49 protein-coding genes and 1 tRNA gene (1 of these 50 cut by a window edge) are annotated in these 57,091 nt (G+C 62.7%); 30 read left to right on the top strand and 20 right to left on the bottom strand.

The window, feature by feature from the left end; translation table 11 throughout:
• Both MVC20_RS03310 and MVC20_RS03305 read right to left on the bottom strand, forming a co-directional pair.
• Positions 1–1,282, bottom strand: the 5' portion of a protein-coding gene (locus MVC20_RS03310; RefSeq protein ID WP_297538414.1) for a cobyric acid synthase. 185 nt of this gene lie to the left of the window's left edge; 1,282 of the gene's 1,467 nt are visible here — the first part of the coding sequence; it begins with the start codon at positions 1,280–1,282; the stop codon falls past the left edge of the window.
• A 149-nt stretch (positions 1,283–1,431) separates the two neighbouring features.
• Positions 1,432–1,752: a DUF6280 family protein gene (locus tag MVC20_RS03305; protein ID WP_037271076.1), complete on the bottom strand. Its 321-nt coding sequence runs from the start codon at positions 1,750–1,752 to the stop codon at positions 1,432–1,434.
• A 217-nt stretch (positions 1,753–1,969) separates the two neighbouring features.
• On the opposite strand from MVC20_RS03305, the gene efp reads away from it, so the two are divergent.
• On the top strand, positions 1,970–2,533 hold the full coding sequence (efp, locus tag MVC20_RS03300; RefSeq protein ID WP_297538412.1) for an elongation factor P: 564 nt from the start codon (positions 1,970–1,972) through the stop codon (positions 2,531–2,533).
• Between the two features lie 77 nt (positions 2,534–2,610).
• Here efp and MVC20_RS03295 read toward each other — a convergent pair whose 3' ends face one another.
• Positions 2,611–3,978: a sodium:proline symporter gene (locus MVC20_RS03295; RefSeq protein ID WP_297538410.1), complete on the bottom strand. Its 1,368-nt coding sequence runs from the start codon at positions 3,976–3,978 to the stop codon at positions 2,611–2,613.
• Between the two features lie 101 nt (positions 3,979–4,079).
• Positions 4,080–4,859, bottom strand: coding sequence for an SDR family oxidoreductase (locus tag MVC20_RS03290; RefSeq protein WP_297538492.1), 780 nt, complete (start codon positions 4,857–4,859; stop codon positions 4,080–4,082).
• Positions 4,860–5,054: 195 nt separating this feature from the next.
• Between MVC20_RS03290 and MVC20_RS03285 the strand changes: the two genes are divergently transcribed.
• Positions 5,055–6,068 (top strand): Hint domain-containing protein, encoded by a 1,014-nt coding sequence (locus MVC20_RS03285; protein WP_297538409.1) that lies wholly within the window; start codon positions 5,055–5,057, stop codon positions 6,066–6,068.
• A 65-nt stretch (positions 6,069–6,133) separates the two neighbouring features.
• Here the strand turns inward: MVC20_RS03285 and MVC20_RS03280 are convergent.
• The 10 genes from MVC20_RS03280 to MVC20_RS03235 all read right to left on the bottom strand — a co-directional run bounded on the left by MVC20_RS03280 (position 6,134) and on the right by MVC20_RS03235 (position 15,967).
• A tRNA-Arg gene (locus MVC20_RS03280) sits at positions 6,134–6,210 on the bottom strand.
• A gap of 42 nt (positions 6,211–6,252) precedes the next feature.
• On the bottom strand, positions 6,253–7,029 hold the full coding sequence (truA, locus tag MVC20_RS03275; RefSeq protein ID WP_297538408.1) for a tRNA pseudouridine(38-40) synthase TruA: 777 nt from the start codon (positions 7,027–7,029) through the stop codon (positions 6,253–6,255).
• An 87-nt stretch (positions 7,030–7,116) separates the two neighbouring features.
• A complete protein-coding gene (locus tag MVC20_RS03270; protein WP_297538407.1) occupies positions 7,117–8,604 on the bottom strand; it encodes a replicative DNA helicase in 1,488 nt (495 codons plus the stop codon).
• Positions 8,605–8,852: 248 nt separating this feature from the next.
• Complete coding sequence (locus tag MVC20_RS03265) at positions 8,853–9,530, bottom strand: orotate phosphoribosyltransferase (protein WP_297538406.1); 678 nt, start codon at positions 9,528–9,530, stop codon at positions 8,853–8,855.
• Positions 9,531–9,799: 269 nt separating this feature from the next.
• Positions 9,800–10,669, bottom strand: a complete 870-nt coding sequence (locus MVC20_RS03260) for a nitrilase-related carbon-nitrogen hydrolase (protein ID WP_297538405.1) — start codon at positions 10,667–10,669, stop codon at positions 9,800–9,802.
• Positions 10,670–10,685: 16 nt separating this feature from the next.
• Positions 10,686–10,946, bottom strand: a complete 261-nt coding sequence (locus tag MVC20_RS03255) for a TRAP transporter large permease subunit (RefSeq protein WP_297538404.1) — start codon at positions 10,944–10,946, stop codon at positions 10,686–10,688.
• Positions 10,946–12,028 carry an FAD-binding oxidoreductase gene (locus MVC20_RS03250; protein ID WP_297538402.1) on the bottom strand — a complete coding sequence of 361 codons (1,083 nt, stop codon included), beginning with the start codon at positions 12,026–12,028 and terminating at the stop codon, positions 10,946–10,948. The genes MVC20_RS03255 and MVC20_RS03250 overlap by 1 nt, the downstream gene beginning before the upstream one ends.
• 179 nt (positions 12,029–12,207) lie before the next feature.
• The gene (locus tag MVC20_RS03245; protein ID WP_297538400.1) at positions 12,208–13,647 is read right to left on the bottom strand and encodes a PLP-dependent aminotransferase family protein; all 1,440 of its coding nucleotides are present in this window, start codon (positions 13,645–13,647) and stop codon (positions 12,208–12,210) included.
• Between the two features lie 286 nt (positions 13,648–13,933).
• Complete coding sequence (gene pyrC, locus MVC20_RS03240; protein WP_297538398.1) at positions 13,934–14,971, bottom strand: dihydroorotase; 1,038 nt, start codon at positions 14,969–14,971, stop codon at positions 13,934–13,936.
• 45 nt (positions 14,972–15,016) lie between these two features.
• Entirely contained in the window at positions 15,017–15,967 is a 951-nt protein-coding gene (locus MVC20_RS03235; protein WP_297538396.1) for a phosphoadenosine phosphosulfate reductase, read from the bottom strand.
• A gap of 202 nt (positions 15,968–16,169) precedes the next feature.
• Between MVC20_RS03235 and MVC20_RS03230 the strand changes: the two genes are divergently transcribed.
• The 9 genes from MVC20_RS03230 to MVC20_RS03190 all read left to right on the top strand — a co-directional run bounded on the left by MVC20_RS03230 (position 16,170) and on the right by MVC20_RS03190 (position 26,475).
• Positions 16,170–17,078: a MoxR family ATPase gene (locus MVC20_RS03230; protein WP_297538394.1), complete on the top strand. Its 909-nt coding sequence runs from the start codon at positions 16,170–16,172 to the stop codon at positions 17,076–17,078.
• 58 nt (positions 17,079–17,136) lie between these two features.
• Positions 17,137–18,399: a VWA domain-containing protein gene (locus MVC20_RS03225; RefSeq protein WP_297538490.1), complete on the top strand. Its 1,263-nt coding sequence runs from the start codon at positions 17,137–17,139 to the stop codon at positions 18,397–18,399.
• Between the two features lie 4 nt (positions 18,400–18,403).
• Complete coding sequence (locus MVC20_RS03220; RefSeq protein ID WP_297538392.1) at positions 18,404–19,366, top strand: XdhC family protein; 963 nt, start codon at positions 18,404–18,406, stop codon at positions 19,364–19,366.
• Positions 19,363–20,355, top strand: a complete 993-nt coding sequence (locus MVC20_RS03215; RefSeq protein WP_297538390.1) for a molybdopterin-binding protein — start codon at positions 19,363–19,365, stop codon at positions 20,353–20,355. The genes MVC20_RS03220 and MVC20_RS03215 overlap by 4 nt, the downstream gene beginning before the upstream one ends.
• 116 nt (positions 20,356–20,471) lie before the next feature.
• Complete coding sequence (locus MVC20_RS03210) at positions 20,472–20,957, top strand: (2Fe-2S)-binding protein (protein WP_037271115.1); 486 nt, start codon at positions 20,472–20,474, stop codon at positions 20,955–20,957.
• Between the two features lie 120 nt (positions 20,958–21,077).
• On the top strand, positions 21,078–23,441 hold the full coding sequence (locus MVC20_RS03205) for a xanthine dehydrogenase family protein molybdopterin-binding subunit (protein WP_297538386.1): 2,364 nt from the start codon (positions 21,078–21,080) through the stop codon (positions 23,439–23,441).
• A gap of 11 nt (positions 23,442–23,452) precedes the next feature.
• Positions 23,453–24,241: a xanthine dehydrogenase family protein subunit M gene (locus MVC20_RS03200; protein WP_297538384.1), complete on the top strand. Its 789-nt coding sequence runs from the start codon at positions 23,453–23,455 to the stop codon at positions 24,239–24,241.
• A 75-nt stretch (positions 24,242–24,316) separates the two neighbouring features.
• Positions 24,317–25,348, top strand: coding sequence for a pyridoxal-phosphate dependent enzyme (locus tag MVC20_RS03195; RefSeq protein ID WP_297538382.1), 1,032 nt, complete (start codon positions 24,317–24,319; stop codon positions 25,346–25,348).
• Complete coding sequence (locus MVC20_RS03190) at positions 25,345–26,475, top strand: Xaa-Pro peptidase family protein (RefSeq protein WP_297538380.1); 1,131 nt, start codon at positions 25,345–25,347, stop codon at positions 26,473–26,475. Before MVC20_RS03195 ends, MVC20_RS03190 begins: the two co-directional genes overlap by 4 nt.
• 218 nt (positions 26,476–26,693) lie before the next feature.
• On the opposite strand, the gene MVC20_RS03185 is transcribed toward MVC20_RS03190, so the two are convergent.
• Positions 26,694–27,599: a LysR family transcriptional regulator gene (locus MVC20_RS03185; RefSeq protein WP_297538378.1), complete on the bottom strand. Its 906-nt coding sequence runs from the start codon at positions 27,597–27,599 to the stop codon at positions 26,694–26,696.
• 168 nt (positions 27,600–27,767) lie between these two features.
• On the opposite strand from MVC20_RS03185, the gene MVC20_RS03180 reads away from it, so the two are divergent.
• The 10 genes from MVC20_RS03180 to MVC20_RS03135 all read left to right on the top strand — a co-directional run bounded on the left by MVC20_RS03180 (position 27,768) and on the right by MVC20_RS03135 (position 39,185).
• A complete protein-coding gene (locus tag MVC20_RS03180) occupies positions 27,768–31,187 on the top strand; it encodes an indolepyruvate ferredoxin oxidoreductase family protein (protein ID WP_297538376.1) in 3,420 nt (1,139 codons plus the stop codon).
• Between the two features lie 78 nt (positions 31,188–31,265).
• Entirely contained in the window at positions 31,266–32,129 is an 864-nt protein-coding gene (locus tag MVC20_RS03175; RefSeq protein WP_297538374.1) for a lysophospholipid acyltransferase family protein, read from the top strand.
• A gap of 18 nt (positions 32,130–32,147) precedes the next feature.
• The gene (locus MVC20_RS03170) at positions 32,148–32,960 is read left to right on the top strand and encodes an aspartate/glutamate racemase family protein (RefSeq protein WP_297538372.1); all 813 of its coding nucleotides are present in this window, start codon (positions 32,148–32,150) and stop codon (positions 32,958–32,960) included.
• 81 nt (positions 32,961–33,041) lie between these two features.
• Positions 33,042–34,070 (top strand): N-acetyl-gamma-glutamyl-phosphate reductase, encoded by a 1,029-nt coding sequence (argC, locus tag MVC20_RS03165; protein WP_297538370.1) that lies wholly within the window; start codon positions 33,042–33,044, stop codon positions 34,068–34,070.
• A gap of 14 nt (positions 34,071–34,084) precedes the next feature.
• A complete protein-coding gene (ccmE, locus tag MVC20_RS03160) occupies positions 34,085–34,531 on the top strand; it encodes a cytochrome c maturation protein CcmE (protein WP_297538368.1) in 447 nt (148 codons plus the stop codon).
• 144 nt (positions 34,532–34,675) lie between these two features.
• Complete coding sequence (locus MVC20_RS03155) at positions 34,676–35,284, top strand: holin-associated N-acetylmuramidase (protein WP_297538366.1); 609 nt, start codon at positions 34,676–34,678, stop codon at positions 35,282–35,284.
• Positions 35,278–35,844, top strand: coding sequence for a holin family protein (locus MVC20_RS03150; RefSeq protein WP_297538364.1), 567 nt, complete (start codon positions 35,278–35,280; stop codon positions 35,842–35,844). Before MVC20_RS03155 ends, MVC20_RS03150 begins: the two co-directional genes overlap by 7 nt.
• A 75-nt stretch (positions 35,845–35,919) precedes the next feature.
• Positions 35,920–37,884 carry a heme lyase CcmF/NrfE family subunit gene (locus tag MVC20_RS03145; RefSeq protein ID WP_297538362.1) on the top strand — a complete coding sequence of 655 codons (1,965 nt, stop codon included), beginning with the start codon at positions 35,920–35,922 and terminating at the stop codon, positions 37,882–37,884.
• Positions 37,881–38,333, top strand: coding sequence for a cytochrome c-type biogenesis protein (locus tag MVC20_RS03140; protein ID WP_297538360.1), 453 nt, complete (start codon positions 37,881–37,883; stop codon positions 38,331–38,333). The genes MVC20_RS03145 and MVC20_RS03140 overlap by 4 nt, the downstream gene beginning before the upstream one ends.
• A gap of 72 nt (positions 38,334–38,405) precedes the next feature.
• On the top strand, positions 38,406–39,185 hold the full coding sequence (locus MVC20_RS03135; RefSeq protein ID WP_297538358.1) for an enoyl-CoA hydratase-related protein: 780 nt from the start codon (positions 38,406–38,408) through the stop codon (positions 39,183–39,185).
• Positions 39,186–39,190: 5 nt separating this feature from the next.
• On the opposite strand, the gene MVC20_RS03130 is transcribed toward MVC20_RS03135, so the two are convergent.
• The 3 genes from MVC20_RS03130 to gltX form a co-directional block, all read right to left on the bottom strand.
• The gene (locus MVC20_RS03130) at positions 39,191–41,434 is read right to left on the bottom strand and encodes a calcium-binding protein (RefSeq protein WP_297538356.1); all 2,244 of its coding nucleotides are present in this window, start codon (positions 41,432–41,434) and stop codon (positions 39,191–39,193) included.
• 227 nt (positions 41,435–41,661) lie between these two features.
• On the bottom strand, positions 41,662–42,957 hold the full coding sequence (gene gltA / locus MVC20_RS03125; RefSeq protein WP_297538354.1) for a citrate synthase: 1,296 nt from the start codon (positions 42,955–42,957) through the stop codon (positions 41,662–41,664).
• A gap of 76 nt (positions 42,958–43,033) precedes the next feature.
• Positions 43,034–44,446, bottom strand: coding sequence for a glutamate--tRNA ligase (gltX, locus tag MVC20_RS03120; protein WP_297538352.1), 1,413 nt, complete (start codon positions 44,444–44,446; stop codon positions 43,034–43,036).
• Positions 44,447–44,526: 80 nt separating this feature from the next.
• On the opposite strand from gltX, the gene MVC20_RS03115 reads away from it, so the two are divergent.
• Positions 44,527–46,569, top strand: coding sequence for a ComEC/Rec2 family competence protein (locus MVC20_RS03115; RefSeq protein ID WP_297538350.1), 2,043 nt, complete (start codon positions 44,527–44,529; stop codon positions 46,567–46,569).
• Here the strand turns inward: MVC20_RS03115 and lexA are convergent.
• Entirely contained in the window at positions 46,563–47,264 is a 702-nt protein-coding gene (gene lexA, locus MVC20_RS03110; protein ID WP_297538488.1) for a transcriptional repressor LexA, read from the bottom strand. The genes MVC20_RS03115 and lexA overlap by 7 nt on opposite strands.
• 173 nt (positions 47,265–47,437) lie before the next feature.
• On the opposite strand from lexA, the gene MVC20_RS03105 reads away from it, so the two are divergent.
• Complete coding sequence (locus MVC20_RS03105) at positions 47,438–48,532, top strand: carboxynorspermidine decarboxylase (RefSeq protein ID WP_297538348.1); 1,095 nt, start codon at positions 47,438–47,440, stop codon at positions 48,530–48,532.
• A 72-nt stretch (positions 48,533–48,604) separates the two neighbouring features.
• Positions 48,605–49,843 carry a saccharopine dehydrogenase family protein gene (locus MVC20_RS03100; protein WP_297538346.1) on the top strand — a complete coding sequence of 413 codons (1,239 nt, stop codon included), beginning with the start codon at positions 48,605–48,607 and terminating at the stop codon, positions 49,841–49,843.
• Between the two features lie 49 nt (positions 49,844–49,892).
• Here MVC20_RS03100 and MVC20_RS03095 read toward each other — a convergent pair whose 3' ends face one another.
• Positions 49,893–51,587, bottom strand: coding sequence for a methyl-accepting chemotaxis protein (locus tag MVC20_RS03095; RefSeq protein ID WP_297538345.1), 1,695 nt, complete (start codon positions 51,585–51,587; stop codon positions 49,893–49,895).
• Positions 51,588–52,131: 544 nt separating this feature from the next.
• Here MVC20_RS03095 and MVC20_RS03090 point away from each other — a divergent pair.
• From MVC20_RS03090 to MVC20_RS03065, 6 genes are read left to right on the top strand one after another with little or no spacing between them, the layout of a single operon-like run.
• Positions 52,132–52,455, top strand: a complete 324-nt coding sequence (locus MVC20_RS03090) for an STAS domain-containing protein (RefSeq protein ID WP_297538343.1) — start codon at positions 52,132–52,134, stop codon at positions 52,453–52,455.
• On the top strand, positions 52,452–52,814 hold the full coding sequence (locus MVC20_RS03085; protein ID WP_297538341.1) for a response regulator: 363 nt from the start codon (positions 52,452–52,454) through the stop codon (positions 52,812–52,814). Before MVC20_RS03090 ends, MVC20_RS03085 begins: the two co-directional genes overlap by 4 nt.
• The gene (locus MVC20_RS03080; protein WP_297538339.1) at positions 52,814–54,739 is read left to right on the top strand and encodes a chemotaxis protein CheA; all 1,926 of its coding nucleotides are present in this window, start codon (positions 52,814–52,816) and stop codon (positions 54,737–54,739) included. The genes MVC20_RS03085 and MVC20_RS03080 overlap by 1 nt, the downstream gene beginning before the upstream one ends.
• Positions 54,736–55,218: a chemotaxis protein CheW gene (locus MVC20_RS03075; protein WP_297538337.1), complete on the top strand. Its 483-nt coding sequence runs from the start codon at positions 54,736–54,738 to the stop codon at positions 55,216–55,218. The genes MVC20_RS03080 and MVC20_RS03075 overlap by 4 nt, the downstream gene beginning before the upstream one ends.
• A complete protein-coding gene (locus MVC20_RS03070; RefSeq protein WP_363320681.1) occupies positions 55,208–56,884 on the top strand; it encodes a methyl-accepting chemotaxis protein in 1,677 nt (558 codons plus the stop codon). Before MVC20_RS03075 ends, MVC20_RS03070 begins: the two co-directional genes overlap by 11 nt.
• The gene (locus tag MVC20_RS03065) at positions 56,856–56,981 is read left to right on the top strand and encodes a hypothetical protein (RefSeq protein WP_297538333.1); all 126 of its coding nucleotides are present in this window, start codon (positions 56,856–56,858) and stop codon (positions 56,979–56,981) included. The genes MVC20_RS03070 and MVC20_RS03065 overlap by 29 nt, the downstream gene beginning before the upstream one ends.
• The last annotated feature ends 110 nt before the right edge of the window (positions 56,982–57,091 follow it).

Here is a 57,091-nt window from a genome sequence, read left to right as displayed (position 1 = left end):
CATGCAGGTAGGCCCCGCGCACCCGGCCATTGGTTGAGGCGGCGCCCTCGGGGCGATCCCGGACCTGCAACCACGCCTGAGCGCAATCGGGGCCGCTGGTTTCCCCCAGATGAATCTCATAGCCTTCGACCACGTCGCCGCTGGCGAGATAGATGGCCTGCGTCAATGCAAGACGCTTTTCCGGCTTCATGATCGTGACCACATCGAGATGCCCCAAGCCGGGCACAGAGGCAGGCGGCCCCTCGATGCCCTCGGGATCGTCGATCCGTTGGCCCAGCATCTGATAGCCACCGCAGATGCCGAGGACGTGTCCGCCGCGCCGGATATGGGCGGCAAGGTCAATGTCCCAGCCCTGGGCCCGGAAATGCGCCAGATCGGCAATGGTGGATTTGCTGCCGGGGATGAGCACCAGATCGGCGTCGCCGGGCAGGGGGGTGCCCGCGCTTATGATCTCGACGGTTACGCCGGGTTCGCTGCTGAGCGGGTCAAGGTCATCGAAATTCGCGATGCGGCTCAGGCGCGGAACCGCAACCTTGAACGCGCCGCCCTTGGTCGAGCTGATGTCCATGACATCCTCTGCCGGCAACCGCCACGCATCGGAAAACCATGGCACCACGCCCAAGGAGGGCCAGCCGGTGCGCGTCACGATCTCGCGCAGCCCTTCGTCAAAGAGGCTGACATCGCCGCGAAACTTGTTGATGGCAAAGCCCTTGATCCGGGCGGCATCCTCGGGCGGCAGCACCGCCTGGGTGCCCACAACCTGCGCGATGACCCCGCCCCGGTCGATGTCGCCCACAAGAATCACCGGAACGCCTGCGGCCTCGGCAAAGCCCATGTTGGCGATATCGCCTGCGCGCAGGTTGATTTCTGCCGGGCTGCCTGCGCCTTCGATCAGCACGAGATCGGCGGTGGTGGCGAGGCGGTGAAAACTCTCCAGCGTGGGGGCCAGCAATTGCGGCTTGGCGCGGGCATAGTCGCGTGCGCGTAACGTGGCAAAGCGACGGCCCTGCACGATTACTTGCGCGCCGATGTCGCTCTCTGGTTTGAGCAGCACGGGATTCATATCGGTATGCGGCGCGCGGTAGGCGGCCCGCGCCTGAAGCGCCTGCGCGCGGCCAATCTCGCCGCCATCCACCGTCACGGCGGCATTGTTGGACATGTTCTGTGGCTTGAACGGGGCCACGCTCAGGCCGCGTCTTGCGTAGGCGCGCGCCAACCCGGCCACCAACATGGACTTACCCACGTTCGAGCCTGCCCCTTGGATCATGATCGCGCGCGTCATTGCGATGCCCCTCTTGTCACCCCGTGCTGATACCTTTTGCCGGGGCAGGGGGGAAGGCTGGTTTCCGTCACAAAGGTCTGTTTTACCGACTGGAATGCAAAAGCCCTGCCGAAACGGCAGGGCTTTGTTACATGGTCTGACGGGTCTGATCAGGCGGCTTCGGCCTGTGCCGCTGCATTGCGGCGTTCACTTTCCTCGCGCGACAGAGCCACGGAGGTGCGCACGCCCTTGGATACGAAATCCATCAGGCCGGCCACAACCCGCTCATTCGGGTCAATCCCGGCGCAGGACAAAACTTCGCGGCCATCACGCGACCGCGCCCAGCGGGCGATCTGCTCGGGGCCATTGCCATATTTCTTGTCATCGGAAATGGCATCATCCAGAGCGGCCAGTACGACGGCCGCAAAGAGTTTACGAGCACGGTTGCCCTGTTCGGCGTTGAAAGCCGTACCGTCAACGAAATCCTTCATCATTCGTCCTTGTTTTTATTGCTCTTGCGTTTTGGGCGTGACGGACCTTATGGCGAAGTTTTTGTGATTCGGATAGAGCGTAGTTGCATAACTTCTATGCGAATTTTGCATATCTCGATCCGACACTTCACGACATTTCGTTGTCTTGCCACCCATCATCCCTCCAGATATAGGGAGGATCAATCTCACATCAACCTTTTGACACGGTTTGAACGCAATGCCCAAGATCAATGGAAACGAAATTCGCCCCGGTAACGTGCTGGAGCATAACGGCGGCCTCTGGGCTGCTGTGAAGGTCGATCATGTCAAGCCCGGCAAGGGCGGCGCCTTTGCACAGGTCGAGATGAAGAACCTGCGTAACGGCACCAAACTCAACGAGCGTTTTCGCAGCGCCGACAAGGTGGAGCGGGTGCGGCTTGAGCAAAAGGACCAGCAGTTTCTCTACGAAGAAAACGGCAAGCTGGTGTTCATGGACACTGAGACCTACGAGCAGATCGAATTGCCTGCGGATCTCTTGGGTGAGCGCCGCCCGTTCCTTCAGGATGGCATGACCATCACCGTGGAATTCCACGAAAGCGAGGCGCTGAATGCCGCGCTGCCGCAAAAGGTGATCTGCCGCATCGTCGAGACCGAGCCGGTGGTCAAGGGCCAGACCGCGGCAAACAGCTTCAAGCCTGCGATCCTTGACAATGGGGTCAAGGTCATGGTGCCGCCCTTCGTCGGCCCCGATGAAGATATCGTCGTCAATACCGAGACCATGGAATATTCCGAGCGCGCCTGAGCCGGTAAGGTCACGGAACAGACATCGGGGGCAGACCAGTGATGGTCTGCCCCCGTTCTTTTGGTGTCAGGCAAATGTCAGGCGCGGCGGGCGCCTGCGATAACCGAGGCGAAGCCCGCGATCAGCACGCCGATACAGATCACCAGCAACTGCTCGTATTTATGCGCCTCGGGCAGGAGCGCCATGGCCCAATCCGCCCCCCGCGCGAAATAGAGCACCGCACCGAACATGGCGGCCCCAAAAGCCACAAGATAAGACCAGAGCGCGATTTGCCGCCCCATTACCAGCCCCACGATCAGGATGGGGGTGAGGAACATGCTGGCGGTGCCGCTGATGGCCACAGCGTCAAAGAGCGTCTGATTGCCCCAGAGCGTAAGGCCCGTGCCCAGCACCATGAAGGCCACCATTGCCACGCGACCGCCCGCAAGCGACCTGCGCCCAAGCCGGAGTTCGTCCACCACGAGCCGTGCGGCGCTGGCCAGTGCCGAGTCAAGCGTGCTGAGCGCCGAGATCAGGAGCGACACCAAAAGGGCAACAAAGAGCCAGGCCGGGAACATCGCGGCCCAGGTGCCGATCAACTCGCCTTCGTACTCCGCACCGACCAGCCCGGCCTGAATGCCGAAAAAGCCAAAGCCGATAATGCAGAGTGTCGAAATCCAGAAAGCATGCAGGAACGAGCGGCGCGTGGTTTCGGGATCGGCGATAAAGCCGCGATCCATCATCACGGGGTCATGCGCCGGGTATGAAAAGACTTGCAGCAGGGCAACCACCAACAGGACCTGGCCGTTCCACGCCCCGGACGTTCCCGGCGCGGTCAGTACGGCCCCGAGGTGAAAGCCGGGGCTGACGATCAATGCCACAAAGGCCGCCATGAAAACCATCAGGAACACCACCATCTGCAACACATCTGTGCGCAGCGCGGCACTGAGCCCGCCCCAGGCGCTATAGGCCAGCCCCAGCACCGCAACGATGAGGATCGAGGCATCGCGCGCGACGCCCATCTCTGGCAGGGCAGCGGCAAAGATCAGCCCCACCACCAGCAGATTGGCAAAGACCTCGGACAAGAGGCGCAGGCCGATGACCAGATTGTAACAGGCCTTGCCCGTGGCGCCAAAGCGCGCGCCAAGCCAGTCCTGCACAGATCCCGCGCCGCCTGCGCGCAACCGGCCCACGATATAGCCGCCGGTCAGAAAGGAACCGTAATAGGCCGCATAGGCCAGCGTGCCCCAAATCCCGTAGAAATAGCCCAGAATGGCCGAGTTCATCAGGGATCGGGCGAAGATCCATGTGGTGACCTGGCTCAGTACGAGCACCCAGAGACCGGGTGCGCGGCCGTCCGCGCCTGTTCCGCTGAAAAACCCTTCGATGGTGGCGCGGCGGGGGGCGACCAAGAGGCTGCACAGAATGACCAGGCCGAAAAGACCAATGATCGCCATTGCTTGCATGATAGATAATCCCCTGTAATTACGATGCCTCACTGCTAATGAACGACATCTTCAGGCACCAGAGCCTATGCGCGCGCCTCCCGGTTTCGTGATCGCGCGGGTCAGAGCGTCGCGTTGACGCCACCGCCATCGAGCAGGATGTTCTGGCCCACGATAAACCCGGCATGCTGGCTGCAGAGAAAGGCACAGGCCGCGCCGAATTCCTCTGCGGTGCCATAGCGCCCGGCTGGAATGCTGGCGCAGCGGCGCGCCTTTGCCTCGTCCATGCTGATTCCCTGCGCTTCGGATACGCCCCGATCGAGTGAGGTGGCGCGGTCCGTGGCGTGGATGCCAGGCAGCAGGTTGTTGATCGTGACACCCCGGCCGGCAACCTGGCGCGACGTGCCCGCGACGTAGCCGGTTAGCCCCGCGCGCGCCGAATTGCTGAGGCCTAGCGCAGGGATAGGAGCCTTGACCGATTGCGAGGTGATGTTGACCACCCGACCCCAACCGCGCGCCATCATCCCCGGCACCAGCGCCTTGATCAGCGCGATGGGGGTCAGCATGTTGGCATCGAGCGCGCGGATGAAATCCTCGCGCTCCCAGTCCGTCCACATCCCCGGGGGCGGCCCCCCGGCATTCGTGACGAGAATATCCACGTCCTGCGCGACAGCGAGCACGGCGGCACGCCCGGCTTCGCTGGTGATGTCCGCGGCGACGGTCTCGACGTTCACGCCGAACTCGGTGCGGATGGCCGCAGCGGCCGCTTCGAGCGCCTCGGCACCGCGCGCGTTCATCACCAGGTCGACCCCAGCCTCGGCCAGCGCCCGCGCAGAGCCCAGCCCGAGCCCCTTGGACGCGGCGCAGACCAGCGCCCGCTTGCCCCTGATCCCTAGATCCATCATCCACCCTCCTGTTGTATCAACGTCGAATTAACACCCTCTGGGCGAGAATGGCCAGATGCTTGCAAGCGGCATCATGACGGGCACCGATCCCATGGTGTGAACCATCGCATTGACGCGATGGTGCCACAATTCTAAACTACGCTGCCCACAAGGAAAATTCTCTCTTTCACCTGATCCGGACCGACGCCGACCATGACCGCTGACCCTGCCCATTCCGACCACATCCTGCCCGTCTATGCCGGGCTGGATTTTCGCGTGGTCAACGGGGCCAACATGGGTGATACGCTGTCTTTTGCGAGCGAGCTTGATCTGGACGATGTTTATGAGCTCCAGCAGCAGGCCCGGCAACTCCGTCTGTCTCTATCGCTGGCGGGAGGGGCGCCGTTCACCGTCGCGCAAGGGTCCGACGTTGGTCGCCCGGGCGCTCGAATCCATCTTGACTGTTGTCTCACGCTGATGTCGGGCACCGGCCGCACGACCGAGATGATCGTGCTGGTCGAAGTGGACGAGGCCGGCAATATGGTCGAGATTTTTGCAATGCCTCTGGCGCAGATGCGGCCCAAGACCGGTTATGCGCTGGTGGGGATCGACACGGATAACGTTCTGCAACGCTTTGCGCAGGTGGCCTGCGTGTCGTTCACGAGCGGGACGCATATCACGATGGCCACAGGAGAACAGCGTCGGGTCGAAACCCTGGTTCCCGGCGACATGGTCCTGACCCGCGATGACGGGGTGCGGCCGATCCGCTGGGTCGGGCATTCGACGGTGCGGGCGGTGGGCGATTTCGCCCCGGTCCGGATCGCGGCGGGGGCATTGCACAATGAGAATGACCTGTTGGTCAGCCCCGATCACCGGCTCTTTATCTATCAACGCTCGGATGCTCTCGGGGCAGGTCGCGCCGAAGTGCTGGTGCGCGCGCGGCATCTCGTCAACGGTGATACCGTGCGGCGTGAGAGCGGCGGCTTTGTCGATTACGTGCAGCTGCTGTTTGACCGGCATCAGATCATCTATGCCGAAGGGATCGCGGCCGAGACGCTCTTGGTCGATCCGCGCACGTCCGCGGCGCTGCCTGCCGATCTGAAAGAGGCGCTGAGCCAGCAACTGACGGGGCAGGGCGCGCCCAGCCACCTCCAGTTCGAGGTTGGGCAGGCCTTGCTTAATCACCCCAACGCGGCGGATATTCTCAAGCGTGCCTCGACCCGCTGACCATGCCGCCCCGCGATGGCCGCCTGTCAGGGTGAACATGGACCGTCATCTGCAGTTAGGGTCATTGGCGATCCCGGGAGGACTCGAACCCCCAACATCCTGATTAGAAGTCAGGTGCTCTATCCAGTTGAGCTACGGGACCGCTGAGCAGGCTCTTAGCGTGCCAAGGGCGCAAGATCAAAGCCTAATCTTGGGTGGCAAACGGGTCATGCTCATATCCGACCCCTGCAAGATAGAGACCATGAGGCGGGCAGACCGGGCCACAGGCCGCGCGGTCGCGGGCGTCCAGGGCGGCGCGCACCTGGTCGGGATGCCACGAGCCCGCGCCCACGCGCTCGAGCGTGCCGACGATGCTGCGGACCTGATTGTGCAGGAAAGACCGCGCGCGCAGGCGAAAATGAATCTCGGTGCCAGCAGGTCCTGGTTGCTCTGAGATCTCGATCTCGTCCAAGGTCTTGATCGGGCTCGCGGCTTGGCAGATTGTCGAGCGGAAGGTGGTGAAATCATGCAGCCCGATCAGATGCCGCGCGCCGGCGCGCATCGCGGCGATGTCCAGTTTTGGCCGCACATGCCAAACCCGCCCGAAATCCAGCGTGACAGGTGCCCGCCGCGCCATGATGCGAAACAGATACCGACGCTCGTTTGCAGAAAACCTCGCGTGCCAGTCGTCGGAGACAAGTGCGCAGTGCGTGATCGCCACAGGCAGGGGCTTTAGGTGATAGTTGAGCGCCTCTGACAGGCGAAACGTGCCCCAAGCCCGCGTCAGGTCGCAATGCGCCACCTGGGCCAGTGCATGCACGCCCGCATCGGTGCGTCCTGCCGCGGCGATGGTATGGGGGCCGGGCTCGATCCGCGCCAAGGCGGCCTCGATGGCCCCCTGCACCGTCGGGTGGTCGACCTGCCGCTGCCAGCCGGCAAAGGGCGCGCCGTCATATTCGATCTTGAGAGCATAGCGTGGCATGGCGCAATCTGTGATCTTGGGAAAGGGGCTTCATCTGGCACGAAATACCTCGGGGGTCCGGGGGCAGCGCCCCCGTCAGGTGCGGCGTCAATAGTCGGGCGTTCCGCCTTGCTGCCAGGGCTTGACCAGATTGCCAAAGCGGGTGAACTGCGCCTCAAAGCTCAATTCGACCGTACCGATTGGGCCGTGGCGCTGTTTGCCGATGATGACTTCGGCCTTGCCATGCAGGCGCGACATCGCCTCCTGCCATTCGGCCATCTTGTCCATTTCGTGATCGCCCGGTTTCTCGCGTTCCTTGTAATACTCTTCGCGGAAGACGAACATCACGACGTCGGCGTCCTGTTCGATCGAGCCGGATTCACGCAGGTCCGAGAGTTGCGGACGCTTGTCCTCGCGGCTTTCGACTTGGCGTGAGAGCTGTGAAAGCGCGATGACCGGGATGTTAAGTTCTTTGGCTATCGCCTTCAATCCCATGGAAATTTCGCCGATCTCCTGCACCCGGTTGTCAGAGGAGCCGCGCACCAGTTGCAGGTAGTCGACGATCAGCAGGTCAAGGCCATGGGTTCGTTTGAGGCGGCGCGCGCGGGCGGCCAATTGCGAGATCGGGATCGCGGCGGTGTCGTCGATATAAAGCGGGCAGGATTCGAGCGTCTTGGCCGCCTCGACAAAGCGGCGAAATTCGCTCTCGTCCATGTCGCCCTGACGAATCTTGTGCGACGAGATTTCCGACGCCTCGGCCAGCACCCGGCCTGCCAGTTGCTCGGCGCTCATTTCGAGAGAGAAGAAGCCGACGACGCCGCCGTCCACCGCTCCTTCAGACCCGTCGGGCAGGAGGCCGCGGCGATAGGCCTTGGCGACGTTGAAGGCGATATTGGTGGCGAGCGAGGTCTTGCCCATCGAGGGGCGACCGGCAAGGATCAGAAGGTCAGATTTGTGCAGCCCGCCCAGCTTGCTGTCGAGATCGACCAGCCCGGTCGAAATGCCTGCCAATCCGCCCTCGCGTTGATAGGCGGCGTTAGCCACATTAACTGCATCCGTTACCGCCTTGAGAAAGCTTTGAAATCCGCTTTCCGCCTGGCCCTGTTCCGCGAGTTGGTAGAGCTTTTGCTCGGCTTCGACGATCTGATCCTTGGGCTCGCTGTCGACATTGACGCGGGCGGCCTTGCCCGCGATGTCATGCCCAAGGGCAATCAGCGCGCGGCGGATCGCCAGATCGTAGATCATCTGCGCATAGTCGCGGACCGCGAAGGTCGAAATTGCGGCTCCGGCCAGTTTGGCCAGATAGGCGGCGCCACCAAGCTCTTTCAGCCCTTCGTCATTCTCGAGAAAGGCGCGCAGGGTCACGGGCGAGGCGAGGTTGTTCTTGGCGATGCGGGCGGCGGCGGTCTCGAAAATGCGGGCATGCACGGGGTCGTAGAAGTGTTGCGGCCCTATGATGGCGGCGATGCGGTCATAGACATCGTTGTTGGTCAGGATCGCGCCCAGAAGTTGCTGTTCGGCCTCGATGGAATGCGGCACACTTTCGGCGGATTGAATCTCGGCCCCGGTCGGATTGAAAGCGGTGATCTCGTTCATGCCTGCGTTCCCCGTGTGTCGGTTTTTTATCGGTTTTGTGTCGGTCGTGTTGGTTCGGCAGTTCTAGGCCAAGCACGGCGCGCGCGCCACTTGTATAAAGCTGTGGACGTTCGGCGGGATAACCCGGTGGATAGAGAGCAAGCCGCGTGCAGGCCGCCCGTATCCTGCGTCTACATGACAGCATCCTACCATATCTGGAGGCGCTTGGCGATTCGAGCGGTGGGTTATCCTCAGCCCCTGGGGATAGATTATTTCTGGTGCGCCGCCTGCCATTTCCGGGGGTCGCGCAGGAATTCCTCGACCGCGTTCAGGGTCGCGGCATCGAAAACCGCCTGCGCGCGGGCCTCGGCCAGAACATCCCACCACGTGCAAAGGTGATGCAGGGCGACGCCGTGATCGCCCAGGGTTTTCTCGGTCTCGGGGAAGATGCCGTAGTAAAAAATGACCGCCGTATGGCCGCAGGTGGCGCCGGTCTCGCGAATGGCGTCGACGAAGGAGAGTTTCGAGCCGCCATCCGTGGTCAGGTCCTCGACCAGTAGAACGCGCTGCCCCTCGGTCATGGCTCCTTCGATGCGGGCGTTGCGCCCATAGCCTTTGGGCTTCTTGCGCACATAGGTCATGGGCAGGGCCATGCGCTCGGCCACCAGCGCGGCAAAGGGAATGCCCGCCGTTTCGCCGCCCGCAATGTTATCGAAGGCCTCGAATCCCGCCTCGCGCAGCACGGTCACGGTCAGAAAATCCATCAGGGTGCTGCGAATGCGCGGGTAAGAGATCAGCTTGCGGCAATCGATATAGGTGGGCGAGGGCAGACCCGAGGCCAGCGTAAAGGGCGTGTCCGCGTTGAAATGCACCGCGCCGATTTCCAGTAGCATCCGTGCCGTGAGGCGGGCGATTTCATCCTTGGGCGGGTAGGTGGAAGGGATCATTGCGGGGTCCTCGGGTCAGGCGCTGCGTCGAAGGGCTTCGGGGGCTCCGGCGGCAGTATTTTCAAGAGATAAAACCGTTACTTTTCATGCTGCTACAGTGATTTCGATGCAAAAATCCACTTTTCCGCCCATATTTTCTGATGGTGTTGGAACCATGGTTCAGCACAGTCACTTGCAGTGCGTTATACCGGGACAGCCGCGCATTCAAGCCCTCACTCCCAACGATAATCCCTCACAGAATTATCACTTTCAGTGAAAGCCTACTCATATCAGCGGGCTTGTCCATTTGGAGGACAGGTTTGGTCGGCATCTCGCGCGGTGTTCGAAGTGGTGGCGACCTGCGGAGCCGGCGGTGTCGCGAGGTCGAACCGTTTCAGATCCTGTAGGAAGTCGAAGTCGGACTTGCGCAGATGAATGGCGTCAGTGTCGATGGTCGCCAAGACCAGGTCTTCGGGGCCGACCGCACGGCCTAGGTGCTGCCCATCCGGGGCGCAGATCGAGCTTGTTCCACTGAACTCTGGGTTAGACTCGTCGGTCGCAAAGTCGCAATAGCCGATGAACATAGCGTTTTCATAGGCCCGCGACGGAACGATCGAGTCCGAGACAAAGCGCCACCTGACCCTCAGCGCTGTCGGCACGAGCAAGAGTTCTGTTCCCAGAAGCGCAGACCGCCGCGCCAGTTCCGGGAATTCGATGTCATAGCAGATCAGGACGGAACAGCGGATGCCCTCGAAATCGAATGCCACTGGCCCGGTCCCCGGAGTGAAGCAGGTCCGTTCAAAATCGTTCGGCAATGCGACTTTGCGATAGTTGCTGATCTGATGTCCGCCCCGGTCGAAGACGGCCGCGCTGTTATAGAACGCGCAGCCGTCCTTTTCAGGGTAACCGAGAACCAGCCCGACGCCATAGCGAGCGGCAAGCTCGCCAGCAGCCCGAAGGGACGAAGATCCCTGAACCTGAGCTGCGGCCCGCACGGCGTCGGCGGAGCCATAGCCGGAAAAATACAACTCTGGTGTGACCAGCATATCGGCACCGGCTGCGGCAGCACGCGTCAGTGCCGTATCGAGATCCGCAAGGGCCTCGTCAGCGGAACGGAAGGCTGGACGTGCCTGAAACAGTGCGAGAGTGAGCGTTGGCATTTATGGCTCCCAGATCCTAGTGCAAGCCGAGCGGGCGCGGGACGAAAAGTGACAGCGCCGGGAAGAACGTGACCAGCAGCATCACAGGAAGCGCCACGTAGAAGATGATTTGCAAAGCGGGTTTGATCGCTTCATGGATTGAGGCCTTTCCGATACGGCACGCCATGTAGAGAATGGGCGCGACGGGCGGACTGTTGGCGCCAATCACGACCGAGCAGGTCACAATAGATGCATAATGAGCCGGATCAACCCCATGATGCACCATCAAAGGCATCATCAGGGCCGGGAGGGCCTGAAGCGTTGCGCGCAGCGGGCCATGCCCATGGCGTAGTGAATGCCGTCCCGCACGCCGGTATGGGCCAGTTCGTCGAAACTATAGGCCACCGTGCCGCTCCAGGCATGGCTCAGCGCGACGCCTTCCAGTTGGGGAAAGATGCGGCACATGTCCGCGCGCAGCCGCGTCGCCCCGGCCAGCGCCGTGGTCTCGGAGGCCGAGACCCTTCCCCCGAACAGCACACGCCGCCGGTCGGGGGAGGCGCGATAATAGTAGACGACCTTGCATGTGTCGCTGGCGATCCGGTCGCCGGGAAACAGCTCATCAATGGTCGCCTCGGGCAGTTCCTCGGTCGCGATGATGTAGCTGCCGATCGGGATCACCCGGCGCCGCAACCATGGCGTCAGCGCGGTGGTATAACCGTTGGTGGCGACGATCACGTCGCGTGCCTCTACCACGCCCTTGGCGGTCTGGACACGGAAGCCCGATCCGCTGCGCGTAATGTCTGTCACCCGGCACCGACCCACCACCTGCGCCCCGGCCCCCAGGGCCAGCCGCAGCAATTCGCGGTGAAATTTGCCCGGATGCAGAGAGCAATGCGCCGAAAACACCACACCGCCAAAATAGGTATCCGTTCCCAACTCGCGGTGCTGCTCGGCGCGCGGCACGGCAAAGCTCTCGATGCCTTCCTGCTGGCGCAGTTTCTCGGCGTCGCGCACCAGCGTTTCGTAATGCCCCGGTGTGTGGGCCGCATGAAACCGCCCGACCCGGCGAAAATCGCAGTCGAGCCCTTCGGCGGTGACGAATTCGCCGATCCATCGCAGCGCATTGGCACCCTCGGCCCGGATGCCGCGGGCCCGCTCTGCCCCGAATTTCGCGGTCAGTTTTTCAAGAGAGGGTTTCACGCTGGTGCTGATCTGTCCGCCATTGCGGCTGCTGCACCCGTAGCCTGGATCCTCGGCATCGAGGACCAGCGTCGACCGCCCGCCGCGCGCTGTGGTCAGTGCCGCGCTCAGCCCGGTATAGCCGCCCCCGACGATCACCACATCTACCTTGGGCGATGGGCGATCCTGCAATACCGGCATGGTGCCGAGTTGATCATGCCAGAATGGCGTCTGCCTGATATTCGAAAGCTGCATTTGCCCGACCGCGTCGCTCCCTTCAGCCGCGGCAGGACATTCCCCACCAGCTGGCATTGACGCAAACTCTAGGTCAGGATTGGCACGCAATTCATATCCAGTATGACAAAACTTTCAGACCAATCCTAACGCAAGGCGGGAAGGTCGCGCAGGATGCCCATCCCCCGCGCGATATCCTCGGGCGCAGCACAGCCAAAGCCAAAGACCAGACCGGATTGCGGAATGGGCGACAGACAGTAACGCCCCAGCGGCGCCAGGGTCACGCCCTGCTCGGCCGCCTGCGCCACCACCTCCGCTTCCTCCACGCGCGGGTCGAGAAATGCGGGCGTGTGAAACCCGCTGGTCGTCTCTTGCAGGCGGATGCTCTCGGGCAGTCCGCGCGCGGCCTCCAACAGGGCCTCGTATCGCGCCTTGTAGAGCTGGCGCATCAACCGGATATGGGTGGCGAAATGTCCCTCATCCATGAATTCGGCCACGATCGCCTGCGTCGCGGTCGAGGGGCCGCTGGCCCAGGTGTTGAACATGCCATCAAAGGCCGCAACCATTCGCTCGGGCACCAGAACGAAGCCCAGGCGCAGCGAAGGAAACAGCGATTTCGAGAATGTGCCGACATAGAGCACCCGCCCATTGGGGTCGATACTGTGCAGCGCCGGGCGCGGCGCGTTCCCAAAGTAGAACTCGCCGTCGTAATCATCCTCGATGATCAGCGCCTGCGCCTGTTCGGCGGCCTGCAACAGTTCCAGCCGCCGCGGCAGCGACATGACATGACCCAGCGGCTGCTGGTGCGAGGGCGTAACAAAGGCCAGCCGGAAATGCGGCGCTTTGGCCAGCCCGTCGGACACCACCATACCCTGCGTATCCACCTCGACCGGCACGAGTTCGGCCCCCTCGGACAACAGCGCATTGCGTGCACCCGAGGCGCCGGGGTTCTCCATCCAGACCCGGTCGCCCGGGTTCAAGAGAAGCCGCCCGATCAACGAGAACGCATGTTGCGCGCCCGAAGTGATGAACAGTTGCTCGGGGTCGCAGCGAATCCCCTTGAGGGCGCTCAGATGGGTGGCAATCGCCCGGCGCAATGTGATCAGCCCCTTTGGCTGGCCATAACCCATGACGTCGCTCCGCCCGCCGCGCAGGTGACGTGCCGACAGCCGCGCCCAATGTGCCATGGGAAATGCGTCGAGCGCGGGCAGGGCGGTCACGAAGGCGCGAGGTTTGTGCGGCAGCCAGGCGCGCCGGGCGTAGGCCTCCTGCGCATGGCTAATGACATAGGACAGCCTGGGTTGCTGAAAACCAGTGTCGTCGCCCGGCCCGGGTGGCGCCCCAAGGGTCTGGTTTTCGAGCGTTTCGCTGACGTATGTTCCGGCGCCAATGCGCGAGACCAGCATGCCCTCGGCCACCAGCCGGTCGATGGCGTCGATCACCGTGGTGCGCGACACGCCAACCTCCTTGGCCAGCGTCCGCGTCGCGGGCAATCGTTCCCCGGCGCGCAAGGCCCCGGACAGGATCTTGTCGCGCAGCGCCATGTAGAGTTGGACGCTGACGCTGCGCTTGAGCGTCCGGTCCAATCGAATCGAAGACAACAAGGCACCGGCGGCATGTTTCACAGAAGTTGCCCTCGCTAATTGGTCTGACGAGAATGTCTGATTGAATATATCTGGTAGCCCGATTCTTCACCAACCTGTTCTGCCTTGAGCGTCATGAACTGGTTTGAATCGCAGAGCAGGCTGTCTGGAGTCAGATATGGTTTTTCACGCCATATTTCTGTGGGGCCCCGTCCGCATTTGCACGTTCGACCCGCAGCCTATGCCGCGAAGCTTGCCATGGCGCGGGACATTGGAGAAATGATGACGCTCAGGTCACGCGCCAGTGGAGCGCGAAGCCGGGATCGAAAACGGTGACGGGGCCATCGCCCGTGTCAATCTTCTGTGGGTATGTCACGGGCGCTCCCTTGGTCAGGGTCAGGGTGGTCTCATTGGCGGGCAGGCCATAGAACGCGGGCCCGTTGAGGGATGTGAACGCCTCGAGCCGTGCGAGCGCGCCTTCTTCCTCGAACACATGCGCGAGGATCGACATCGTGTTGGTCGCCGTAAAGCATCCCGCGCAGCCGCAGGCGTTTTCCTTCAGCGGGTCGATATGCGGCGCGCTGTCGGTGCCAAGGAAGAATCGCGCATCGCCCGAGGTGGCGGCGGCGCGCAGGGCAAGGCGATGTTCCTCGCGCTTGGCCACGGGCAGGCAGTAGTAATGCGGCTTGATCCCGCCCACGAGGATATGGTTGCGGTTGATCACGAGGTGATGGGTGGTGATCGTGGCGCCGAGGTCGCGCTCGTGGGCGCGCACATAGTCCACGCCATTGGAGGTCGTGATATGCTCCATCACCACCCGCAGGCCGGGGGTGGCGCGGCGCACCGGGTCAAGCACGCGGTCGATGAAGACCGCCTCGCGGTCGAAGATGTCGACACTCGGGTCCGTAACCTCGCCATGCACGCAGAGCGGCAGGCCGATTTCAGCCATCTTTTCCAGCACGGCGCGCACCTTGTCGAAATCGCGCACGCCCGAAGCGGAATTGGTGGTGGCCCCGGCTGGGTAGAGCTTGACCGCTGAAACAAGCCCGCTGGCATGGGCGGCGGCCACATCCTCGGGGTCGGTTTCTTCGGTGAGATAAAGGGTCATCAGCGGGGTGAAATCCGCACCCGCGGGCATGGCAGCCAGGATCCGCGCGCGGTAGGCGGCGGCATCTTGGCCCGTGACCACCGGCGGCACCAGATTGGGCATGACGATGGCGCGTGCAAAGTGCCGGGCGGTTTCTGGCAGAACGGCGCGCAGCATCGCGCCATCGCGCAAATGCAGGTGCCAATCATCGGGGCGGCGGAGGGTCAGGGTCTGGCTCATGGCTCTTGCGCATACACAATCGCGTGGGCCAAGACCAGAGGTCGCCTAGTCCTGCGCGTCGTCTTTGTCAGGGGATTTCGAGAGCACATGCCGCAGAGCACGGCGGAAGCGGGGGCCACCCACACCTCGCGCGATGGCGTTACGGCAATGCAGGATGGTCAGATGATCCCGCTCATCGGCCATCAGGCGTTGCATGACGCTGGCGAGATAGGGCGTATCCTCGCGCCGTTTGCGATAAAGCTGTGCGAGGCTGAGCCGGGTGAGGCGGTTGGCGCTCAGTTGCGCCAGCAAGCGGAACAGCACGCCCATGCGCAAAAGCGCCGGTTCGATCTGATACCCCAGATAGCGGGTGCGGAATTTCATCACGTTGGGACGGGTGAAAAGCGCGGCATGCATGGCATCAAGCTCGATCTCGGGATCGTAGAGCAAGACCGCCGCGGCGGCGGCATCGAGCATGTCGGGGGCATAGCCATAGCGGTCGCTGAACGACACGCGCCGCATCCGCAGGAATCGGTCGTCCCATTCGGCGACGCGCGGGTCGAGTGACGCCTGTGGGCTGAGCATCACCACCTTGGCACCGGGGGCCGCCACGGAAAAGGCCGCCGCCGCATAACCACAGGGGCCTGCGCCGTAAAAGATCACCTGTTCGAAATCGTCGAAAAAGCCGTCGTCGATGAGACGGTCGAAATAGCCGTACACGCGACCGTCGCGGAACCATGTGTCGCGTTCCGAGATAAGGCAGAGATGCGACCAGCCCAATGCCTTGGTCAGCGCCCAGCCCAGGGGCTGTGCCTGCGGCGAGAGCGCGGGCAGGCGGTGAAACGCCTCGAAGGAGACAAGCAGCGTGGGCTTGCGTTCGATCAGAATGGCGGCGTGTCTGTCGCCCAGGCGCTCGGCATAGCCGTCATCGCCTGCCAACTCGTTGGCGCGCTCGCACCACGCGGCCCAATCCAGGCCGGAAAGATCGGCATCAAAGATATCGGCATTGTCCTGCATGGTCGCTCAAGTCCTCGATCGTCGTGGCACCGTTCGGATGCGGGCCTGTTGCACGTGAGAGTGCCGGTGAAATCGGGCGAAACTTTGGAGAAAGCGTGGGCTTTCGACGAAGCCTCCCACAATTTGGCGAGGGCGCTGCCCTTGACCCCGGAGCACTTGCTATGCAGTTCTGGTGCAGGCGGCGGCAAGCGGAGGCTTTAGCGTGCAAAACCCCTCATCCATTGACGCGGTACAGCGCATACTCGCGGAGCAGGATTATGTCTGTGGTCGGGCGTTGGGCACCGTGACCTATCTGGCGCTGACGCTGGGCCGTCCGCTCTTTCTCGAAGGCGAGGCCGGCACCGGCAAGACCGAGATCGCCAAGGCGCTGGCGCAGGCGCTGGGGCGGCGGTTGATCCGCTTGCAATGCTACGAGGGGCTGGATGCCGCGAGCGCCGTCTACGAGTGGAACTTTACGGGCCAGATGATCGCCATACGCGCCGCAGAGGCCGCGGGGGGCGTGGACCGCAGCCATCTGAAAGATGAGCTCTTTACCCAAGAGTTCCTGATCGAGCGCCCGCTCTTGCAGGCGATGCGCCCCCAGCCGGGCGGCGCGCCGGTGTTGCTCATCGACGAAATCGACCGCACGGACGAGCCGTTCGAGGCGTTTCTCCTCGAGGCCCTCAGCGATTTTCAGGTGACGATCCCGGAACTGGGAACAATCCATGCCCCCGAGCCGCCCATCGTCATTCTCACCTCGAACCGCACCCGCGAGGTGCATGATGCACTCAAGCGGCGCTGTCTCTATCACTGGGTCGACTATCCGACATTCGAGCGCGAGATCGAGATATTGCAGGCCCGCGCGCCCGAGGCGGCAGAGGTGCTGAGCCGCGAGATCGTGGCCTTCGTGCAGCGGTTGCGCACCGAGGATCTGTTCAAGAAACCGGGGGTGGCCGAGACGATCGACTGGGCCAAGTGCCTGCTGGCGCTCGATGTGATCAGCCTGAGCCCCGAGGTGATTGCCGATACGCTGGGTGCGATCCTGAAATATCAGGACGATATTGCAAAATTGCAGGGCTCCGAGGCCAAGCGCCTGCTGGATGAGGTGCGCGCCGGGCTGGAACCGGTGTGATGGTTCATCTGGCTCAAAATACCTCGGGGGTGTGGGGGCAGCGCCCCCACGTCGCGCCATGACCGAATACGCGCCGCTCGACCTGCCGGACGATCCCAAGCTGAGCCATAACATCACCCATTTCGCGCGCGCGCTGCGGGCGGCGGGACTGCCGGTTGGGCCGGGGCGGGTGCTGGATGCGATCCGGGCGGTGGCCGCGGCTGGGTTCTCCAGCCGGATGGATTTCTTTTATACCCTGCGCGCCTGCCTGGTGACGCGCCCAGAGCATCTCGTTGTTTTTGCGCAGGTTTTCCGGCTCTACTGGCGCGACCCGCGTTACATGGAACATATGATGGCGATGATGCTGCCCGCCATTCGCGGCGTGCAGGAGGACCGCAGCGCGCAGGCAGCGGAGAAGCGCGCGGCCGAGGCGCTGCTCGACGGGGTGATGCGCGATGCGCCGCAGATCGAAGAGCACGACACGGACGAGGTCCAGATCGAGATTGATGCAACCGCCACGATGTCGGGCGAGGAACGTCTGCGGCGTCTCGATTTCGAGCAGATGAGCACGGCAGAGGCGGCAGAGGCCAAGCGCATGTTGGCGCGGCTCACGCTGCCGGTGAAACCCTTTGCCTCGCGGCGCGGCATGGCGGCACCGAACGGCGCGCGCATGGACGCACGGCGGACGCTGCGCGCGGGCCTGCGGCATGGGGGCGAGCTTCGCCGGATCCATTGGCAAAAGCCGCGCGAGCGTTGGCCGAACCTCGTGGTGCTTTGCGATATTTCTGGTTCCATGAGCCAATACAGCCGTATGGTTTTGCATTTTCTCCATGCTGTCGCCAATCACAAAGGGGCGTGCTGGGCAAAGGTGCATGCCTTTACCTTTGGCACGCGACTGACCAATATCACCCGGCAATTGGCGACGAGGGATGCGGATGCGGCCCTTGCCGCCGCCGGAAAACAGGCGCAGGATTGGGAGGGTGGCACGCGCATCGGTGCCTGTCTGCATGCCTTCAATCGCGACTGGTCACGGCGGGTGATGGGGCAGGGGGCGGTGGTGCTCCTGATCACCGACGGGCTGGACCGCGATGCGCCCGAGGCCCTGAGCCACGAGATGGAGCGGCTGCACCTCAGCGCACGGCGGCTCATCTGGCTGAACCCGCTCTTGCGCTGGGAAGGCTTCGCGCCCAAGGCCCAAGGGATCAAGGCGATGTTGCCGCATGTGGACGCGTTCCGCGCGGGCCATTCCATCGCCACGCTGGAGGAACTGGCCCAAGCCATCTCGCGCCGTGATGACAGTGGCGAAAAGGCACGGCTGATGGCGGCCATGCAGGGGAGTTGAGAGAATGGATCGCTTTGACGACATCCCGGAGACGGCGCTGGCCTGGCATCGGGCGGGCAAGAGGGCGGCGTTGGCGACGGTGGTCGAGACCTGGGGCAGCGCGCCGCGCCGGGTGGGCAGCCAATTGGCGATTTCCGGCGCCGGTGAGATCGCCGGATCGGTGTCGGGCGGTTGTGTCGAGGGGGCCGTTGTGGCCGAGGCGCTTGACGCAATAGAGGCGGGCAAGCCGGTGCTGTTGACCTATGGCGTGTCGGATGGCGATGCCTTTGCCGTGGGGCTGGCCTGTGGCGGCACCATTCGGGTTCTGGTCGAACCCGTCGGATCGGTGATGCCCGAGGCGCTGCTGGCCGATCTGGTCCTGGCACGGGAGGCGCGGCTGCCAGTGGCCTATGTCACCGGGCCGGGTGGGCGGCGGCTGGAGCGCGAGGGCCACGTGGCGCGATTTCGCATGGATCGCTCGGGCTTTGAGGACGATGGCGAGACCTTCGTGGCCATTCACAATCCGCCCTTGCGCCTCATTATCGTGGGGGCGGTGCATATTGCGCAGGCCCTCGTCCCGATGGCGCGGATTGCGGGCTATGATCCGCTGATCATCGATCCGCGCGACAGCTTTGCCTCAGAGGCGCGGTTTCCGGGCGAGACTGTGGTGCATGACTGGCCCGACGAGGGCGTGCGTGCCTTTGGTCTGGATGCGCGCACCGCGTTGGTGCTGCTGACGCACGATCCCAAGCTGGATGATCCGGCGCTGATCGAGGCGCTGCGGTCGGAGGTGTTTTACATCGGCGCGCTGGGATCGACCCGCACCCATGCCAAGCGGGTGGCGCGGTTGCAGGAGGCGGGCTTTGCCGAGGCTGACATCGCCCGGATTCATGGCCCCGTCGGGCTGAACATTGGTGCGGCGAACCCGTCCGAAATCGCGGTCAGCATTCTGGCCGAGATGACCCGCGTGCTGAGGCACGGCGCATGAGATTTGGCCCCGTGCCCTTGGAGGAGGCGGAAGGCGGCATTCTTGCGCATTCCGAGCAGGTGGCGTCGGGACGATTGCGCAAGGGGGCCAGGCTGGATGCCGCGCAGATCACGGCGCTGCGCGCGGCGGGGTATCGCACGGTCACGGTGGCCATGCTGGACCCAGAGGATATGCACGAGAATGAGGCCGCGGCGGGGCTGGCCGCAGCCTTGGCCGAGGGGGCAAGCGATGTGGTCTGCGGCGCGCCCTTTACAGGCCGGGTGAACCTGATGGCCGAGCGGCCCGGCGTGGTCTGCCTTGATGTGGCGGCGATTCATGCGGCCAATGCCGTCGATCCGATGATCACCGTGGCCACCGTGGTGCCGCATCATCAGGTTCATGCCGGCGGCATGATCGCCACGGTCAAGATCATCGCCTATGGTGTTCCGCGCGCGGCGCTGGAGCGGGCGGCAGAGGCCGCGCGCGGCGCGGTGCGGCTGGCGGTGGCGCAGTATCGCACGGCAAGCCTGATCATCACCGATCAACCCGGCGGGCCGGGCGACAAGGGGGGCGATGCGATTGCGGCGCGTGTCACCGGGCTGGGCATGGAAATGGTGGAAACGGTGCTCTGTGCGCATGAGGAGGCGGCGCTGGCGGCGGCAATCACCGGGGCCAAGGGCGACATCGTGCTGATTCTCACCGCGTCGGCCACGTCGGACCCCTTTGACACCGCACCGCAAGCGCTGCGCGCAGCCGGCGGAATGGTGGAGCGGTTCGGTATGCCTGTGGACCCCGGCAACCTGCTCTTTCTCGGCCGTCAGGGCGCACGGCCTGTCATCGGCCTGCCCGGCTCGGCGCGCAGCCCGGTACTGCATGGGGCCGATTGGGTGCTGGCACGGGTGGCCTGTGGTCTGCCTTGTGGTGCAGCCGAGATCGCGGCAATGGGCGTGGGCGGGTTGCTCAAGGAAATTCCGACCCGGCCTCAACCGCGCCGGGGTGGCCGCGGCTGAGGCGCAAGAAACCGGGTTCTCAAGTCGTGGGAGGCATGCTTTAGTCGCACTGGACAGCGGGGCCTTTCCTACTAAGGTCTCATGAGGAGACGGACAATTCAAACCGGGAGGAGCCAATGCCTGAGGTCAAGATGACCGTGAATGGCAAGCCAGCGTCGGGCCAGATCGAGGGCCGCACGCTTCTTGTCGAATTTCTGAGAGAGACCCTTGGCCTGACGGGCACGCATGTGGGCTGCGATACCAGCCAATGTGGGGCCTGCGTGGTGCATGTCGATGGCAAGGCCGTGAAATCCTGCACCATGTTCGCCGCCGAGGCGGAAGGTGCCGAGATCAAGACGATCGAAGGCATGGCCGAGCCGGATGGCACGCTGCATCCGATTCAGCAGGCGTTCCAGGATCATCACGGGCTGCAATGCGGGTTCTGCACGCCGGGCATGGTGATGTCTGCGGCGGCGCTTCTGGCCGAGAACCCGACGCCGACAGAGGCGGAGGTGCGGGATTATCTAGAGGGCAATCTCTGCCGCTGCACGGGCTATCACAACATCGTCAAGGCGATCTTGGCCGCCAGCGGTCAGGATGTGAGCCGGATCGCGGCGGAATAACAGGAACATCGGGGGCGCTGCCCCCGCGCCTGCGGCGCACCCCCGGAGTATATGGGGAACAGTGAACGCGCTGCGGGTGATCATGGGGGCAAACCCCGTTCGATCAGGGAGGAGAACGACATGCCGAAAGACGGAGGCATTGGCGCCAGCACCAAGCGGCGCGAGGATATCCGGTTTCTGACCGGAAACGGCAATTACACCGATGATATCAATCTGCGTGGGCAGGCCTATGTGCATTTCCTGCGTTCGGATGTGGCGCACGGGCGGCTGAACAAGGTGGATACCAGCACAGCCGAGGCCATGCCGGGGGTCTTGCGGATTTTTACCGGCAAGGATTTCGAAGGTGTGGGCGGCCTGCCCTGCGGCTGGCAGGTCACGGACCGGTTTGGCGAGGTGATGCAGGAGCCGGGACATCCGGTGCTGGCACAAGGCAAGGTGCGTCATGTGGGGGATCCGATTGCCGCCGTGGTGGCCGAGACCTACGCGCAGGCGCGCGATGCGGCCGAGGCAATCGAGCTCGATATCGAGGAACTGCCAGCGGTCGTGGACATGAAGAAAGCCCTCGAAGAGGGTGCGCCCCTGGTGCATGACGACCTCAAGAGCAACCTTTGCTACGACTGGGGGTTCGTCGAAGAGAACAAGGCAGCGGTGAACGAGGCCTTTGAAAAGGCGGCGCATGTCACCACGCTTGAGTTGATCAACAACCGGCTGGTGGCCAATCCGATGGAGCCGCGCGTGGCGGTGGGCGATTTCAACCGCTCGACCGGCGACTCGACGCTCTATACCACGAGCCAGAATCCGCATGTGATCCGTCTCTTGATGGGCGCGTTCGTCTTGGGCATCCCCGAGCATAAATTGCGTGTCGTGGCCCCCGATGTGGGTGGCGGCTTTGGCTCGAAAATCTTTCACTACGCGGAAGAGGCGTTTTGCACCTTTGCCGCCAAGGCGCTCAACCGCCCTGTGAAATGGACCTGTTCGCGCTCCGAGGCCTTCATGACCGACGCGCATGGGCGGGACCATGTGACCAAGATCGAACTGGCGCTGGATGCGGAGAACAATTTTACCGCCATCCGCACCGATACCTACGCCAATATGGGGGCGTATCTGAGCACCTTTGCGCCGTCGGTGCCGACCTGGCTGCATGGCACGCTGATGGCGGGGAATTACCGCACGCCGTTGATCTATGTAAACGTCAAGGCGGTGTTCACGAATACCGTGCCGGTCGATGCCTATCGCGGGGCAGGCCGCCCCGAGGCCACGTTCCAGCTGGAGCGGGTGATCGACAAGGCGGCGCGGGAACTGGGCGTTGATCCCATTGCGTTGCGCCGTCAGAATTTCATCACCCAGTTCCCCTATGCCACGCCCGTGGCGGTGGAATATGACACTGGCAACTATCACGCCACCATGGACAAGCTCGAAGAGATCGCGGATTTCGCGGGCTTCGAGGCGCGGCGCGCGGAAAGTGCGGCCAAGGGAAAGCTGCGCGGTCTGGGCATCAATTGCTACATCGAGGCTTGCGGCATCGCGCCCTCGAACCTTGTGGGGCAATTGGGCGCGCGCGCGGGTCTCTATGAGAGCGCCACGGTGCGGGTCAATGCCACGGGTGGTCTGGTGGTCATGACCGGCTCGCATTCCCACGGGCAGGGGCATGAGACGTCGTTTGCGCAGGTGGTGGCCGATATGATCGGCATCGACGCCGCCCAAGTCGAGATCGTGCATGGCGACACCGCCAACACACCGATGGGCATGGGCACCTATGGCAGCCGTTCGATTGCCGTGGGCGGGTCGGCCATGGTGCGGGCAACCGAAAAGATCATCAACAAGGCCAAGAAGATCGCAGCGCATCTGATGGAGGCCTCGGAAGCCGACATCGAGCTGAAAGATGGCAAGTTCAGCGTGGCAGGTACGGACAAATCCGTGGCCTGGGGCGATGTGACCCTCGCCGCCTATGTGCCGCACAACTATCCGCTGGCTGATATCGAGCCGGGGTTGGAAGAGACGGCGTTTTACGATCCGTCGAATTTCACCTATCCGTCTGGCGCCTACGCCTGTGAGGTCGAGGTGGATCCGGACACGGGCAAGGTGACGATCGAGCGTTTCGCCGCCGCCGATGATTTCGGCAATATCATCAATCCGATGATCGTGTCGGGGCAGGTGCATGGCGGTATCGGGCAGGGCATTGGCCAGGCGCTGCTCGAATCCTGCGTCTATGATGAGAACGGGCAGCTTCAGACCGGCTCTTACATGGATTATGCCATGCCCCGCGCTGACGATGTGCCGTTCTATCAGGTCGATCATTCCTGTCAGACGCCCTGCACGCACAACCCCTTGGGGGTGAAGGGCTGTGGCGAGGCCGGGGCCATCGGCAGCCCGCCCGCGGTGGTCAATGCGGTGGTCGACGCGCTGCAACGGTCAGGCCGGAACATCACCCATATCGACATGCCGCTGTCGCCGTCGCGCGTCTGGCAAGCGATGCAAGGCTAAGGAGAGCGATCATGTATGCATTCGATATCGAACGTCCGGCTACCATCGCCGATGCGATTGCGGCTCTGGGCACGGAAGAAGCACAGGCGCTGGGAGGGGGGCAAACCCTGATCCCGACGCTGAAACAGCGTCTGGCCGCACCTGCCAAGCTGGTGTGCCTGTCGGCCATCAAGGAGATGCAGGGGATTTGCACCGCCGATGATGGTGCGCTCTGCATCGGTGGCGGCACCACCCATGCCGCTGTGGCCGCAGGGGCCGGGGCCTATCCGGCGCTGGCGGCGCTGGCGGGACACATCGGCGACCCGGCGGTGCGCAATCGCGGCACCATCGGCGGCAGCCTTGCCAATAACGATCCCTCGGCGTGCTATCCGGCCGCGGTTCTGGGGTCGGGGGCGACGGTGATCACGTCCAACCGCAGCATCGCGGCGGATGATTATTTTCAGGGCATGTTCACCACGGCCCTTGAGGATGGCGAGATCATCACCGAAGTGCGCTTTCCCGTGCCGGAAAAAGCCAGCTATCAGAAGTTCGAGCAGCCCGCCTCGCGCTTTGCCCTCGTGGGTGTGTTCGTTGCCAAATACGCGGACGGCGTGCGTGTGGCGGTGACAGGGGCCTCGGAAGAGGGCGTTTTCCGCTGGGCCGAGGCCGAGGCGGCGCTGTCGGGCAATTTTGCGCCCGAGGCGCTGGATGGGCTGAGCCTGTCGGGGGACGGCATGATCTCGGACCTGCATGGATCGGGAGCCTACCGCGCGCATCTTGTGGGCGTGATGACGCGCCGGGCAGTTGCGGCAGCAAGCTGAGCGCTGTTAGAGTAAGTTGAGGTTTGAAATGGCGGGTCTCTGGACCCGCCATTTTCATAAGGAACAGGGGAAGAGATGCAAGAGATCGACAATCCGTGGCGCGGCACCGGCTTGCCCGAGGCGGTGCTGACCGGGGCACCGTGGCCCAGTGTGGATGCGGACGCGGTGCTCGCGCTCTTGGGACGCTGCCCGGCCGCGGCGGAAACGCCGCTGGTGCCTGTGGCGGGCCATTCGCCAAAAGTCTGGGCCAAGGATGAGCGCGGACGCATGGGGCTGGGCAGTTTCAAGGCGTTGGGCGCGGCCTATGTGATCGCCCATGAGGCGGCTGAGACCGGGGCTGCGGATATGTCCTGCGCGCTGGCGGGACGCACCTATGTGACGGCGAGCGCGGGCAATCACGGCATGTCGGTGGCGGCCGGGGCGCGGCTCTTTGGGGCGCGGGCGGTGATCTATCTGGCCGAGACGGTGCCAGAGGGTTTTGCCGCGCGACTGCGCGCCAAGGGGGCAGAGGTGGTGCGCGAGGGCGCGGATTACGAGGCCAGTATGGTCGCGGCGGGGCGCGCGGCGCTGGATCAGGGCTGGACGCTGTTATCCGATAGCTCGTGGCCGGGGTATTTCGATCTGCCACATCGGTTGATGGAGGGCTATCTCGCGATGGCCGAGGAGGCCTCGCGCCAGATGCCGGAGGTGCCCACCCATATCCTGTTGCAGGCGGGTGTTGGGGGGCTTGCCGGGGCCTGTGCGGCATGGTTCCGACGGGTCTGGGGGGACACGCCCCGGATCATCGTGGTGGAACCCGACCGCGCGCCCGCCCTTTTCGAGAGCATCCGTGCGGGGCGACCTGTTGAGACAGCCGGGCCGGTGTCGAACATGGGGCGGCTTGATTGCAAGGTGCCATCGCTCATTGCACTCAAGGGCTTGGCGCGGGATGCGGATGCATTCGTGACGATCACGGACGACGAGGCCGAGGCGGTGTTGGAGGGATTGGCCGCACTTGGGCTGGCAACGACGCCGTCGGGTGCGGCGGGGGTGGCGGCGCTGGCGGGGCTGACGCTTGGGGCCGATGCGCGGGTGCTGTGCATCCTGAGTGAGGGGCCCGAAGCATGAGGCGCGGGTTTGCGCCGGATGAGTTTCAGGCGCGGCTGCGCAAGGCACAATCCGGCATGGCCGAGGTGGGGCTTGGGGCGCTCTTGCTGACGACAGAGCCGGAGATCCGTTATTTCACCGGCTTTCTGACCCGGTTCTGGGAAAGCCCGAGCCGCCCGTGGTTTCTGATCCTGCCTGCGATGGGCGATCCGGTGGCGGTGATCCCTTCGATTGGCGCGCCTCTGATGGGGCGAACCTGGATCAGCGATATTCGCACATGGGCGGCCCCCGACCCCGAGGATGATGGCGTGTCGCTCTTGGCCGACACGCTGCGCGAAATTGGCGGGCCGGTGGGCGTGCCCTCGGGCCCCGAGAGCCACCTGCGCATGCCTTTGGCGGAATTCGAGCGGGTGAAGCGGGCGAGTGCGTTTGTGTTTCGCGATGATGCCGGGATCATGGCGGGGCTGCGTGCCGTCAAATCCGAGGCGGAGATCGGCAAGATCGCACATATCTGCGGGATTGCCGGGCGCGCCTTTGACCGTGTGGGCGAGATTGCGCAGCCCGGTGTGCCGCTCAGCGCGGTCTTTCGCGATTTTCAGCGACTCTTGCTGGAGGAAGGGGCGGATTGGGTGCCCTATATCGCGGGGGGGGCCGGGCCAATGGGCTACGCCGATGTGATCTCGCCTGCGGGAGAGGCGCCATTGGCAGCGGGCGATGTTCTGATGCTCGATACCGGCGCGGTCTGGGATGGGTATTTTTGCGATTATGACCGGAATTTCGCGATTGGTCATGCCACGGCAGCGCAACGCGCCGCCCACACGCGGCTGATCGAGGCGACGGAGGCCGGGGAAGAGGCCGCGCGCGCGGGGGCCACAGCCTCTGATGTCTGGCGGGCAATGGCGCGGATTACGGGCAGCGATGAAACCTCGGGTCGTCTGGGGCATGGGCTTGGTATGCAGCTGACGGAAGGTCTGTCGTTGACACACAAGGATCACAGCCTGCTCAAGCCCGGCATGGTGATCACGCTTGAGCCGGGGGTGGAGCTCGCGCCGGGAATGATCATGGTGCATGAGGAGAACATCGTGATCCGCGAGGGTAGGGCACAACGCCTGTCCCGTTTTGCGGCATCGACCCTGTCGGTGATCTGAGCGGTCTGCCTGAAATTGCGGCGGAACGAAAAAAAAGGCCGAGCACTAAGCTCGGCCGAAGTCCAACAGGGAGGTATGATGGTGACCGCCTTGCGGCTATCACCGTCACGATTGGCAAATAAGGGCGCAGTTCTGACCAATCAAGATTAAAATTGCCGCAGGTGCATCATGTCCGCTATGCGGTCTACGCATGGCTGAAACCGGATGTGCATGAAACCTTAGCTAACTGCCTGTTCCTTAACCGTTTTGCGGTAAGAGATGATTTCATCCTGAACGAAATCGCGAAAGGCGGCGATCCGCTTGGAGTGGCGCAATTCCTCGGGGTAGGCCAGAAATACGGGTACTTCGACCGATTGCACCTCGGGCAGGACGCGGACAAGCTGTGGAAAGTCGCGGATCAGGTAATCGGGCAGAACGCCAATCCCGAGATCGTTCAACACGCCCTGAAGCACGCCGAAGTAGTTGTTGACGGTCAAGAGCGACGAGATGTCATTTGTCATCAGCTCGTTCACCAGCATTGCACCGGCACCCACCTGCGCCGAGCGCGGGTTCTGACAGATCAGGCGATGGCCGCTCATATCTTCGAGCGTAAAAGGTTCTCCATGCGCATCCAGATAGGATTGCGTGGCATAGAGGCACATATGCACACTCATCAGCCGCTTGCGGATGAGGTCGGCCTGCGAGGGTTCCTTCATGCGGATGGCCACATCGGCCTCGCGCATCGGCAGGTCGAGCACACGCTCTTCCAGCATCAGGTCGATCTTGAGGTCCGGGTATTTCTCGTAGAGTTTCGGCAGGCGCGGGGCGAGCCAGAGCGTGCCGAAACCGGTGGTGGTGGTCACCCGCAGATCGCCGAACACCTCTTCTTCGCTATCGCGAATGCGGGCGGTCGCGGCGTCGAGACGCTTCATCATCGCGCGCGTGGCATCGAACAGCAATTCCCCCTGTTCGGTGAGAATCAGCCCCCGTGCGTGGCGGTGGAAAAGCGTGGCATTGAGCGATTCCTCAAGGGCGCGCACCTGCCGACTGACCGCGGATTGCGACAGGTGCAATTGCTCTCCGGCATGGGTGAGACTGCCCGCATCCGCGACGGCGTGAAAGATTCTGAGCTTGTCCCAATCCATAACTTTCGCTTTCTGAGGAAACCCGCATCGATAACGTAATAGCAGATAATCATCCATCGCTTATAGGACAGCTGCGACATTTTCACAAAATTCTCCTTGGTAGGTCATAAATTATGACCTAATATTGCCCTATATTGAGGCAAGGCCCTCAACCAAGGGAGGCACGCTATGACCACGCAAAAGGTAACGCTGAACGACCGTTTCGATCTCGAGAAATCCCCTGTCCTGCTCAATGGCACGCAGGCATTGGTGCGGCTGATGCTGATGCAGGCGGCGCGGGACCGGGCGGCAGGGTTGAACACAGCCGGGTATGTAACGGGCTATCGCGGCTCACCCCTCGGAGCGGTGGATCAGCAGATGCGGCGCGCGGAAAAGGTGCTGCGTGCGGCGCAGGTGCGCTTTGAAGAGGGGTTGAACGAGGATCTGGCGGCGACCGCCCTTTGGGGATCGCAGCAGGCAGAATTGCGCGGCGAAGGTAAATATGACGGTGTTTTCGGTCTCTGGTACGGCAAGGGGCCGGGGGTTGACCGCTCGGGCGATGTGATGCGCCATGCCAATATGGCGGGCACGTCCAAACATGGTGGCGTGCTGATGGCGATGGGCGACGACCACACCGGCGAATCCTCGACCGTGTTGCATCAGAGCGAGTGGGCGCTCGTGGACGCCTATATGCCGGTGGTCAGCCCGGCGGGCGTGCAGGAAATTCTCGATTACGGCATCTATGGCTATGCGCTCAGCCGGTTTTCCGGCCTTTGGGTCGGGCTCAAGACGATGAAGGACACGGTCGAGGCGACCTCGGTCGTGGATGGCCGCCCGGACCGCGTGCAGCTAGTGACACCCGATTTCCCGATGCCAGATGGCGGGTTGAACATTCGCCTGGTTGATACGCCGCATGCACAAGAGGCGCGGATGATCGACTACAAGCGCTTCGCCGCCGAGGCATTTTCCCGCGCCAATGGCATGGACAAGCGGATCCTGGGCAAGCCGGGGGCCAAGATCGGCTTTGTCGCGGCGGGCAAGAACTGGCTTGATCTGGTGCATGCGCTCGACCTTCTGGGGGTCGATGCCGCAGAGGCGGAGCGGTTGGGCATCACCACCTACAAGGTGGGGCAGGTCTTTCCGCTCGACATGCAGGGGTTTCACGACTGGGCCGAAGGGCTCGAGCTGATCGTGGTGGTCGAGGAAAAGCGCAAGCTCATCGAGGTGCAGATCAAAGAGGCGATTTTCGACGACCGGCGCGGGCGGCGCGTCTATGGCTGGTACAAGGGCGGCGCTGGCGGCATGCACCGAGAGGAGCTGTTCCCGACGCGCGGCGCGCTCGATCCGATCTGGATCGCGGAAAAGCTGGGGGCCATCCTCATCGAAGAGGGGCGCGGCACCGACCGGATCAAGGCGGGGCTCGACGCGCTGAGCGAGGCGCGGCGCAACGACAACGCCACCGAGATTGCCAGCCGTCTGCCCTATTTCTGCTCTGGGTGCCCGCACAACACCTCAACCCGCCTGCCTGAGGGCGCGCGGGCCTATGCCGGGATCGGTTGTCACTACATGGTGCAGTGGATGGACCGCGAAACGACCGGCTTTACCCATATGGGCGGCGAAGGGGCGAACTGGATCGGCGAAGCGCCGTTTTCGACGCGCAAGCATGTGTTCCAGAACCTTGGCGACGGCACCTATAACCATTCAGGCGTGCAGGCCATTCGCGCGGCCTTGGCCTCGGGCACGACGATCACCTACAAGATTCTCTACAACGATGCCGTGGCCATGACCGGCGGGCAGGCCAATGAAGGCGGGCTGAACGCACCGCGCATTGCCGCTGAACTGCGCGCCATGGGGGTGAAGCATCTGGCGGTCGTCTATGACGAGAAAGAGGATGTGGACCTTAAGTCCTTTCCGCAAGGTGTTGAATTCTCGGAACGATCCGAATTGATGGCGGTGCAGGAGCGGCTGGCCGAGGTCGAAGGGGTGAGTGTGATCCTCTATATCCAGACCTGCGCGGCAGAAAAGCGCCGCCGCCGCAAGCGGGGTAAATTCCCCGATCCGGATCGCCGCGTGTTCATCAATACGGACGTCTGCGAGGGCTGCGGCGATTGCGGGGTGCAGTCCAATTGCGTCTCGATCGTGCCCGTGGAAACCGAACTGGGCCGCAAACGGGCGATTGATCAATCCAGCTGCAACAAGGATTTCTCTTGTCTGAAAGGGTTTTGCCCGTCCTTTGTCACGCTGGAAGGCGCGAAGGTCCGCAAGGACAGCACTGCCGATTTGACCCTGCCGGAGATGCCCGCGCCTGCGCTTCCGGCGATAGACGGCACCTACAATGTGGTCATCACCGGCGTGGGCGGCACCGGGGTTGTCACCATCGGCGCGGTGATGGCGCAGGCGGCGCAGATTGATGGCAAGGGGGCTGGCATGATGGAGATGGCCGGTCTCGCACAAAAGGGCGGCGCGGTGCATATCCATTGCCGTCTGGCCGAGAATCCCGACGATATCAGCGCCATTCGCGTGGCAACGGGCGAATGTGACGCGCTGATCGGCGGCGATCTGGTGGTCAGCGCCGGGGCCAAGACGCTGGGCCTCACACGTCAGGGGCGCACCGGGGCGGTGGTCAACAGCCACGAGATCATCACTGGCGATTTCACCCGCAACACCGAATTCACCCTGCCCGCAGACCGGCTGCGTCTGGCGCTCGAGGCGCGGTTGCGCGACGGGGTGCAGATGTTCGATGCCTCTGATCTGGCCAAGACCGTGATGGGCGATTCGATCTATTCCAACATGATGATCTTTGGCGCGGCGTGGCAGCGCGGGTTGATCCCGCTCAGCCATGCGGCGATTGCAGAGGCCATTCGCCTGAACGGAGCGGCGGTGGACGCCAATCTGCGGGCGTTCGAGGTGGGCCGTTGGGCGGCGCTCTATCCGGCGGAGGCCGAGAAACTGTTGACGCCCAAGGTGATCGCCAAGCCGAAAACGCTGGCCGAGCGCATCGCCTATCGCGAGGCGCATCTGACCGACTATCAGGGCAAGCGGCTGGCGCGCCGCTACCGGCGTCTGCTGGACGGGATCACCGACGAGGGTGTCAAGGACGCGGTGGCGCAGGGCTATCACAAGCTCTTGGCCTACAAGGACGAATACGAGGTCGCCCGTCTGCATCTGGAAACGGCAGAGAAGGCACGGGCCGAGTTTGACGGCGATTTCACGCTGAAATTCCATCTCGCGCCGCCGATGCTGTCAAAAACGGGCAGCGACGGGCGCCCCAAGAAACGGGAATTCGGTGCCGGCATCCTGCGGAGCTTCGGTCTCCTGGCGCGGCTGAAGGTGCTGCGCGGCACGCCGCTCGATCCCTTTGGCCGCACCGCCGAGCGGAAAATGGAGCGTGCGCTGATCAGCCAATTCGAAAGGGATATGGCCGAGGTCTTGCCAAAGCTGACAGAGCGCACCCGTGACGCAATCATCGCGCTTGCGCTCTTGCCGCTGTCGATCCGGGGTTTTGGCCCGGTCAAAGAGGCCAACGCCGCCAAGGCGGCGACCCGGCGCACCGAGCTTTTGGCCGTGATCCGGTCGGGTGGGGCGGAAATGGCACAGGCGGCGGAATAGGCGTCACAAAACTGTCACGTGATCTGGTCACATCTGTCGCATAATTTTAACGAGACGCGACTCAGCCGAGGATCGCCCATGCGCACAGATCGCCAGATTGCCCGTGACATTTCCTATTCCTACTCTGCCCAGACCAAGGGCGGGCGCGCGATGATCCGCACGATGGAGAACCTCACCGGGCGGATCTCGTTGATCAAGCGGGCGGCGGGCTATGAAACCGAGGTATCGCAGGGCCGCGATTTCTGGGAAGTGATCGTCGAGCGCTATGGCCTTACGCTGGATGTGGTGGGCGGAAGCCTTGATAATATTCCGCGCGAGGGCCCTTTGGTTCTGATTGCCAATCACCCGTATGGCATACTCGACGGGTTGATGATGGGCCATATCCTGAGCCAGACGCGCGGCGATTTCCGTATCCTGGCGCATCAGATTTTCCGCAAGGCCGAGGATCTGAACAAGGTCATCCTGCCGATCAGTTTTGATGAAACCAAGGAAGCCGTCGCTCTCAATCTCGCCACGCGCAAGACCGCGCTTGATTATCTGGGGCAGGGGGGCGCGATCGGCATTTTTCCGGGCGGTACGGTCAGCACGGCGGCCAAGCCCTTTTCGCGCCCGATGGACCCGGGTTGGCGCGGCTTTACCGCCAAGATGATCGCCAAATCGCAGGCGTCCGTGGTGCCGGTTTATTTCGATGGGCATACGAGCCGCCTGTTTCAGCTGGCCAGCCATCTGCATGTGACGCTGCGCATGGGCCTCTTGATCAAGGAATTCCGCAAGCGCGTGGATACGCCCGTGCGCGTCGTGGTGGGCGACCCCATCCCGCGCAACACCCTGGCACAATATGCGGGTGATACGAAATCCCTCATGGCGTTCCTGCGCGCCAAGACCTATGAATTGTCCCCAAGCCCGATTGTCGCCTCTGAAATCGGGTTTGAATTCGAGTAACGGCACTGGACCTGGGACATGGCGGTAGGGATATTCGACAGCGGGCTGGGCGGCCTGACGGTGTGGGATGCGGTGAGCAAACGCTTGCCAGAGGTTCCCTTTGTCTATCTCGGCGATAACGCCCACGCGCCCTACGGCGTGCGCGATGCCGATGACATTTATGACCTGACCACCAAGTCGGTGGATCGCCTCTTTGCGGCGGGCTGTGATCTCGTGATCCTCGCCTGCAACACAGCGTCGGCGGCGGCGCTGCGGCGGATGCAGGAATCCTGGGTGCCGCGGGACAAGCGTGTATTGGGCGTATTCGTGCCGTTGATCGAGGCTCTGACTGAGCGGCAATGGGGCGACAACTCTCCGCCCCGCGAGGTGGCGGTCAAGAATGTGGCGCTCTTTGCCACGCCGGCGACCGTGCGCAGCCGCGCATTTCAGCGCGAGCTGGCCTTTCGTGCGATTGGCGTTGATGTCGAGGCGCAGGCCTGTGGCGGCGTGGTCGATGCCATCGAGGATGGCGACATGATCCTGGCCGAGGCGCTGGTGCGCAGCCATGTCGACGCGCTCAAGCGCAAGATGCCGCATCCCGAGGCGGCGGTGTTGGGCTGCACGCATTATCCGCTGGTGCAAGAGGTGTTTCAGGACGCGCTCGGCCCCGATGTGGCGGTCTACTCGCAGCCCAATCTGGTGGCCTCGAGCCTCGCGGATTACCTCGGACGCCATCCGAACAAGATCGGGCCGGGCACCGAGGCTGCGTTCCTGACCACCGGTGATCCCAAGCGGGTTTCCTCGCGGGCCACGCAGTTCTTGCGACGAGAAATAACGTTTGTGGCGGCCTGACGCGCAGGCCAAGGGCATCGCCCCGCATTGCGGCGAGGCAGGAATTGAAATATCCTTAACCCATCTGAAAGTGAGGTCACGATGACCCATAAAATCGCCATTCTGGGCGCTTCCGGCTATACAGGGGCCGAACTCGTCCGGCTGATCGCCACCCATCCGGCCATGCAGATCACCGCGCTTGCGGCCAATTCCAAGGCGGGACAGAGCATGGGGCAGGTGTTTCCGCATTTGCGGCATCTCGATTTGCCCGATCTTGTCACCATCGAAGAGATTGATTTCTCAGGCATTGACCTGTGTTTCTGCGCGCTGCCGCACAAGACCAGCCAAGAGGTGATCGCCGCGTTGCCGCGGGATCTCAGGATCGTGGACCTGTCTGCGGATTTCCGGCTGCGCGACCCGGAGGCCTATCGGAAATGGTATGGCAACGCCCATGCTGCGCCCGAGGTGCAGAAAGAGGCGGTCTATGGCCTTACTGAGTTTTACCGCGAGGAAATTCGGACGGCGCGGCTGGTGGCGGGCACGGGCTGCAATGCGGCAACCGGGCAATACATCCTGCGCCCGCTGATTGCGGGCGGGGTGATTGATCTTGATGAGATCATCCTCGATCTCAAATGCGGCGTGTCCGGGGCGGGGCGCAGTCTCAAGGAGAACCTACTCCATGCGGAGCTGAGCGAGGGCTATCATGCCTATTCGGTCGGCGGCACGCATCGGCACTTGGGCGAATTCGATCAGGAGTTTTCCGCGCTTGCCGGCCGGCCGGTTGAAATCCAGTTCACCCCGCACCTCATCCCCGCCAATCGCGGGATTCTCGCCACCGGCTATGTCCGGGGCGAGGCGGCGGAAATCCATGCGACGCTGGCGGCGGCCTATGCCAACGAGCCCTTCATCGTGGTTCTGCCGATGGGCGAGACCCCAAGCACGCGCCATATTCGCGGGAGCAATTTCTGCCACATCGGCGTGGTGGCGGACCGGCGCGCGGGGCGCGCAATCGTTGTGGCTGCTCTGGATAACCTGACAAAAGGTAGCAGTGGGCAAGCGTTGCAAAACGCCAACCTGATGTTATCTGAGCCTGAGACAACGGGGCTTATGCTGGCCCCCGTCTTTCCGTAATAGGGGCTACGCCGATGAAATCGCTCAAGAAAAAGCGCCGCGTTCAGATCATTGCAATCGCCGCCGTGGCGCTTGTGATGGCCACTGCGCTGATCGGCTATGGCATGCGCGACGGGATCAACTTCTTTCGCTCGCCGACGCAGGTTCTGGCCGAGCCGCCCAGCCCGTCGGAGGTGTTCCGTATCGGCGGATTGGTGGAAGAAGGCAGCCTCAAGCGCGGCGAGAGCGAAACCATCCGGTTCAATGTGACCGACGGCAACGGTGTGGTGGCCGTGACCTACAAAGGCGTGCTGCCCGATCTCTTTGAAGAAAATCAGGGGATGGTCGGCACGGGCAGCTATCGCGACGGGGTATTTGTCGCCACCGAAATCCTCGCCAAACATGACGAGACCTATATGCCCAAGGAAGTGGTGGACGCGCTCAAGGAGCAGGGTGTCTACAAGGAGCCGAACGGCAGCTAGGGTGGCGGTCGCGGGATTTGAGTATTTTCGCCAAGAAGAAGCCCGTGACGGATCAGGACAGGGCAAGAACGCTCTGAGAAAACCGCGTTAACGATTGGCCGCGATCCTGTCCCTTGTGTGTCACAAGGGAAGGCAGGACAGGCCATGCAGTCTATCGAGCGGATAGCGCAAGAGATCGTCGCCCGTGAGGGCGGCTATGTGGACGATCCCGACGACCCGGGCGGGGCCACGAATTTCGGAGTGACGATCCATACGATGCGGCGTTTGGGCATGGACTTGACGCGCGACGGGGTGGTCGATGCGCTGGACGTGCGGGCGCTCACGCGGGATCAGGCGGTGGCGCTGTTCATCAGCCACTATTATCAGCGTCCCGGCATTGCGCGCCTGCCTCAGAGCCTGCAAGCCAGCGTGTTCGACATGTATGTCAATGCCGGGGCCAATGCGGTCAAGATCCTGCAACGGCTGCTGCGCGAGATGGGGCAGGAGGTGGAGGTGGATGGCCTCATCGGGCCTCAGACCGTGGCGGCGGCAGAGGCCGCAGCGAGGGCCGCGCCGGAGCATATCGGGGATGCCTACGGGATCGCGCGGCGCAATTATTACCTGCGCCTGGCTGATGCCCGCCCTGCCAGCCGCAAATTCGCGCGCAGCCGCGCGGGGGCCAAAGGCGGGTGGATCAGGCGCGCGGAAGAGTTCATCTCGCCGCGCTTTCATCTGAGTGAGGCGGAGTTCAACGCGAGGGTCAGCGAATGGTGATGGATATATTGCGAGCGCTTTTCGGCAGCGGTGCCAATGTGGTGCGCGAAACCGCCGAGGTTTTCCGCGTCAATGCCGAGGCCGCCGACCAGCGCAGCGTCGAGACGCAGCGTGCGGCGCTGGAACAGATGGCGGGCGAGTTTCGTCTGGAGAATCGGGGGCTGTTCGACCGGTTCATCGACGGGTTGAACCGCATTCCGCGCCCCGCGATGGCACTTGGCACGATCGGTCTTTTCGTGGCGGCGATGGTTGATCCCCTATGGTTCGGCGAACGCATGGCGGGACTGGCGCTTGTGCCCGAGCCGCTCTGGTGGCTGCTGGGGGCGATCGTGAGTTTCTATTTCGGTGCGCGCTATCAGGCCAAGGGGCAGGAGTTTCAACGCGCGGTCGTGAGCACCATCGCCCGCGCGCCGCAGGTGGCGCAGAGCATCCAGAGCTTGCGCAGCCTGCGTCCCAGCAGCCCCGGAGTGGCCGACAGCAGCAATGATGCGCAGGTCGCGCTGAGCGCGCTGACCCCGACGGACAATGCCGCGTTGGCGGAATGGCGGCGGCGCGGTTGAGCCCCGCGACAATGTGATCCAAGGCGCGTGACGATTGCGATTGGCCGGGACGTGGTCGTGTCCTATATTCGCGGCATGATTACAGAACTCGGTCACTTCGCCCTCATCCTCGCCTTTCTGGTGGCCTGCGTTCAGGCCACCATTCCCCTGATAGGGGCCTATAAACGCTGGCCGGGATGGATGGCGCTTGCTGAACCAGCGGCCACGATCCAGTTCCTGCTGACGGCTGTGGCCTTTGCCGCGCTGACATGGGCCTTTGTCACCTCGGATTTCTCGTTGCGTCTGGTGGTGCTCAACAGCCACACGGACAAGCCGATGCTCTACAAGGTCACGGGCGTCTGGGGCAATCACGAGGGCTCGATGCTCTTGTGGGTGCTGATCGTCACGCTCTTTGGCGCGGCGGTGGCGTGGTTCGGCTCCAATCTGCCGCCCTCGCTGCGCGCGCGCGTGCTGAGTGTGCAGGCAATGGTGGGGGTGGCGTTCTTTGCCTTCATTCTGCTTACCTCCAACCCGTTCTTGCGCATGGCGGTGCCGCCCTTCAACGGGCAGGATCTGAACCCGCTCTTGCAGGACCCCGGTTTGGCGTTTCATCCGCCGTTCCTCTATCTTGGCTATGTCGGTCTTTCGATGACCTTCTCCTTTGCGGTGGCCGCGCTGATCGAAGGGCGCGTGGATGCCGCCTGGGGGCGGTGGGTGCGGCCCTATACGCTGGCGGCGTGGATCTTCCTGACTATCGGTATCGGTCTTGGCTCTTGGTGGGCCTATTACGAATTGGGTTGGGGCGGCTTCTGGTTCTGGGACCCGGTTGAGAACGCAAGCTTCATGCCCTGGCTGATTGCTGCTGCTCTTCTGCATTCCGCGATTGTCGTGGAAAAGCGCGAGAGCCTGAAAAGCTGGACCATCCTCTTGGCGATTATCGCCTTCGGCTTTTCCATGGTGGGCGCGTTCATCACCCGTTCCGGTGTGTTGACGAGCGTGCATGCCTTCGCCACGGACCCCGAACGCGGTGTGTTCCTGCTCGGAATTCTGGCGGTGTTCATGGCGGGCGCGCTTACGCTCTTTGCCGCACGTGCCGGCGTGATGCAGGCCAAGGGCGTGTTCAGCCTTGTCAGCCGTGAATCCGTGCTGGTGCTCAACAACCTGCTTCTGGCCGTGGCCTGTTTCGTGGTCTTCATCGGCACCATCTGGCCGCTCGTCGCCGAAATGCTGTTTGACCGCAAGCTGTCGGTCGGGGAGCCGTTTTTCAACGCGGCCTTCACGCCCTTCATGGTCGCGCTTGGTCTCATCCTTCCGGTGGGGGCGATGCTGCCATGGAAGCGCGCCACGTTGGGCCGGATCATCCGGCAACTGGCCCCGGCATTCGCACTCGCCGTTGCGATCGGGGCGCTGGCCTGGGCCATGCAGACCGGCCGCTCGGCGCTTGGTCCTGTGGGGCTCTTTCTGGCGGCATGGCTGATTGGTGGGGCGGCTGTCGATCTTTGGTCGCGCACGGGGCGTGGGGCTGGCCGGATTGCCCGTCTGAGCCGGTTGCCGCGCGCCGATTGGGGCAAAGCGGTGGCGCATGGCGGTCTGGGTGTCACCATGGCCGGGATTGCCGCGATGATGGCCTGGCAACAGGAAGACATCCGCGTCCTGCAGGTTGGCGAGCAGTTCGACATTGCGGGCTACACCCTGCAACTCGACGAGGTGCATGACGAGCAAGGCCCGAATTACCTTGCCACCATGGCGACCTTTACCCTGACCCAGAACGGGCGTGAGATCGCCAAGATGCAGCCGGAAAAGCGCGAATATCCCGTGGCGCAGATGCCTACGACCGAGGCGGCGCTCGACAACGGGTTCCTGCGCGACATTTATGTCGTGATCGGTGACCCGCAGATCGGCGGAGGCTGGGCGGTGCGCAGCTATTACAAACCGCTGGCCAATTGGATCTGGGGTGGCTCTATCCTGATGGCGCTTGGCGGATTGCTGTCTCTTAGCGACCGGCGCTACCGGGTGGCCGCCGGGGCGCGCAAGATGCCGCAAGGGGTGCCTGCGGAATGAAACGTCTCATCCTTGCGCTCTGCGTGATCGCTGCGCCGGTGTTTGCGGTCCAGCCTGATGAAATCCTGGATGATCCCGTGCTCGAGGCGCGGGCGCGGGATATTTCCTCGGGCTTGCGATGCCTCGTGTGCCGGAATGAGAGCATTGACGACTCCAACGCGGAATTGGCCCGCGACCTGCGGCTTTTGGTGCGTGAGCGGCTTGTGGCAGGTGACACCAACGAAGAGGCGGTCGAATTCATCGTGGCGCGCTATGGTGAATATGTCCTGCTCAAGCCGCGTTCGGGCGGGGCCAATTTGCTGTTGTGGTGGGCGGGGCCGCTCATGCTGGGGGCTGGCCTGTTGATTGGCGCAGTTTACCTGCGCGGTCGGGCACGCACGCCCGAGACCGAGGTTGCCCGGCTGAGCGAAGCCGAGGAAAACCGTCTGCGCGAAATCCTCAAGGACTGACGCGCGGTTTCGCTTGGCGCGGCGGGAGGTCTGGGGTTTGATGCCGGAAACCAGACCGAAAGGCCCGAATCCGTGAAAGACTATCAAACCATCACATTGGAGATCAGCGAGGGCGTTGCACTCCTGAGCCTTAACCGCGCGGACAAGATGAACGCGCTCAACACCCAGATGCGCGCCGAGATCACCGATGCGATGGGTCATGCGGGGCGCGTGGCGCGGGTCGTGGTTCTGACGGGCAGGGGCAAGGCGTTCTGCTCCGGTCAGGATCTGAGCGACGGGGGCAATGCGACGACGCTTGATCTCGAACGGGTGCTGCGCGAGGAATATGTGCCGATGCTGCGTGCCATCACCGATTGTCCGGTGCCCACCATCAGCGCCGTCAACGGGCCCGCGGCGGGGGCAGGGGCCAACCTGGCGCTATCGGCGGATGTGGTGATCGCGGCGGAGAGCGCCTATTTCCTCCAGGCCTTTGCCCGCATTGGCCTTATTCCCGATGCGGGCGGCACCTATGCGCTGCCGCGTCAGATGGGCATGGCCAAGGCGATGGGGGCGGCACTTTTTGCTGAACCGATTTCCGCCCGGCAGGCGAGTGATTGGGGCATGATCTGGGAGGCGGTGGCCGATGACGCGTTCGATGCCCATTGGCGCGCGCGGGCGGCAAAGCTGGCCACGGGGCCCACGCAAACCTATGGGGCGATCAAACAGGCGATCCGTGGCACATGGGACAACACGCTTGAGGCGCAACTGGACCTGGAGGCCAAATTGCAGGGGGCCTGCGGACAAAGCCGCGATTTCAAGGAGGGCGTGGTGGCCTTTCTGGAAAAACGCCCCCCGAGTTTCGAGGGGCGCTGACCCTGTTATGCGGCGGCGGCTGGTGCGCGCGCGATCAGCGCGACATCGGCGGCGGTCAGCGTTGTGCCTGCGCCCAGCACTCGGGCCACGGCGATCCCATCCGCGAGCACGGTGACATCCCCGGTGGCGCTGGTCGCGAGGGTGATAACCGGCGGTGGCGCATCGGCCGTGGCGGCCGTGTAGACATAGGCGATCTGATCGTCGGCCCGGTTGAAATCGGTGATCGTGGCAACATCGGCACCGCGTCCCCATTCTCCCAGCCAGAACTGATCTTCGCCGACGCCGCCCGTTGCGGTATCGTCCCCGCCGAGGATGAGCACGTCGTTGTCGCTGCCGCCCGACAGGATGTCGTCGCCGCTTGTCTCTTCGGCAGGGCTGCGCGCAAAGTCGTCGAGCAGGGCGCTTGGGGCTGTCGGATCGAGCGCAAGGGCTGCGATATCTGCCGCGCTGCCAGATCCAAGGTCGATATCGATACCTAGGAGCAGGTCATTGCCTGAACTTCCCATCAGCGTATCATTCTGGGCACCACCGATCAGCACGTCATTGCCGCCGTCTCCGCGCAATCCGTCAACCCCTGCGCCCCCGTCAATGACGTCACTGCCACCCCCGCCAAAGACCTGGTCGGGGCCGCTGCGCGCAGCAACAACGTCGTTCCCGCCGAGCGCGTTGATCTCGTCCCCAATCGAACGGCCGCTGATCAGGTCATTCTCTTCGCTGCCAGTGATGACGTTGAGCGTGGTCGGGCGTTCCACCAGCACAATCTCGGCGACTGTTAGGGTGCTGCCCGCACGCGCGACCTCGGCCACGGCCACGCCATCTGCAAGAATGATCGCGTCTCCGGCCGCGTTGGTGGATAGGGTGATCACAGGTGGCGTTTGCCCAACAGCTAGGGGGCTGTGGTAATAGACGATCTGATCCGCAGCAGGCTCATAATCCGTGATCGTGGCCGTGTTCACACCGCCGATCCAATCCCCAAGCCAGAAGCTGTCATCCCCAAATCCGCCGCTCGCGCTATCGCCGCCGCCAATCACCAGCACATCGTTGCCGCTGCCGCCCAAGAGGGTGTCATCGCCGCTGAGCTCGTCAGCCGGGGTTCTTGCCAGACCTTCAAGGATCGCTGCAGGTGATGCAGGATCGAGGTTGAGCGCTGCGATGTCTGTGGCGCTGCCGGACCCAAGCGGAATGTCGAGCCCGAGGACAAGGTCATCACCGGCATTGCCCTGGAGGGAATCGCCGCCAGCACCGCCGATGACCACGTCATTGCCAACACCGCCCCAGAGGATGTCTGCGGCATCGCCACCGAAGACGGTATCGTTTCCATCCCCGGCGAATACAACGTCTCGCCCTCCTGCGGCGGCGATCACATCATTGCCTTGCTGGCCAGATATTTCATCGCCAACGGCCCGCCCGTCGATGAGATCGTCCGCGCTTGTGCCGGTTATGATGTTAAGCCCGGTATCAGCCGTGTCATCGCCCGCTCTCTCTATGAGCGTCACTGCTGACGCGGTCAAAGTCGAGCCTGCACCCACGACAAGCGCAACCACCTCGCCGTCGATACTCAGCAAGGCGTTGCCGTCCTCATCCGGTGTCACACTGACTTGGGGCGCGGTTCCTGTGCCCACATAGCTGTATTCCAGAAAATCGGCGGCAGGGTCATAGTCGGTGATTGTGGCCACGCTTCCAGCTTCGATCCAGTCGCCGATGATGAAGCTGTCTTCTGCTGCGCCGCCGGTGCCAACATCGCCGCCACCGAGAAAGAGCGCATCCTCGCCGTCGCCGCCAAGCAGGGTATCGGACCCGTGTCCATCCTCGCCGTCGTCAGGAAGCGAGGCATCACTGATCAGACCGCTTTGCAGCAAATCGCCCAATTCGCCGGTGGTCTGGCCGTTCAGGCCGCGGTCGATCCCGACAAGCACATCATCGCCAACGCCGCCTTCAAGAACGTCGTCCCCGTTGCCGCCTATCAGGACATCATCGCCGCCGTCACCCTGGAGCGTATCGTCACCATTGCCGCCAAGAATGAGATCAATTCCGGAGCCACCTTGAACAAGGTCATCCCCCCCTTGCGCCGACACGATATCGTCACCACCACGTGCCAAGATATCGTCCGCGCTTGACGTTCCATCAACGGAGTCATCACCGGCTGTCCCGGCAATGCTATCATCATCGTTGTCGTCATCCAATGTGTCGATCACGAATGCCGTCAGACCCACACTGGCCAAAAGGCCGAGTAAAAGCAAACCACCCATAAATCACAGTCCCCCCAGACCAATCAAAAAAACTCGCATCCGCGCATGCACTTTCACACCCAATTACGTTTCAAATATGTTGAAAATCAATCATAAACGCGATCCCAATCGGGTTGCCGCCAGCGCTGGAAACAATGCCGGGTCGCGCATGTTGATTGTTGTGAAAGGCGTTCCAAAGAAAAACCCCGGCCTTTCAAGCCGGGGTCGGGTTCCATGTGCTTGCGAGCTTAGCGCTTCTCGATGTCCACGTAATCGCGCAGCGTCGCCCCTTTGTAGAGCTGGCGTGGACGGCCGATCTTGAGCTGCGGATCGGCGATCATTTCCTTCCACTGGGAAATCCAGCCGATGGTGCGGCTGACCGCGAAAATCGGCGTGAACATCGAGGTCGGAAAGCCCATCGCCTCGAGGATGATACCCGAGTAGAAATCGACATTCGGGAACAGCTTCTTCTCCGCGAAATAGGGATCGGCCAGCGCCTGGCGCTCCAGCTCCTTGGCGACCTGAAGCGTCGGGTTGTTCTCGACGCCCAGCAGTTCCAGAACCTCATCGGCGGATTGCTTCATCACCTTGGCGCGCGGATCGAAATTCTTGTAGACCCGGTGGCCAAAGCCCATCAGACGGAAGGGATCGTCCTTGTCCTTGGCGCGCGCGATGAATTCAGGGATACGATCCGGCGTGCCGATTTCCTGCAACATCTCGAGGCAGGCCTGATTGGCGCCACCATGGGCCGGACCCCAGAGACAGGCGATGCCCGCCGCGACGCAGGCAAACGGATTGGCACCAGATGACGAGGCCAGACGCACGGTCGAGGTCGAGGCATTCTGCTCGTGATCGGCATGAAGCGTGAAAATACGGTCCATCGCCCGGCTGAGGATCGGGTTGACGACGTAATTCTCGGCGGGCACGGCAAAGCACATGCGCAGGAAGTTCGACGCATAGTCGAGGTCATTGCGCGGATATTCGAACGGCTGGCCGATGGTGTATTTGAACGCCATCGCCGCAATGGTCGGCATCTTGGCGATAAGGCGGATCGAGGCGACTTCGCGCTGCCAGGGATCGGCAATGTCGGTGCTGTCGTGATAGAACGCGCTGAGCGCGCCCACGACGCCCACCATGATCGCCATCGGATGCGCATCCCGGCGGAAGCCACGGAAGAGGAAATGCATCTGTTCGTGGATCATGGTGTGATTGGTCACACGGCTCTCGAAATCTTCGAGCTGCGCGGGGCTGGGCAACTCGCCGTAGAGCAGCAGGTAGCACACTTCGAGATAGTGCGATTTCTCGGCCAACTGGTCGATCGGATAGCCGCGATGCAGCAACTCACCCTTGTCACCGTCGATAAAGGTGATGGTGCTGTCACAGCTTGCCGTTGACGTATAGCCGGGATCGTAGGTGAAAACACCCGCGTCGGCATAGAGCTTGCGGATGTCGATCACATCCGGGCCCGCCGTGGGCGAGTGCATCGGCAATTCATAGGTCTTGCCGTCGATTTCCAGCTTTGCCACTCTTTTGACTTCCGACATCAGGGGTCCTCCCTCTCAGCGCCCGCTTGCGCCATGCGCGCATCGAGCTGAATAAACGTAGTGCCATGCCAAGGGATCAATCCCCCCCACAGGCCGCGTCGGTCAACCGGGCGATGGTTTCGTCCCGCCCTAGGACCAGCATCATGTCGAACACACTGGGTGTCGCACTGCGGCCCGCCAATGCTGCCCGGAGGGGCCCTGCCAGCTTGCCGAATTTCGTTCCATGGTCTTCGGCGAATTGGGTCGCCAGAGCCTCGATATCCTCACGCGTCCACGTAGCAGTTTGCAACTGCGGCGTCAATTCTTTCAGTATACCACGGGATACTGTATCGAGATGCCCCGCGGCCTTCTCTTCGATCTCGATTGGCCGCGTCGCAAGGATAAATGCCGCTTTATCAAGGAGTTCCGGAAAGGTCTTGGCCCGTTCCTTGAGACAGTACATGCCGCGCGCAAAGAGCGTCAATTTCGCGTCATCCAAGGCTGGCTGCCCGGTTGCGGCCAGAAACCCCTGCAATTCATGCAGCAGCGCAGCATCGTCGGCCGCGGCGATATGCTGACCGCAGAGATTCTCGAGTTTCTTGAAGTCCAGACGCGCCGGGGATTTGCCGATTCCCTTGAGGTCAAACCAGGCCTGCGCCTGCGCATCGTCGAAGAATTCGGCATCGCCATGGCTCCAGCCGAGGCGCGCCAGATAGTTGCGTATCCCCGCCGCCGGATAGCCCATTTTCTGATATTCCTCGACGCCAAGCGCGCCATGGCGCTTGCTCAGTTTCTTGCCATCGGGGCCGTGAATGAGCGGAATATGGGCATAAACCGGCAGGGGCCATCCCATCGCCTGATAGATCATCATCTGGCGCGCGGCGTTGTTGAGGTGATCGTCGCCCCGGATCACATGGGTCACACCCATGTCGTGATCGTCGACCGCCACCGCCAGCATATAGACCGGTGTGCCGTCGCCGCGCAGCAGGACCATATCGTCAAGCTGATCGTTGCGGATGGTGACATCGCCCTGCACCTCGTCACGGATCACGGTCACACCGTCGCGGGGTGCCTTGATTCGGATGACATAGGGCACACCCTCGGGGTGTTGATCGGGCGTCGCGTCGCGCCAGGGGCTTTGGAAAAGGGTCGAGCGGCCTTCGGCGCGCGCGGCCTCGCGGAAGGTTTCGATCTCGTCCTGCGTGGCAAAGCATTTGTAGGCCATGCCATCGGCCAGCAATTTGCGTGCCACCTCGGCGTGGCGCTCGGCACGCTCGAACTGGCTGATCGCCTCGCCATCGTGGTCCAGGCCAAGCCAGGCCAGCCCATCCAGAATCGCCTGGGTCGCTTCGGGGGTCGAGCGCGCCCGGTCGGTATCCTCGATCCGCAGAAGGAACTTGCCGCCGCGCCCACGGGCAAAGAGCCAGTTGAACAGCGCCGTGCGCGCCCCTCCGATATGCAGATAGCCGGTGGGCGAGGGGGCAAAGCGGGTCACGACCTGTTGCGACATGGGGTGGATTAACCTTTCGGTAACGATGATGCGGCTAGCGTTGTCGCCTGTCTATCGGCCCGTCATGGGGGAAACAAGCCTTGGGCAACTGGCACCCGTTCTGGCCCCGGATTGAGGCGGTCTGGCTGGCGCAGCGCGGCGCGCTTTTCCCGTGGGTGCCGGTTGGCATGGCCTGTGGCGTGGGGGCCTATTTCGCCCTGTTGCGCGAACCCTCGGTTGCGGCCCTGTGGGGCTGTGGCGGCGGTGCGCTTGGGTTGGCGTGGTTGGCTGCACGCGGGCGGGAATGGTCGGGGCCGTTGCTCTGGGCGCTGGCGGTGATGCTGGCGGGCTTTGCCCTTGCGGGACTGCGCGCGCATCTGGTGGCGGGGCCGGTTCTGGGCTGGCGCTACTACGGCCCGGTGGAGGGGCGGATCGTGGGGATCGACCGCTCGGCTTCGGACGTGCTGCGCCTGACGCTCGACCGCGTGGTGCTGAAGCGCACCGATCCCGCGCGCACGCCCCACCGGGTGCGTGTCTCGCTTCATGGCGATCAGGGCCATTTCACACCCCGGGCCGGGGAGCGCGTGATCCTGACGGCGCATCTGGGCCCGGCGGGTGGTCCGGTCGAACCGGAGGGCTTTGATTTCCAGCGTCACGCGTGGTTTCTGAGGCTTGGCGCGGTGGGCTATACCCGCACGCCGGTTCTGCGGCTGGAAGCGGAGAAGGGGGGGCAAGCGCTCTTTCGGGCGCGCATGGCTCTGTCGCAGCATGTGCAGAGCCGCCTGCCGGGGCAAACCGGTGCCTTTGCCGCCGCGATCATGACCGGCGACCGTGCGGGGCTCAGCCTATCGACACTGGAAGCAATGCGCATTTCCAACCTTGCACATCTCTTGGCCATTTCAGGGCTGCACATGGGGCTATTGGCCGGGTTTGTCTTTGCCGCCTTCCGTTTGGGCTTTGCCGCCGTGCCGCGCCTGGGGCTGCGCCTGCCGACCAAGAAGCTTTCGGCCTTTCTCGCGCTCTTGGCCGGGGCCGGGTATTTGGGGCTCTCGGGGGGGAATGTCGCGACTGAGCGCGCCTTTGTCATGGTTGCGGTGATGCTGGGCGCGGTGATGCTGGAGCGGCGCGCGTTCAGCCTGCGGGCGGTTGCGGTGGCCGCGATGATCGTGCTGGCCCTTCAGCCCGAGGCGTTGCTGGGTCCGGGCTTTCAAATGTCTTTTGCGGCAACGGTGGGGTTGGTTGCGGTGTTTGGCTGGCTGCGCGATGCGGGGTGGGCTCTTGGTCCCCGCTGGCTGCGCCCGGTGTTGGCCGTGGTGATTTCGTCCGCCGTGGCAGGGGCCGCGACAGCGCCGGTCGCTGCGGCGCATTTCAACCAATACGCGCAATTCGGCCTCTTGGCCAATCTGGTGAGCGTGCCACTGATGGGTGTGCTGGTGATGCCTGCGGCGGTTCTGGCCACGCTTTTGTTGCCGCTTGGACTCGACTGGATCGCGTTGCGTGTGATGGAGCTTGGCTTGCGCTGGATACTTGGCGTGGCGGAATGGGTGGCCGCACTGGACGGCGCGCGCGTGCCCGTGATGGCCCCCGGTCCCCATGTGCTGCCGCTTCTGGCGCTTGGGGCGCTCTTCATCGTGCTTTGGCAGGGGCGGACGCGGATGATCGGGGTTTTGCCGGTGCTGGCCGGCGTGTTTCTCTGGGGCGCGGCAGAGCGGCCGGTGATGATCGTCTCCGACACGTCCGGCCTGATCGGGATCATGACCGAGACAGGACGCGCGCTCAACAAGGTGTCTGGCGGTGGCTTCGTGGCTCAGAACTGGTTGGAGAACGATGGCGATGCAGCAACGCGCGAGGTGGCTTTTGCGCGATGGTCCGAGGACCTTGCCTTGGCCCACGGTGTTCGGATCCTGGCGGGCAGGGGCGCAGCCGCCACGCCAGTCCCGTGCGCGGGGGCCAAGCTGATCCTCATGAGCGCGACACCAGAGCCGCGTCCGCAGAGTGCGCCGACCGAAATCCATGATTGCCAGATCGTCACACCCGATACGCTCCGGGCGACAGGATCTCTGGCGCTATATGCGGATGGGCCGGGTTTGCGCCTTGTGAGCGCGCGCGACCGGAGCGGCGCGCGGCTCTGGAATTCTCAGTAGCTGCGGATCAGACCAACCAACCGTCCCTGAACCCTTACCTGATCCTCAGGCAAAAGCCGCGTTTCATAGGCGGGATTAGCCGCCTCAAGCGCGATGGCATTGCCCCGGCGGTAAAAGCGTTTGAGCGTCGCCTCCTGATCCTCGATCAGGGCCACGACAATATCGCCATTATCCGCAACCGATGTCTCGCGGATGATCACCACATCGCCATCGTTGATCCCCGCCTCGATCATCGAGTCGCCGCGCACCTCCAGCGCATAGTGATTGGACGTGCCCCGGATCATGCCGCTGGGCACCGAGACATTGTGCTGCACATGGGCAATCGCCTCGATCGGCACACCGGCGGCGATACGGCCCATAAGCGGCACCTCGAAGGCATGCGCCACCTCGACCGGTTGGGCATTGGCAGGGCGGGGGGCCTCGGGGCGGTCGCCTTCGATCACGCGGGGGGTAAAGCTGTGGCGCGCCTCGCCGCCCAGGCTCTCGGGCAGGCGCACGATTTCCAGCGCGCGCGCGCGATGCGCAAGCCGCCGGATAAAGCCGCGTTCTTCCAACGCCGTGATCAGCCGGTGGATCCCAGATTTCGACCGCAGATCGAGCGCCTCTTTCATCTCGTCAAAGCTGGGCGGCACCCCGTCCCGCTGCACACGCTTTTGGATGAACTCCAGCAAATCGAGTTGTTTCTTGGTCAGCATGGGCCGGATCCTCTCGCGGGTCATTTGGTTTTGTTCTACACATGTTCCCGTTTTGTGTCAATCGCTGTGACCCTCTCATGCGTGTCGCAGGGTCGCTCTGCCATTGCATCGCAGGGGCGGGGGGGGTATGCGCTGCGCAACCGTATGACCCTGTGACAGCAAAGGGGGGCCAGATGATTCCGACACCCTATTACCTGATCGACGAAGATCGCCTTTTGCAGAACATGCGCAAGATCGAGCGGCTGCGCGCGCTGTCGGGGGCCAAGGCGCTTTTGGCGCTGAAATGCTTTGCTACATGGTCGTCCTTTCCAACGATGCAGCCTTACATGGATGGCACCACCTCATCTTCGCTTTTCGAATTGCGACTGGGGCGCGAGAAGTTCGGCAAGGAAACCCACGCCTATTCGGTCGCATGGTCGGACGCCGAGATCGACGAGGCGGTGTCCTACGCCGACAAGATCATTTTCAACACCGTGGGCCAGTTGCAGCGCTACGAAAGCCAATCTGCGGGCATTGAACGCGGCCTGCGCCTCAATCCGCGGTTTTCAACGTCGAGTTTCGATCTGGCCGATCCTGCGCGGCCCTATTCGCGTCTGGGGGAATGGGACGTGGACAAGATCCTTGGCGTGATCGACCAGATTTCCGGGGTGATGATCCACTACAATTGCGAGAACCGCGATTTCGGCCTCTTTGACCAACAGCTTGCCCGCATCGAAGCCGAGTTCGCGCCGGTGCTGGAGCGGCTGCAATGGGTTTCGCTGGGGGGTGGGATTCATTTCACCGGAGAGGACTATCCGCTCGAGGACCTGGCCGCGCGGCTCAAGGGCTTTGCTGAACGCTTTGGCGTGCAGGTCTATCTCGAGCCGGGAGAGGCGGCGATCACCGGAACGACCACGCTGGAGGTTACGGTGCTCGACATTCTCGACAATGGCAAGCAATTGGCCATCGTCGATTCCAGCACCGAGGCGCATATGCTCGATCTCTTGATCTACCGCGAAAGCGCCAAGTTGCCGCAAGACGGCGCGCATGCCTATCAGATCTGCGGCAAATCCTGCCTTGCGGGCGATATTTTCGGCGAGGCGCGCTTGGCTGCGCCGCTGGCTGTCGGCGACCGTATTTCGATCGGCGATGCCGCCGGTTACACGATGGTCAAGAAAAACTGGTTCAATGGCGTGAACATGCCCGCTATTGCCATCCGACGCTCTGACGGTACGGTCGATCTGATCCGCAGCTTTACCTTCGAGGACTATGCCGCCTCGCTCTCATGAGGACCACCCACACTCTTTCCCGGGGCTGATCGCCCTCCTTCCCCTGTCCTGCAAGAAAAGGAGACAGCAGAAGTGAAACGTAACGTGCTCATCATCGGTGCCGGAGGCGTGGCGCAGGTCGTCGCCCATAAATGCGCCCAGAACAACGATATTCTGGGCGATCTTCACATCGCTTCGCGCACGCAGGCAAAATGTGACGCGATCATCGCCTCGGTTCACGAGAAATCGGCGATGAAGGTGCCGGGCACCTTTGCCAGCCACGCGATTGATGCCATGGACAGCGCCGCCGTGGCCGCGCTCATCCGCGAGACGGGCGCGCAGATTGTCATCAACGTCGGCTCGCCCTTCGTGAACATGTCGGTTCTCGACGCCTGTATCGAGACGGGCGCCGCCTATATCGACACCGCCATTCACGAAGACCCCGCCAAGATTTGCGAAACGCCGCCCTGGTATGGCAATTACGAATGGAAGAAGCGCGATCTTTGCGCCCAAAACGGTGTGACCGCCATTCTCGGGATCGGATTTGATCCCGGCGTGGTCAACGCCTTTGCCCGGTTTGCGGCAGATGAATTCATGGACAAGGTGACGTCCATCGACATCGTCGACATCAACGCAGGCTCGCACGGCCGTTACTTCGCGACCAATTTCGACCCCGAGATCAACTTCCGCGAGTTCACCGGCACGGTTTATTCATGGCAGAACGGGGCATGGCAAGAGAACAAGATGTTCGAGGTGGGTCGCGACTGGGATCTGCCCGTGGTGGGCACCTGCCGGGCCTATCTCTCGGGCCATGACGAGGTGCATTCGCTGGCGGCCAATTATCCGGATGCCGATGTGCGGTTCTGGATGGGCTTTGGCGAGCATTACATCAATGTCTTTACGGTGCTCAAGAACCTCGGCCTTCTGTCGGAGCATCCCGTCACGACCGCCGAGGGGCTGGAAGTGGTGCCGCTCAAGGTCGTCAAGGCGGTGCTGCCTGATCCGGCATCGCTGGCGCCGAACTATACCGGCAAGACCTGTATCGGAGATCTGGTCAAAGGCACCAAGGATGGCGCACCGGTCGAGGTGTTTGTCTACAACGTCGCCGATCACAAAGAGGCCTTTGAAGAGGTGGGCAGCCAGGGAATTTCCTATACCGCTGGCGTGCCGCCTGTCGCCGCAGCCCTTCTGATCGCGCAGGGGGATTGGGATGTGGGCGCGATGCGCAATGTCGAAGAGCTTGATCCCAAGCCCTATTTCCCGGTGCTGGATCGTCTGGGCCTGCCGACGCGGGTTCAGGTCAACGGCGTCGACAAGGCCTGGAACGAATAGTCTGAACCCCCGGGGCAGGTCAGGTTTGCAACCTGCCCCGGGGCGTTTCTCAGGCGCTTTCCTTATGGGCAAAGCGCGCGTCGAGATCATCGCCCGAAGAGCTCAGATCAAATTCGAAGCCGCCCTGTGATTTTACGGGTTTCGCGGCCTTCGCCTTGGTCTGTGCCTTGCCGCGCTTGAGCGGAATGACCGAGCTTGTCGCGGTGCTGCGGATCTCGCGCCGAGGCTCCGCGGCCGGTTGATCCGCAACTTTGAAGAAGCCCACGGCGACGGTCAGCTCTTCGGCGAGGCTGGCAAGCTCGGTCGCGCTGCTGGACAGTTCCTCTGAGGCGGCGTTGTTGGTCTGGGTCACAAGGTCAAGCTGCTGGATGGAAAGGGCAATCTGCGACGAGCCGCTCGAAAGCTCGCGCGAGGCATCGCTGATTTCCGTCACCAGACCCGAGGTGCGTTCGATATTGGGCACCAGTTCCGCCAACATCGTTCCGGCCCCGACGGCGGTGCTAACCGTGGTGGCGGACAGAGACGAAATTTCGGCGGCGGCGGTCTGGCTGCGTTCGGCCAGTTTGCGCACCTCGGCGGCGACCACGGCAAAGCCGCGCCCATGCTCGCCTGCGCGTGCGGCCTCGACGGCGGCATTCAGCGCCAGAAGATCGGTTTGCCGCGCGATTTCCTGAACGATCATGATGCGGTCCGCAATCGTCTGCATCGCGGTTACGGCATCGGCCACGGCGCGCCCACTCGTGCGAGCATCCTCGGCGGATTTGGTTGCGATACCCTCGGTGATCTGTGAGTTTTCGGCGCTCTGCTTGATATTCGCAGTCATCTGTTCGACAGCGGACGAGGCTTCTTCTGTCGCCGCCGCCTGATCAGAGGCACCGCGCGCCAACTCTTCCGAGGTTTCCGCCAGTTGCGCCGCACCAGAGGACACGTTGCGCACCGAATTGGTCACGTCGGCCACGATATCGCGCAGACGCAGAACCATGTCGTTGATCGACGCCTGCAAGGTCGACACCTCGTCACGGCCACGCACGTCGAGCGTGTGACGCAGGTCGCCTTGGGAAATGCCGTGCGCCAGTTCTGCGGCCTGTGCCACGCGCCGCGCGATGGAGAGCGTGATCACGGTCGCCGCGGCAAGACCCACAAGCAAGGAGAGGATCAGCATCAGCACCAGATTGAACTTTGCCGTTTCATAGGCCACGGTCGCCTCTGCGGCGCGGTCACTGAGGTTGCCGACAATGGTCTCGCGCATGTTCTGAAGCGAGGCCCGAATGTCGACACCCATGTCCATCAGGTCTTTGTGAAAAAGCGTATTGGCCGCATCGCCATTGCCCGCTTTCTCCAACGCGATCACGCGGGTGTTCATCGCAAAGGCGCGTTTGTGCAACTCTTCAAATGCATTCAACTCGGCCACCAGCTTGGGGTTTTTTGCCATGGCCCCCAGTTCGATGATCTTGTCATCGACGATAGAGGCTTGGGCGATGACGCCGGCCTCAAGCTTGCTCAGGTGGTCAGCCGGTGCATCCGGCAGGCCGATCAGAAAGGCCGCGACACCGGTCAAGACCTGCAATTTTGCCTCGAACATCTCGTTGATCACGCCAAGTTCCGCCACTTCCAGACGCATGATGTCCTGAAGCTCCTGGTCAGCGGCTCTGAGGTCGCGCAGCGCCATGACGACAGAGGCGCCGAACAAGGCAAAGATAAAAATAAAGGTTCCGGCTAGTTTGGCTTTGATACTCAGTCTCATGGTTGGTCCTTTGGTCGAGCCGCGCCGCAAACTGCTGTGGACGCGAAAAAATCAAGAAGTGTGAGAAGGCGGAAACCAGACAAACAGGCGACACACCGGCGGTTTTCCGATCACTCGGCGGTGGAATTTCGGCAGGGGCCTGGCCCTGGGTCGGCTCTGGTACGGTCGGTCACGGGTGATCATCCTCGGCTGGGAAGGCATGACGCGCTTCTCAAGGCTTTGAACGGCAGGTGGGCGCGGGGGGTTAACTATCCTCATGGGTAGTCAGAGCGTCGAAAGCGCCGGGAATGACGCAGATTTCCTGATTTCGCCCCGAATTTGCGGCCACAGGGGCCGCAACCGCCATGGGGGAAACGCTATGGATTTCGCGGCCAACTTTTGCGCAGAGGCGCGATCTTTCGAAGGTCAAACGTGCCTTTGGCGTTTGTAAACAATGCCAGGGCGTAACCGTTGAACGCGATGACACCTGTTGAAGCCGACATTTTTGAAAAGCCCATAGAGCGACCCTTTTCAGATCTGTCCCCAAGTACGGACCACAGACCCCATGACCAAGAAACTGTCTCTGACCGGGGATTTGAAGATCGCCTCGGCAGACGATCTTGCCCGGCAATTGAACACCGACCTGACCACAGGCGATGTCAGCCTTTGCACCAAGAAACTCGTCAGCATTGATGCCGCCACCATTCAGGTGCTGGTGTCCGCGTTTGAGACCGCGCAGGGCAAGGGCCGCAAGCTTGCCATTGATATGCCCTCGGGAAGCGTTCTGGAAACCGCGATCGACCGGCTCGCGCTCTTGCCGTCGGCGGTGGTCGAGAATGGCGTTCTTGTCGGGTTCAACAGTGTCCAGACCGGGAAGGTGGCAGCATGAAAACGGTTCTCGCAGTCGACGATTCTCCGTCCATCCGGCAAATGGTTGGCCTGACCCTGCGCGGGGCGGGCTATAACGTGATCGAGGCCGTTGACGGGCGCGATGCCCTGGAAAAGGCCACCACACTCAAGATCGACGCGGTTCTGACCGATCAGAACATGCCCAATCTGGATGGTCTGGGCTTTATCCGCGCCTTCCGCGCCCATCCCAGCAGTCAGGGTATCCCGATCATCTTTCTGTCCACGGATTCGGCGGATGCGCTCAAGCAAGAGGCGCGCTCTGTCGGTGCCCTTGGCTGGATGGTCAAACCCTTTTCACAGGCGCAACTCCTCGGCGTCATTCAGAAGGTTCTGGGCTGATGGACAATGACATTGCCGCGGTCTTTCTCGAAGAGGCCAGCGAACTCCTCGAGAGCCTCGAACAGGGTCTGTTGAAGCTGCAGGCAGACCCGAACAACATGGATCTGATCAACGCGGCCTTTCGCGATCTGCACACGATCAAGGGGTCCGGTGCGATGTTCGGATTCACCGAACTTGCGGCCTTCATCCACAAGTTCGAGTCTGCGTTCGAGAAAATTCGCTCCGGGCAGATCAAGGTCAGCGCGTCGCTCATTCGCGTGGCATTGCGCGCGGCGGACGAGATCAAGGGATTTCTCGCAGGCGACGCCGCGATGAGCCCGGTACGTCAGGCCATACTGGCCGATCTCGAACTGGCTGTGAGCCCCGATCAGGACGCGGCGCAGCCCGCCGGCGCACCCGTTTCCGACGACGGTTGGCGCCTTGACTTTCGGCTTGCCTCCGATGCCTTGGCGCTTGGGGCACGTCCCGAGGCGCTTCTGGACGAGTTGCGCGGGCTGGGGGCCAGCAACCTTGTGGCGGACCTGAGCCGTATCCCACCCCTTGACCGGATCGAAGCGCAGTCCTGCCTTCTGGGATGGTCCATGGATCTGCCCGCATCGGCCAGTGAGGATGACATCAGATCGGTGTTCATGTTCCACGAGGGCAATATGGAGTTGAACCTCGTCAATCTCGCCGCCCCTGCGCCCGAGGTGCCTGCCACGCCCTTGCCTATGGCCGACGCGCCGGGTGCGGGACCGCAGCCGACCCCGCAAAGCGCGACCATGCGCGTGCCCGCGGAACGTCTTGACGAACTTATGGATCAGGTGGGCGAGTTGGTCATCGCCGAGGCCCGCCTCAGCGCCTTGGCCAACAGCAGCAAAGACCCGTCCATCATGGCTGCCGCAGAGGATATTCAACGCCTCTCTGCCCGGATGCGTGACACCACCATGAGCATCCGCATGGTTCCCATCAGCTCGATCATCGGACGGTTTCGCCGCCTTGTGCATGACCTCTCCGAAGGCTTGGGAAAAACCGTCGATTTTGTCGTCACCGGCGCGGATACCGAGCTCGATAAAACCGTGATCGAACGGCTGGGCGATCCGCTGGTGCATATCATCCGCAACGCGATCGACCATGGACTAGAAACCGATGAGGCGCGCGCCGCCGCGGGCAAGCCGGACCGCGGCACCATTGAGCTCAGCGCCGAACATCTGGGGGCCGAGGTGGTGATCTCGGTCAAGGATAACGGTCGCGGTCTGGATCGCAACAAACTGCGCGCGCGCGCCATTGACCAAGGGCTGCTGACGCCAGACGCCACGCCGTCCGAGGCCGAGCTTTTCGCGCTCATCCTCGAGCCGGGATTCTCCACCGCTGCCAAAGTCACAGAGCTGTCGGGGCGCGGGGTTGGCATGGATGTGGTCAAGCGCACGGTCGAGGGCCTGAGAGGCCGGATCGTGATCTCTTCCGAACCGGGCCACGGCACAACCTTCACCCTGCGCCTGCCGCTCACGCTGTCGATCATCGAAGGCCTTCTCGTAGATGTGGGGGGCGATCATTACATTATTCCGATGGCCGCAGTGCAAGAAATCGTGGAACTGCCTGCCTGCGATACGGCGGACGATACGGCCTCGAGCTTTCTGCAGATCCGCGACTCTCTGGTGCCGTTCCTGCGGCTCAGAACGCTTCTGGACTGCGCCGAGGAACGCAACACGCTTCAGAATGTGATCGTTGTCTCCGCCTCCAGCATGCGCGTCGGGCTGGTGGTGGATCGTATCCTTGGCACCAATCAGACGGTCGTCAAACAGATGTCGCGCCTGCACGCCGGCGTCAAATCCATTTCGGGGGCCACCATCCTTGGCGACGGCTCGGTCGCGCTCGTGCTGGAAGTCGGCAATCTTGTCGAACTGGCCCGGACAGACCTCAGAAAAATCGAGAAAGCAGCATGACCAAAGACCTCAACGGATCGGGCAAGACCCTCACGGTGGTTGCCCTGCGCCTTGGCGAACGGGTGTTCGCCATTGAAACCAGCGCGGTGCTGGAAATCCTCTCGCCCATCCCCGTGACCCGCGTGCCCCATGGCGGTGCCTTTGCGCAGGGCGTCATCAATGTGCGCGGCGGGGTTGTGCCGCTGGCTGACCTGCGCGTGATCTTCAGTATTCCCAAGCGACCCGTCGATGAGGACACGCGCATTCTGGTTCTGCAAATCCCCATCGAGAACGAACAGATCACCGTTGGCATCACCGCCGACGAGGTGCGCGAGGTGATAACCATCGACTGTGGGCGCATCGAACCCTTGCCGCCCACCGGCACGATCTGGCCCGCCGATTATGTGCGGGGCCTCATACAGGGCCCCGAGGGCATCACCATTCTGCCCGATCTTAACAACATCTTTGCCGCGCATATTGCGACGGCCAATGCTCTTTAACATCAAGGAACATGAAACCATGAGGCTTACGATTAAAGCAAAGTTGGCGGTAACCTTCTTATTGGTTCTTGGTATGGCAGGATTGGCCATGGCCCTCGCGCTCAAGGATATGGCGGATTTAAATCGCAACTTCGACATCCTGTCGAACCAGGCGGCCGAGCGGGTTCACATGTCGGAAAAACTGATCGCGGCGCAGGCCCGGTTCCAACGGGATACGCGGAGTTACCTTCTTTCCGAGAACGCCCTGACCAGACGAGAAATCCAGAAAGAGATCAAAGCGGGGCTCGACGAAAAGAAGGCCGCTTTTGAACGTCTCGTGTCGATTGCCACCCCCGAAGGGCAGGTGCTTCTGGAAGAATACAACCGCATTGAGCAGAACCTTCTGACGGTCAATGCGAAAGCCATGTCGATGAAGGACATGAACCGACAGGCTGAGGCGTATCGGTATATCCAGTCCGAAGGCGCACAGAGCGCGCAAGCCATGCGTGACAAGCTGAATGAAATCATCGAGACCAGCGAAACGATGATGGAAAACATGATCGTCGAGGCCAATCTGCAGTATGAAAGTGCCCGCAACGTGCTGGTTCTTATTATGTCGGCCGCCGCTGTGATCGGTCTTGGTGCTGCCGCATGGGTGACCTTCTCGATTTCCAAGGGGCTGAGGGCCGCCATCGCCATCTCTGCCCGGGTTGCCTCGGGCGATCTGACCCGGACCGCGAATGTTCGCGGCAATGACGAGATCAGTGATCTCTTGCACGCGGTCAATGCGATGGTTCTCAAGCTGCGCGATGTCGTGGGGGATGTCACCTCGGCTGTCCGCAACGTGGCCTCCGGCAGCCAGCAAATGGCCGCAACCTCCGAGGAATTGTCGCAAGGGGCCACCGAGCAGGCGTCGTCCACCGAAGAGGCGTCGTCCTCGATGGAACAGATGTCCGCAAACATCAAGCAAAGCGCCGAGAACGCCGCTGAAACCGAGCGCATGGCCATCAAATCAGCCAAAGATGCCCGTGAGAGTGGCAAGGCCGTGGCCGAGGCCGTGACCTCCATGCAGGATATCGCCAGCCGGATCATGGTGGTGCAAGAGATTGCGCGTCAAACCGACCTTCTCGCCCTCAACGCGGCGGTCGAGGCCGCCCGCGCGGGCGAGCACGGGCGCGGCTTCGCGGTCGTCGCGGCAGAGGTGCGCAAACTGGCCGAACGCAGCCAGACGGCGGCGGCGGAAATTTCTTCGCTCTCGGCCGCAACCGTGCGTTCGGCGGAAACCGCAGGTGCCATGCTTCAGGGGCTCGTGCCCGACATCGAGCGCACATCGGCCCTTGTGACTGAGATATCGACAGCCTCGCAAGAACTGGCTGGCGGTGCCTCACAGGTCAATCTGGCCATCCAGCAACTCGACAAGGTGACGCAAGAGAACACTTCGGCGGCCGAAGAACTCTCGGCCACAGCCGAGGAACTCTCGAGCCAGTCCGAGCAGTTGCAGGACGCGGTGTCCTATTTCGTCCTGGCCAACGCCCCCGTCGCGCAGACGCAGGACAATTCTAGCCCGGCCCGCGCCTCCAAACCTTCTTTGTTCAAGACCACACGCAACGCCGGTGGCTTCTCTTTCAATTCCGGTGCGACCAAGGACGATCTCGATCATGGCTTTGCATCGCGTGACGCAGCGTGAGGATAGACCCATGACCGAGAATACCCAAGTCGTCACCTTTCAATCGAGCGGCTCGCTCTTTGCTGTTCCCGTGAACCGGGTGCAGCAGATGGCATGACCATTCTTGGCGCTTCAGTCCACGTGGGTCAGAATCGCTGGTGAGTGATCGCGGTCCGCACTCTTCTTCGGTCCGCAGCCGGAGGAGATGGCATGGAAGAATACAACGCT

Origin of the sequence: Roseovarius sp. (assembly GCF_027019125.1) — a bacterium.
Taxonomy (GTDB): Bacteria; Pseudomonadota; Alphaproteobacteria; order Rhodobacterales; family Rhodobacteraceae; genus Roseovarius.
Note: the sequence above shows the minus strand (reverse complement) of the source record. Positions and strands in the feature narration are given on the sequence as shown.

What these genes read in the sequence shown, in the direction of transcription:
- MVC20_RS03305 (WP_037271076.1), bottom strand. Translation starts at nt 1,752, where the DNA reads ATGAAGGATTTCGTTGACGGTACGGCTTTCAACGCCGAACAGGGCAAC.
- efp (WP_297538412.1), top strand. Translation starts at nt 1,970, where the DNA reads ATGCCCAAGATCAATGGAAACGAAATTCGCCCCGGTAACGTGCTGGAG.
- MVC20_RS03295 (WP_297538410.1), bottom strand. Translation starts at nt 3,978, where the DNA reads ATGCAAGCAATGGCGATCATTGGTCTTTTCGGCCTGGTCATTCTGTGC.
- MVC20_RS03290 (WP_297538492.1), bottom strand. Translation starts at nt 4,859, where the DNA reads ATGGATCTAGGGATCAGGGGCAAGCGGGCGCTGGTCTGCGCCGCGTCC.
- MVC20_RS03285 (WP_297538409.1), top strand. Translation starts at nt 5,055, where the DNA reads ATGACCGCTGACCCTGCCCATTCCGACCACATCCTGCCCGTCTATGCC.
- truA (WP_297538408.1), bottom strand. Translation starts at nt 7,029, where the DNA reads ATGCCACGCTATGCTCTCAAGATCGAATATGACGGCGCGCCCTTTGCC.
- MVC20_RS03270 (WP_297538407.1), bottom strand. Translation starts at nt 8,604, where the DNA reads ATGAACGAGATCACCGCTTTCAATCCGACCGGGGCCGAGATTCAATCC.
- MVC20_RS03265 (WP_297538406.1), bottom strand. Translation starts at nt 9,530, where the DNA reads ATGATCCCTTCCACCTACCCGCCCAAGGATGAAATCGCCCGCCTCACG.
- MVC20_RS03260 (WP_297538405.1), bottom strand. Translation starts at nt 10,669, where the DNA reads ATGCCAACGCTCACTCTCGCACTGTTTCAGGCACGTCCAGCCTTCCGT.
- MVC20_RS03255 (WP_297538404.1), bottom strand. Translation starts at nt 10,946, where the DNA reads ATGATGCCTTTGATGGTGCATCATGGGGTTGATCCGGCTCATTATGCA.
- MVC20_RS03250 (WP_297538402.1), bottom strand. Translation starts at nt 12,028, where the DNA reads ATGCCGGTATTGCAGGATCGCCCATCGCCCAAGGTAGATGTGGTGATC.
- pyrC (WP_297538398.1), bottom strand. Translation starts at nt 14,971, where the DNA reads ATGAGCCAGACCCTGACCCTCCGCCGCCCCGATGATTGGCACCTGCAT.
- MVC20_RS03235 (WP_297538396.1), bottom strand. Translation starts at nt 15,967, where the DNA reads ATGCAGGACAATGCCGATATCTTTGATGCCGATCTTTCCGGCCTGGAT.
- MVC20_RS03225 (WP_297538490.1), top strand. Translation starts at nt 17,137, where the DNA reads ATGACCGAATACGCGCCGCTCGACCTGCCGGACGATCCCAAGCTGAGC.
- MVC20_RS03220 (WP_297538392.1), top strand. Translation starts at nt 18,404, where the DNA reads ATGGATCGCTTTGACGACATCCCGGAGACGGCGCTGGCCTGGCATCGG.
- MVC20_RS03215 (WP_297538390.1), top strand. Translation starts at nt 19,363, where the DNA reads ATGAGATTTGGCCCCGTGCCCTTGGAGGAGGCGGAAGGCGGCATTCTT.
- MVC20_RS03210 (WP_037271115.1), top strand. Translation starts at nt 20,472, where the DNA reads ATGCCTGAGGTCAAGATGACCGTGAATGGCAAGCCAGCGTCGGGCCAG.
- MVC20_RS03205 (WP_297538386.1), top strand. Translation starts at nt 21,078, where the DNA reads ATGCCGAAAGACGGAGGCATTGGCGCCAGCACCAAGCGGCGCGAGGAT.
- MVC20_RS03200 (WP_297538384.1), top strand. Translation starts at nt 23,453, where the DNA reads ATGTATGCATTCGATATCGAACGTCCGGCTACCATCGCCGATGCGATT.
- MVC20_RS03195 (WP_297538382.1), top strand. Translation starts at nt 24,317, where the DNA reads ATGCAAGAGATCGACAATCCGTGGCGCGGCACCGGCTTGCCCGAGGCG.
- MVC20_RS03190 (WP_297538380.1), top strand. Translation starts at nt 25,345, where the DNA reads ATGAGGCGCGGGTTTGCGCCGGATGAGTTTCAGGCGCGGCTGCGCAAG.
- MVC20_RS03185 (WP_297538378.1), bottom strand. Translation starts at nt 27,599, where the DNA reads ATGGATTGGGACAAGCTCAGAATCTTTCACGCCGTCGCGGATGCGGGC.
- MVC20_RS03180 (WP_297538376.1), top strand. Translation starts at nt 27,768, where the DNA reads ATGACCACGCAAAAGGTAACGCTGAACGACCGTTTCGATCTCGAGAAA.
- MVC20_RS03175 (WP_297538374.1), top strand. Translation starts at nt 31,266, where the DNA reads ATGCGCACAGATCGCCAGATTGCCCGTGACATTTCCTATTCCTACTCT.
- MVC20_RS03170 (WP_297538372.1), top strand. Translation starts at nt 32,148, where the DNA reads ATGGCGGTAGGGATATTCGACAGCGGGCTGGGCGGCCTGACGGTGTGG.
- argC (WP_297538370.1), top strand. Translation starts at nt 33,042, where the DNA reads ATGACCCATAAAATCGCCATTCTGGGCGCTTCCGGCTATACAGGGGCC.
- ccmE (WP_297538368.1), top strand. Translation starts at nt 34,085, where the DNA reads ATGAAATCGCTCAAGAAAAAGCGCCGCGTTCAGATCATTGCAATCGCC.
- MVC20_RS03155 (WP_297538366.1), top strand. Translation starts at nt 34,676, where the DNA reads ATGCAGTCTATCGAGCGGATAGCGCAAGAGATCGTCGCCCGTGAGGGC.
- MVC20_RS03150 (WP_297538364.1), top strand. Translation starts at nt 35,278, where the DNA reads ATGGTGATGGATATATTGCGAGCGCTTTTCGGCAGCGGTGCCAATGTG.
- MVC20_RS03145 (WP_297538362.1), top strand. Translation starts at nt 35,920, where the DNA reads ATGATTACAGAACTCGGTCACTTCGCCCTCATCCTCGCCTTTCTGGTG.
- MVC20_RS03140 (WP_297538360.1), top strand. Translation starts at nt 37,881, where the DNA reads ATGAAACGTCTCATCCTTGCGCTCTGCGTGATCGCTGCGCCGGTGTTT.
- MVC20_RS03130 (WP_297538356.1), bottom strand. Translation starts at nt 41,434, where the DNA reads ATGGGTGGTTTGCTTTTACTCGGCCTTTTGGCCAGTGTGGGTCTGACG.
- gltA (WP_297538354.1), bottom strand. Translation starts at nt 42,957, where the DNA reads ATGTCGGAAGTCAAAAGAGTGGCAAAGCTGGAAATCGACGGCAAGACC.
- gltX (WP_297538352.1), bottom strand. Translation starts at nt 44,446, where the DNA reads ATGTCGCAACAGGTCGTGACCCGCTTTGCCCCCTCGCCCACCGGCTAT.
- lexA (WP_297538488.1), bottom strand. Translation starts at nt 47,264, where the DNA reads ATGCTGACCAAGAAACAACTCGATTTGCTGGAGTTCATCCAAAAGCGT.
- MVC20_RS03105 (WP_297538348.1), top strand. Translation starts at nt 47,438, where the DNA reads ATGATTCCGACACCCTATTACCTGATCGACGAAGATCGCCTTTTGCAG.
- MVC20_RS03095 (WP_297538345.1), bottom strand. Translation starts at nt 51,587, where the DNA reads ATGAGACTGAGTATCAAAGCCAAACTAGCCGGAACCTTTATTTTTATC.
- MVC20_RS03090 (WP_297538343.1), top strand. Translation starts at nt 52,132, where the DNA reads ATGACCAAGAAACTGTCTCTGACCGGGGATTTGAAGATCGCCTCGGCA.
- MVC20_RS03085 (WP_297538341.1), top strand. Translation starts at nt 52,452, where the DNA reads ATGAAAACGGTTCTCGCAGTCGACGATTCTCCGTCCATCCGGCAAATG.
- MVC20_RS03080 (WP_297538339.1), top strand. Translation starts at nt 52,814, where the DNA reads ATGGACAATGACATTGCCGCGGTCTTTCTCGAAGAGGCCAGCGAACTC.
- MVC20_RS03075 (WP_297538337.1), top strand. Translation starts at nt 54,736, where the DNA reads ATGACCAAAGACCTCAACGGATCGGGCAAGACCCTCACGGTGGTTGCC.
- MVC20_RS03070 (WP_363320681.1), top strand. Translation starts at nt 55,208, where the DNA reads ATGCTCTTTAACATCAAGGAACATGAAACCATGAGGCTTACGATTAAA.
- MVC20_RS03065 (WP_297538333.1), top strand. Translation starts at nt 56,856, where the DNA reads ATGGCTTTGCATCGCGTGACGCAGCGTGAGGATAGACCCATGACCGAG.